General features: G+C 44.5%; 53 protein-coding genes and 4 pseudogenes (1 of these 57 running past the window's edge). 16 read left to right on the top strand and 41 right to left on the bottom strand.

Annotation, left to right across the window (positions count from 1 at the left end; genetic code table 11):
* The 4 genes in view from R7041_RS09205 to R7041_RS09190 are tightly spaced (at most 10 nt apart) and all read right to left on the bottom strand, a layout consistent with a single transcriptional unit that may run on beyond the window.
* Positions 1-648, bottom strand: the 5' portion of a protein-coding gene (locus R7041_RS09205) for a TraU family protein (RefSeq protein ID WP_039995231.1). 381 nt of this gene lie to the left of the window's left edge; only the first 648 of its 1,029 coding nucleotides appear in the window; the start codon lies at positions 646-648; its stop codon lies beyond the left edge, outside the window.
* Positions 632-1,756: a TrbC family F-type conjugative pilus assembly protein gene (locus R7041_RS09200; protein ID WP_008844790.1), complete on the bottom strand. Its 1,125-nt coding sequence runs from the start codon at positions 1,754-1,756 to the stop codon at positions 632-634. Before R7041_RS09200 ends, R7041_RS09205 begins: the two co-directional genes overlap by 17 nt.
* 10 nt (positions 1,757-1,766) lie before the next feature.
* A complete protein-coding gene (locus R7041_RS09195) occupies positions 1,767-2,279 on the bottom strand; it encodes a S26 family signal peptidase (protein ID WP_169666767.1) in 513 nt (170 codons plus the stop codon).
* Positions 2,263-2,610 (bottom strand): hypothetical protein, encoded by a 348-nt coding sequence (locus R7041_RS09190; RefSeq protein WP_008305502.1) that lies wholly within the window; start codon positions 2,608-2,610, stop codon positions 2,263-2,265. Before R7041_RS09190 ends, R7041_RS09195 begins: the two co-directional genes overlap by 17 nt.
* 129 nt (positions 2,611-2,739) lie before the next feature.
* On the opposite strand from R7041_RS09190, the gene R7041_RS09185 reads away from it, so the two are divergent.
* Positions 2,740-3,843: an RNA-guided endonuclease InsQ/TnpB family protein gene (locus R7041_RS09185; protein WP_032479266.1), complete on the top strand. Its 1,104-nt coding sequence runs from the start codon at positions 2,740-2,742 to the stop codon at positions 3,841-3,843.
* 62 nt (positions 3,844-3,905) lie between these two features.
* Here the strand turns inward: R7041_RS09185 and traC are convergent, their stop codons facing one another.
* From traC to traL, 10 genes are all read right to left on the bottom strand, one after another.
* Complete coding sequence (gene traC, locus R7041_RS09180; protein ID WP_008844786.1) at positions 3,906-6,317, bottom strand: type IV secretion system protein TraC; 2,412 nt, start codon at positions 6,315-6,317, stop codon at positions 3,906-3,908.
* Positions 6,317-7,009 carry a DsbC family protein gene (locus tag R7041_RS09175; RefSeq protein ID WP_008305510.1) on the bottom strand — a complete coding sequence of 231 codons (693 nt, stop codon included), beginning with the start codon at positions 7,007-7,009 and terminating at the stop codon, positions 6,317-6,319. The genes traC and R7041_RS09175 overlap by 1 nt, the downstream gene beginning before the upstream one ends.
* Before the next feature lie 131 nt (positions 7,010-7,140).
* Positions 7,141-8,079 carry a nucleotidyl transferase AbiEii/AbiGii toxin family protein gene (locus tag R7041_RS09170; RefSeq protein ID WP_008844785.1) on the bottom strand — a complete coding sequence of 313 codons (939 nt, stop codon included), beginning with the start codon at positions 8,077-8,079 and terminating at the stop codon, positions 7,141-7,143.
* Positions 8,072-8,863, bottom strand: coding sequence for a type IV toxin-antitoxin system AbiEi family antitoxin (locus R7041_RS09165; protein WP_008844784.1), 792 nt, complete (start codon positions 8,861-8,863; stop codon positions 8,072-8,074). The genes R7041_RS09170 and R7041_RS09165 overlap by 8 nt, the downstream gene beginning before the upstream one ends.
* A 219-nt stretch (positions 8,864-9,082) precedes the next feature.
* On the bottom strand, positions 9,083-9,469 hold the full coding sequence (gene traA, locus R7041_RS09160; protein ID WP_000180225.1) for a TraA family conjugative transfer protein: 387 nt from the start codon (positions 9,467-9,469) through the stop codon (positions 9,083-9,085).
* Complete coding sequence (gene traV / locus R7041_RS09155; protein WP_001944091.1) at positions 9,466-10,038, bottom strand: type IV conjugative transfer system lipoprotein TraV; 573 nt, start codon at positions 10,036-10,038, stop codon at positions 9,466-9,468. Before traV ends, traA begins: the two co-directional genes overlap by 4 nt.
* 74 nt (positions 10,039-10,112) lie before the next feature.
* Complete coding sequence (locus R7041_RS09150; protein WP_206989652.1) at positions 10,113-11,402, bottom strand: TraB/VirB10 family protein; 1,290 nt, start codon at positions 11,400-11,402, stop codon at positions 10,113-10,115.
* Between the two features lie 2 nt (positions 11,403-11,404).
* Positions 11,405-12,301: a type-F conjugative transfer system secretin TraK gene (locus R7041_RS09145; protein WP_206989670.1), complete on the bottom strand. Its 897-nt coding sequence runs from the start codon at positions 12,299-12,301 to the stop codon at positions 11,405-11,407.
* Positions 12,285-12,911, bottom strand: a complete 627-nt coding sequence (locus R7041_RS09140) for a type IV conjugative transfer system protein TraE (RefSeq protein ID WP_218529103.1) — start codon at positions 12,909-12,911, stop codon at positions 12,285-12,287. Before R7041_RS09140 ends, R7041_RS09145 begins: the two co-directional genes overlap by 17 nt.
* A complete protein-coding gene (gene traL, locus R7041_RS09135; protein WP_000433891.1) occupies positions 12,908-13,189 on the bottom strand; it encodes a type IV conjugative transfer system protein TraL in 282 nt (93 codons plus the stop codon). Before traL ends, R7041_RS09140 begins: the two co-directional genes overlap by 4 nt.
* 288 nt (positions 13,190-13,477) lie before the next feature.
* Here traL and R7041_RS09130 point away from each other — a divergent pair, with 288 nt between their 5' ends.
* Positions 13,478-14,065 carry a plasmid-related protein gene (locus R7041_RS09130; RefSeq protein ID WP_318114913.1) on the top strand — a complete coding sequence of 196 codons (588 nt, stop codon included), beginning with the start codon at positions 13,478-13,480 and terminating at the stop codon, positions 14,063-14,065.
* A gap of 26 nt (positions 14,066-14,091) precedes the next feature.
* Here the strand turns inward: R7041_RS09130 and R7041_RS09125 are convergent, their stop codons facing one another.
* The 4 genes from R7041_RS09125 to mobH are packed head-to-tail and all read right to left on the bottom strand — an operon-like array spanning position 14,092 to position 19,306.
* Positions 14,092-14,727: a DUF4400 domain-containing protein gene (locus tag R7041_RS09125; protein ID WP_000033753.1), complete on the bottom strand. Its 636-nt coding sequence runs from the start codon at positions 14,725-14,727 to the stop codon at positions 14,092-14,094.
* Entirely contained in the window at positions 14,714-15,274 is a 561-nt protein-coding gene (locus R7041_RS09120) for a conjugative transfer protein (RefSeq protein ID WP_218359853.1), read from the bottom strand. The genes R7041_RS09125 and R7041_RS09120 overlap by 14 nt, the downstream gene beginning before the upstream one ends.
* 9 nt (positions 15,275-15,283) lie before the next feature.
* Positions 15,284-17,119, bottom strand: coding sequence for a conjugative transfer system coupling protein TraD (gene traD / locus R7041_RS09115; protein ID WP_318114914.1), 1,836 nt, complete (start codon positions 17,117-17,119; stop codon positions 15,284-15,286).
* A 48-nt stretch (positions 17,120-17,167) separates the two neighbouring features.
* Entirely contained in the window at positions 17,168-19,306 is a 2,139-nt protein-coding gene (gene mobH, locus R7041_RS09110; protein ID WP_218359851.1) for a MobH family relaxase, read from the bottom strand.
* Between the two features lie 95 nt (positions 19,307-19,401).
* Here mobH and R7041_RS09105 point away from each other — a divergent pair, with 95 nt between their 5' ends.
* Complete coding sequence (locus R7041_RS09105; RefSeq protein WP_169618682.1) at positions 19,402-19,704, top strand: hypothetical protein; 303 nt, start codon at positions 19,402-19,404, stop codon at positions 19,702-19,704.
* Between the two features lie 35 nt (positions 19,705-19,739).
* Here R7041_RS09105 and R7041_RS09100 read toward each other — a convergent pair whose 3' ends face one another.
* From R7041_RS09100 to R7041_RS09065, 8 genes are all read right to left on the bottom strand, one after another.
* Positions 19,740-22,934, bottom strand: coding sequence for a DEAD/DEAH box helicase family protein (locus R7041_RS09100; RefSeq protein ID WP_318114915.1), 3,195 nt, complete (start codon positions 22,932-22,934; stop codon positions 19,740-19,742).
* Between the two features lie 3 nt (positions 22,935-22,937).
* A complete protein-coding gene (locus R7041_RS09095; protein ID WP_318114916.1) occupies positions 22,938-23,129 on the bottom strand; it encodes a hypothetical protein in 192 nt (63 codons plus the stop codon).
* Positions 23,130-23,131: 2 nt separating this feature from the next.
* Positions 23,132-26,263, bottom strand: a complete 3,132-nt coding sequence (locus R7041_RS09090) for a site-specific DNA-methyltransferase (protein ID WP_218359849.1) — start codon at positions 26,261-26,263, stop codon at positions 23,132-23,134.
* 17 nt (positions 26,264-26,280) lie between these two features.
* Positions 26,281-29,169: an SNF2-related protein gene (locus R7041_RS09085; protein WP_218359848.1), complete on the bottom strand. Its 2,889-nt coding sequence runs from the start codon at positions 29,167-29,169 to the stop codon at positions 26,281-26,283.
* Positions 29,166-30,095: a WYL domain-containing protein gene (locus R7041_RS09080; protein ID WP_218359847.1), complete on the bottom strand. Its 930-nt coding sequence runs from the start codon at positions 30,093-30,095 to the stop codon at positions 29,166-29,168. The genes R7041_RS09085 and R7041_RS09080 overlap by 4 nt, the downstream gene beginning before the upstream one ends.
* Positions 30,096-30,411: 316 nt before the next feature.
* A complete protein-coding gene (locus tag R7041_RS09075) occupies positions 30,412-30,711 on the bottom strand; it encodes a hypothetical protein (protein ID WP_182029157.1) in 300 nt (99 codons plus the stop codon).
* Positions 30,712-30,910: 199 nt separating this feature from the next.
* Positions 30,911-31,819, bottom strand: coding sequence for a 3'-5' exonuclease (locus tag R7041_RS09070; RefSeq protein WP_318114917.1), 909 nt, complete (start codon positions 31,817-31,819; stop codon positions 30,911-30,913).
* A gap of 382 nt (positions 31,820-32,201) precedes the next feature.
* The gene (locus tag R7041_RS09065) at positions 32,202-32,459 is read right to left on the bottom strand and encodes a hypothetical protein (protein ID WP_000182836.1); all 258 of its coding nucleotides are present in this window, start codon (positions 32,457-32,459) and stop codon (positions 32,202-32,204) included.
* Here R7041_RS09065 and umuD point away from each other — a divergent pair.
* On the top strand, positions 32,458-32,907 hold the full coding sequence (umuD, locus tag R7041_RS09060) for a translesion error-prone DNA polymerase V autoproteolytic subunit (protein WP_000116661.1): 450 nt from the start codon (positions 32,458-32,460) through the stop codon (positions 32,905-32,907). The two genes, R7041_RS09065 and umuD, sit on opposite strands and share 2 nt — an antisense overlap.
* Before the next feature lie 7 nt (positions 32,908-32,914).
* Positions 32,915-33,148 (top strand): annotated as a pseudogene (locus R7041_RS09055) (DNA polymerase V subunit UmuC); the annotation flags it as partial.
* Positions 33,149-33,826: 678 nt separating this feature from the next.
* On the opposite strand, the pseudogene R7041_RS09050 reads toward R7041_RS09055, so the two are convergent.
* Together R7041_RS09050 and R7041_RS09045 are read right to left on the bottom strand one after the other, a co-directional pair.
* Positions 33,827-35,140, bottom strand: a pseudogene (locus R7041_RS09050) (DUF4158 domain-containing protein); the annotation flags it as partial.
* A 113-nt stretch (positions 35,141-35,253) separates the two neighbouring features.
* Positions 35,254-35,847 (bottom strand): Tn3 family transposase, encoded by a 594-nt coding sequence (locus tag R7041_RS09045; protein WP_000107352.1) that lies wholly within the window; start codon positions 35,845-35,847, stop codon positions 35,254-35,256.
* 283 nt (positions 35,848-36,130) lie between these two features.
* On the opposite strand from R7041_RS09045, the gene umuC reads away from it, so the two are divergent.
* Positions 36,131-37,303: a translesion error-prone DNA polymerase V subunit UmuC gene (umuC, locus tag R7041_RS09040; RefSeq protein WP_001142610.1), complete on the top strand. Its 1,173-nt coding sequence runs from the start codon at positions 36,131-36,133 to the stop codon at positions 37,301-37,303.
* A 10-nt stretch (positions 37,304-37,313) separates the two neighbouring features.
* Here umuC and mobI read toward each other — a convergent pair whose 3' ends face one another.
* Positions 37,314-37,757, bottom strand: a complete 444-nt coding sequence (gene mobI, locus R7041_RS09035; protein ID WP_000348524.1) for a conjugative transfer protein MobI(A/C) — start codon at positions 37,755-37,757, stop codon at positions 37,314-37,316.
* A gap of 464 nt (positions 37,758-38,221) precedes the next feature.
* On the opposite strand from mobI, the gene R7041_RS09030 reads away from it, so the two are divergent.
* From R7041_RS09030 to R7041_RS09020, 3 genes are all read left to right on the top strand, one after another.
* Positions 38,222-39,196 (top strand): ParM/StbA family protein, encoded by a 975-nt coding sequence (locus R7041_RS09030; RefSeq protein WP_000497807.1) that lies wholly within the window; start codon positions 38,222-38,224, stop codon positions 39,194-39,196.
* 125 nt (positions 39,197-39,321) lie between these two features.
* Positions 39,322-39,468 carry a hypothetical protein gene (locus tag R7041_RS09025; RefSeq protein ID WP_001922873.1) on the top strand — a complete coding sequence of 49 codons (147 nt, stop codon included), beginning with the start codon at positions 39,322-39,324 and terminating at the stop codon, positions 39,466-39,468.
* Position 39,469: 1 nt separating this feature from the next.
* Complete coding sequence (locus R7041_RS09020; RefSeq protein WP_001218618.1) at positions 39,470-40,711, top strand: tyrosine-type recombinase/integrase; 1,242 nt, start codon at positions 39,470-39,472, stop codon at positions 40,709-40,711.
* 16 nt (positions 40,712-40,727) lie between these two features.
* Here the strand turns inward: R7041_RS09020 and R7041_RS09015 are convergent, their stop codons facing one another.
* From R7041_RS09015 to R7041_RS09005, 4 genes and pseudogenes are all read right to left on the bottom strand, one after another.
* The gene (locus R7041_RS09015) at positions 40,728-40,922 is read right to left on the bottom strand and encodes a helix-turn-helix transcriptional regulator (protein WP_000127614.1); all 195 of its coding nucleotides are present in this window, start codon (positions 40,920-40,922) and stop codon (positions 40,728-40,730) included.
* 453 nt (positions 40,923-41,375) lie between these two features.
* Positions 41,376-41,453 (bottom strand): annotated as a pseudogene (locus R7041_RS22720) (peptide chain release factor 3); the annotation flags it as partial.
* A 285-nt stretch (positions 41,454-41,738) separates the two neighbouring features.
* The gene (rimI, locus tag R7041_RS09010) at positions 41,739-42,194 is read right to left on the bottom strand and encodes a ribosomal protein S18-alanine N-acetyltransferase (protein WP_005386430.1); all 456 of its coding nucleotides are present in this window, start codon (positions 42,192-42,194) and stop codon (positions 41,739-41,741) included.
* 12 nt (positions 42,195-42,206) lie between these two features.
* On the bottom strand, positions 42,207-42,605 hold the full coding sequence (locus R7041_RS09005) for a DNA polymerase III subunit psi (protein WP_005386429.1): 399 nt from the start codon (positions 42,603-42,605) through the stop codon (positions 42,207-42,209).
* Between the two features lie 159 nt (positions 42,606-42,764).
* Here R7041_RS09005 and R7041_RS09000 point away from each other — a divergent pair, with 159 nt between their 5' ends.
* Positions 42,765-43,211 carry a hypothetical protein gene (locus tag R7041_RS09000; RefSeq protein ID WP_064368743.1) on the top strand — a complete coding sequence of 149 codons (447 nt, stop codon included), beginning with the start codon at positions 42,765-42,767 and terminating at the stop codon, positions 43,209-43,211.
* 62 nt (positions 43,212-43,273) lie between these two features.
* Here R7041_RS09000 and R7041_RS08995 read toward each other — a convergent pair whose 3' ends face one another.
* On the bottom strand, positions 43,274-43,777 hold the full coding sequence (locus tag R7041_RS08995) for a GNAT family N-acetyltransferase (protein WP_005380119.1): 504 nt from the start codon (positions 43,775-43,777) through the stop codon (positions 43,274-43,276).
* A complete protein-coding gene (locus tag R7041_RS08990; protein WP_064369109.1) occupies positions 43,761-44,288 on the bottom strand; it encodes a ubiquinone anaerobic biosynthesis accessory factor UbiT in 528 nt (175 codons plus the stop codon). The genes R7041_RS08995 and R7041_RS08990 overlap by 17 nt, the downstream gene beginning before the upstream one ends.
* 363 nt (positions 44,289-44,651) lie before the next feature.
* Between R7041_RS08990 and R7041_RS08985 the strand changes: the two genes are divergently transcribed.
* From R7041_RS08985 to R7041_RS08975, 3 genes are all read left to right on the top strand, one after another.
* Positions 44,652-46,691, top strand: coding sequence for a bifunctional diguanylate cyclase/phosphodiesterase (locus R7041_RS08985; protein ID WP_005380112.1), 2,040 nt, complete (start codon positions 44,652-44,654; stop codon positions 46,689-46,691).
* Positions 46,692-46,824: 133 nt separating this feature from the next.
* Positions 46,825-47,838 carry a ubiquinone anaerobic biosynthesis protein UbiU gene (locus R7041_RS08980; protein WP_062730458.1) on the top strand — a complete coding sequence of 338 codons (1,014 nt, stop codon included), beginning with the start codon at positions 46,825-46,827 and terminating at the stop codon, positions 47,836-47,838.
* 20 nt (positions 47,839-47,858) lie between these two features.
* Entirely contained in the window at positions 47,859-48,737 is an 879-nt protein-coding gene (locus R7041_RS08975; protein WP_021034024.1) for a U32 family peptidase, read from the top strand.
* A gap of 51 nt (positions 48,738-48,788) precedes the next feature.
* Here R7041_RS08975 and R7041_RS08970 read toward each other — a convergent pair.
* The 4 genes and pseudogenes from R7041_RS08970 to R7041_RS08955 form a co-directional block, all read right to left on the bottom strand.
* Positions 48,789-50,063: pseudogene (locus R7041_RS08970) on the bottom strand (MATE family efflux transporter); the annotation flags it as partial.
* Between the two features lie 328 nt (positions 50,064-50,391).
* A complete protein-coding gene (locus tag R7041_RS08965) occupies positions 50,392-52,584 on the bottom strand; it encodes an AAA family ATPase (RefSeq protein ID WP_065274797.1) in 2,193 nt (730 codons plus the stop codon).
* Entirely contained in the window at positions 52,584-53,036 is a 453-nt protein-coding gene (locus tag R7041_RS08960) for a VPA1267 family protein (protein WP_065274798.1), read from the bottom strand. The genes R7041_RS08965 and R7041_RS08960 overlap by 1 nt, the downstream gene beginning before the upstream one ends.
* Before the next feature lies 1 nt (position 53,037).
* The gene (locus tag R7041_RS08955; RefSeq protein WP_065274799.1) at positions 53,038-53,595 is read right to left on the bottom strand and encodes a recombinase family protein; all 558 of its coding nucleotides are present in this window, start codon (positions 53,593-53,595) and stop codon (positions 53,038-53,040) included.
* A 307-nt stretch (positions 53,596-53,902) separates the two neighbouring features.
* Between R7041_RS08955 and R7041_RS08950 the strand changes: the two genes are divergently transcribed.
* From R7041_RS08950 to R7041_RS08940, 3 genes are all read left to right on the top strand, one after another.
* Positions 53,903-54,406, top strand: coding sequence for a hypothetical protein (locus R7041_RS08950; RefSeq protein ID WP_258512733.1), 504 nt, complete (start codon positions 53,903-53,905; stop codon positions 54,404-54,406).
* Positions 54,407-54,445: 39 nt separating this feature from the next.
* Positions 54,446-54,778: a DMT family transporter gene (locus R7041_RS08945; protein ID WP_162780835.1), complete on the top strand. Its 333-nt coding sequence runs from the start codon at positions 54,446-54,448 to the stop codon at positions 54,776-54,778.
* A gap of 264 nt (positions 54,779-55,042) precedes the next feature.
* On the top strand, positions 55,043-55,831 hold the full coding sequence (locus R7041_RS08940; protein WP_065274802.1) for a hypothetical protein: 789 nt from the start codon (positions 55,043-55,045) through the stop codon (positions 55,829-55,831).
* Positions 55,832-55,967: 136 nt separating this feature from the next.
* On the opposite strand, the gene R7041_RS08935 is transcribed toward R7041_RS08940, so the two are convergent.
* Both R7041_RS08935 and R7041_RS08930 read right to left on the bottom strand, forming a co-directional pair.
* Positions 55,968-56,780 (bottom strand): hypothetical protein, encoded by an 813-nt coding sequence (locus R7041_RS08935; protein WP_065274803.1) that lies wholly within the window; start codon positions 56,778-56,780, stop codon positions 55,968-55,970.
* 137 nt (positions 56,781-56,917) lie between these two features.
* Positions 56,918-57,451, bottom strand: a complete 534-nt coding sequence (locus R7041_RS08930) for a DUF4145 domain-containing protein (RefSeq protein WP_065274804.1) — start codon at positions 57,449-57,451, stop codon at positions 56,918-56,920.
* Positions 57,452-57,671: the final 220 nt, after the last annotated feature.

Here is a 57,671-nt window from a genome sequence, read left to right as displayed (position 1 = left end):
AAGCGTTGATGAAGCAGCGTCAGCGGTACAAGCAGAGATAGCCAATGGATTAGCAACAGCAGCAGCTTCAGGCTGAGTAAAAAAGGCCAGTTCATCGTTCAGCCATGTTGGGTCCAATTCCGACAAATACATCAAGTCAAAATCCATGTAACCATCGGCATTGCAATTGCCATCCATGAACAAATCGAGCATGACCAAAAGCGGAAAGGCGTAATAATGGTAATGGTAGAAAGCAAGATCACCGGTATCGTATTCACCTTCACCATGACCACCTTGCAATCGCCTATCACCTAACGGTAAGCGAATCCCTCCCAGTGAAGGCGAACAACCTGGCGTTCTGACCAGTTCAATCAAACGCGCTGGCTCCCACATACTGGTAACAATACCTGGCCTTGGCACGCCTAAGTTGTCTTCACATAAGCAAAATGACTTATTTGATGCGCCGCTTGGGACATTGCCAGAGCCAAGAGGAAGACCGGCAACCCGGATAGGAAAAATGCATGACCAGCAAACATCCGTCAGCAACTTGCCGGACAATAACCCCGCGTCTGGGCAAGTCAATTCGGCTTTTGCAGGAATAGAGGCGCTTAGGACAAACATGACAACGAGAGTCCGCATCAGACGATACGTATTATTGAGCTTTTTCATGAACAAGCTCCTTTGCTGGAATTTCTTCTATTTCAAACGCGAGCCCCTTTGCTTGAACAAACGATGGGGTGACTTGCAGATCAAAGCGCTGCTTTAGCGAGGCATTGAGAAGGTAAACCGGACTATCCAATGTCTTTTCGAGCGCATTGAGGCGATTCCAGCCTTGGGCACGGTCGAGCTGCGTGGTGATAAGCGTAATGCGGCGCAGCGTCCTATCTTGCGTCTCAAGCCAATGCGCTACTGCGTCCACTTCTTCAGCGTTCGACGCATTAAACACCACGAGCTGCTGAGTAAATGGCAAGGCTTTGAGCGGGTTAATACGCGTTCCTGCTGGGATCAATGTTCGGCCATTGGCATCCAATAGTGGCCGCTGCATGACGATGGTTGGATCAACCGTTCTTATCCGATACTGCGTGGCTTTGGGTAAGTCAGTGAATGTTTGGCGAGACCAGAAACGCTCAATGGCTTTTTTCTTTAATGCGCCCAGGTCAATCGACTGTAATCGCTGCATCGCCACTTGCATCAAATCCGGTTCTAAAATCGAATGAATCGGACCGCGTTGACCCAATGAACCGGTATTGCCGGTTTCAATTTGGCGTTGCAACCAGTCCTTGCTGTAAACCCCTAGTGCACTTGCAGTCACCTTGTCATCGTCTATGCGAAAAATGGCAGGCACGCTAGTCACCCGCCAGTGCACAAAGGCTTTCGGATCGATTCGAACCTGAGGAACAGGATCAAGCCCCGTCATCAGGGTATGCCAATCACGGATAGCTGCCCCCAAGGTCTTTCCTTCAGGAATTCCCCGAAACAACACAATAGCGCCGGTAGCACTGGCCTCTTTGAAAAGCTGCTTCAGTGACGAATCTCCCAGTGAGGACGACGCAAATATCAACCATTCATCGCTGTGTTTGAGCGACGCAGGTTGTTCAACCGGTGCAAAAGGCTCTATAAATTCAGATGCACCATCCACAGCACTTTGTAAAATGCTGCGGCTCATTTCGACGATCTTTTTGTCCTCGTCAGACAACGGATAAGGCTCTTGTGCCCAGGACACTTGCACCCAAGCCAATGGAGCAACCAACAAAAATAAGAGGCATAGTCTTCTCATCATCCACCTCCTACCAAAGCGGCCAAGCGCGACCGACAATCTGCTCGCGCTTAACGGCATTCCAATAACGGGAGTCGAAACTCGTTGCGGCCTCACCGGAAAACCAATACTCGTTTTCTTGCAGCGTCAATGAGCGGCTAAATTCTGTTTCAGCCACACCAAGACGCTGGGCTAATGCCATGCCGGTAGAGACTTCAGCACCATTCACCAGCACATGCTCAGGCGTCACCTTGACTTCATCCCCTGGCATCCCTGTTAGGCGTTTCAGCATCCGAGTACCGTCGTTATATAACGGAGCGAGTCCTTTTGAGTGGAAGGCATACAGACCATCCTTAACGGGCTCTTTATTCCATAAGTCAATCAGATATACCGTGGTATCAGGAAGGCAGCGCTCTTGCTGGGTATCAATACCTATTCGGTAGCGCATCATGGCATAGGTGCCTACCAAGGCCATGATTAACGCAAGAATGGTCAGCCGGATGAGATATGGCCGCCAAGGCATTCTTTTACGGAGTATCTGCATGAGACACCTCCTTTGAGCCTACTGGCACGAAAACAGAATCATCAGCGCCAACCACCGCTTGGGCATCCAGCACGATAAAACCGGCTGCTTTTAACTTTTCAATTTGCTGATTGGTCTGAAGCAACCTGGATTCGATGTCTTGTTCGCTGGCATTAGGACCCAGTGACAACACCGCATCCCCAAAATCCACGACTGCAATGGGCGTACTTAACGCCAACTGGCTGTGGATGGGTTCGAGTGTTTTCATTAAAAGCCAGCTGGTCATTAAACCGCTACCAGCAATAGACAAAGTAATAGAGGCCATAAATGGCCAAAGCGTGGTCTTATTCATCTAAATCCCGCGAGAAACCCCGTCCTTCTAGGGCGAGGAGGGATAGCGGTTGCTCCGAAGGAGCAAAAACTACCCGATTGGTTAATGTTAATATTTACTTTCACAAAAACAACTGTATTCTTGTGAACTATGAAAGAGATCGCTATTAAACAACGCTTTTACCCAACGACTGAACAGGCTCAATTGCTTGCGCAGACTTTCGGCTGTGTGCGTTTCGTTTATAACGCGATCCTTAAATGGCGTACCGACGCTTTCTACAACGAAAGCAAAAAGGTTAACTACAACACGGCAAGCTCTAAGCTGACCGAACTCAAGAAGCAAACTGAGTTTGAATGGCTTAACAGCGTGTCGTGTGTACCGCTCCAACAATCTTTGCGCCATCAACAAACTGCGTTTAAGAACTTCTTTGAAGGAAGGGCGAAGTATCCAGCCTTTAAGAAGAAGCGCAGCAAGCAAAGCGCAGAATTCACGAAGTCGGCGTTTAAGTTCAAAGATGGCAATATCTACATTGCCAAGTCCAAACAGCCGCTTGATATTCGCTGGTCGCGTGAACTTCCTAGCGAACCAACTACCGTCACTATCTCGAAAGACAGTGCAGGCCGCTACTTCGTGTCTATGCTTTGCCGCTTCGAGCCTAAACCACTGCCTGTTACCAAAAAGACAACGGGTATTGATTTGGGTTTGACCGACCTTGTGATTACCGCTGACGGGTTTAAATCTGGCAATCCCCGCCATACTGCAAAGTACGAGAAGAAATTGGCTCAGGCGCAACGCCGCCTTTCCAAGAAGAAGAAAGGAACTGCCAACTTCCACAAAGCCAGAATCAAAGTTGCTCGCATTCAGGCGAAGATTGCCGACTGCCGCCGCGACTTTACCCACAAACTCACCACTACGTTGATAAACGAAAACCAAGTGATTAGCTGTGAGAGTTTGAGCGTTAAAAACATGGTCAAGAATCCGCGACTTGCTAAGGCCATTGGTGACGCCAATTGGGGCGAAATGGTTAGGCAGCTTGAGTACAAAGCAGAATGGCGCGGCAGAACACTTGTCCAGATTGACAAGTGGTATCCGTCTAGTAAGCGTTGTAATTGCTGTGGTCACGTAGTTGATTCTCTACCGTTACATATAAGGCATTGGACTTGTCCAGCGTGTGAAGCGCGCTTAGACCGTGATACCAATGCCGCTATTAATATCAAAGCCGCTGGGCAAGCGGTGTTAGCTTGTGGAGCGTAAGTAAGTCCCGATTGTTCTAATGAACTTCGGGCATAACGCCTTGAAACAAGAATCCCCTTCCTTTAGGGAGGGGAGCAGTCAAAGCCTCGCTCCTTCAACAACTGAGAGATGGCATCAGCAACAGAAAGGCCTTTGCGCGTTAACTGTTTAATCGCGTTTACATCTTCTGCACGGGACGAGTACAACAGCTTGTGAAACGGATCGACGATAAGGCGGCCAATCCCGGTGCCCATCTCGGTAATAAAGAAAATCTCGGAATAGACACCCGTGACGGTATGAACCGTTTTCAGGTATTCGTAGCCGCCTTCACCTAATGGCAAACGGCCTTCTTTTTTGAGCGCGTTGATGGTTTCGGCTTTTTGGCCAAGCAGGTACATATTGGCCGAGTTTTCAGCGATGGCTTTACCTGTAGGGCTGTCGTATAAATCGTTGACCGACTGCGTTACTGTTACAGCACTGCCGCCATATTTTCGAAATCGACGGTAACCCGTCTCGATAAACTTACCGACATCACCTTGAGTCAGCAGATCCCAGGCTTCGTCAATGAACACAATCTTGCGACGATCCCGCTCACCTAAGTACATCTCCTGTTGGATTTGGTAGATAAGCTGAAGCAACACCACTTGTTGCAGATGCTTACGCCCCTTGAGCTCTTCTAACTCCAGAACGGTGAATCGGTTTTTGAAGCGAATATTGTTGTGACCATTAAAGAAGCGGCCATATTCGCCCTGTGTCGTAAACGGATAGAGCTGCTCACCCACGTCCTGCACACGTCGGTCTTCATGATTTTTTAAAGCCTCTGCCACATCATCAACCAACATGGCACGACCTTTTTTCTCCCACAGTTCACGGGTCTGACGTTTTAGGTTGGCCATCTGAAAATCGGTTAATGACTGCGTAGGTGCGGCCATTGCGGCCAATAACCCAACCAGTACATCCGCTTCTTCGTCATAGTCCTCAACGATTTCAAACGGGTTTAAGCAAATGCCACTGTCCCGCCCGAACTGTAAGAACTCACCATCATAGACTTCACACAGCTTTTCATAAGAGCGGCCAACATCAATTACCCAGCATTGCCCGCCTTCAGATAAGTAGGAGGAGATGATTTCGTTCACCAGGAATGACTTGCCCGATCCCGATTGCGCCGCGATGCAACAGTTGTAATTACTGCCCGAGTCATAAAGGGACACACTCATGATCTGGCCATTGCGGGAAACAAAGTTAATCACTGGCGTGCCCGTGCCTTTCCAATCTGCAAACAAAGGCAACAGTGGGATCACATGTCGTGTCGCCATGGTCTTAAATCGAAACAAGTCGTTCATCGCCTGGCGGTCGGCACCAAATGGCAAGGCATTCAGGAAAATGGGCAAACAGAAGTACTTGTCTTCCATCAGCTCAAACCCGAGTTCTTTGAAATAAGTTCGAGCATTTGAAACAGAGCTGATGGACGCCTCTTCCGTCGGGGAAAACAGCGTTAAGGTCATATTTGCCCGAATAGGACGATCACCTTCTTGCAAGGCTTCAAAAAGAACATCAAACCCCTTTTTCTTGGCTGCCAGCACCGGCACAAACTTGAGCATCGGGCCATAAGCCTGATTGACCGCCCATTGACGCTTCGTCTCTAAACGAGATCGCATCGCCTCGGCTGAAGGAAAGTGAATGGTGACATTTAGCAAAAAGCTGCCGCGTAAGCCGCGACTGCCCGTCATCATATCGCCCGCAAAACTTGCGGCATGACCAAACCAGATCCGCTCAGGCAAGCGCTTAAACGATAAGGTTTTAACTCGGTAATCACCCAGCATCAGACCTTGGCTATCCACCTTGATAGCTCGGTCATAATCCAACACTTGCTCTCGAAGTGGTTTATCTGCCTCACTGCGGATTGGAGATGGATTACGCCAAGAAGCATCTTTTCCCCAGTTAAGTTGCGCACTTAATGCCGCGAGCCAATTTCGGTCAGTCATCTCAGTGACGCGAAAACCAACCGTTGCCAACGCCTGAGAGAAAGAAGCTCGAAGCGCGGATGCTCGACTCAACTCACGCTCCGTCGGTATAGGACTTTCCAAAGGCAATTTGCAGGTGACGATCAGTTGAAAGTTGCGTACCTGAGTCTGGGTCGATTCTTCTATCGATTGAACCGTGCCCCCATCGAGGAAATCCGCACGTTTGCGTATCGACGCCCTAAGCAATGGATCGGATTGACGATGCCGTAAGCCCATCATGCGCTGAAGGTCGGTTTGAATATCAGGCGAGGCGTACAGGCCAAATTGCAGCAAAGTGTCTTTTGGCCAGTCGTTGTTGAGTAGAACATTAACCCTGTCTGCAACAGACTCATCACCACCAGGCAATGGGTCACATAGAAAACCAAAGCCAACACTCTGGTCTTCCATGAAAAACAGTTGCTCATCGTCGGAATAGGCCAATACTGGCAAGAGCTCTGAAGCGCGTTGCCCTGAATACAGAGAGGCTTTCATTAACGCCCCTCCAACCAAGCAGAAAGATCATAAGGACGGCCTCGGCTGATGCGACCATCATTGGCGACGATGAAAGGCACACCTTGAATGCCCAGGATTTGAGCCGTCACCAAGGTACGCTGCATTGGTTCTAAGTTGCAGGCATCATCCTGTTCTAGGTTACCAATCCGGCCATTCAGCAATGCATCGGTGGCCGCTTTTTTGTCACGCGCACAGCCAAGCTGGCGAACCTGACGCTCTGAATCAGGACCAAGCACTGGCACAGGGAGTATTTGGAAGGTGTATTCTTTGGTTAACGGTAAAGCTTGTTTCAAAAGCTCATGGCAGTGCGGGCATCGTGGGTCAACAAAGACCACCACTTTCTTTTTGCCTTCACCCAGCGTCAGTGGATTCAAATCATCCATTTTTAGGCCAAGACGACCTAAGTCCAGCGTGTTCCCCGCTTCACGAATTTCTTCAAGGCTGGTAAGCGGCTTTTTGGACCAGGCATCATAGAGCGTGCCATCAATGACGAACCGGCCACTGTCTGACATGAAAACAATACGGCCATTGCTTTCGACCGCTTTCATACCCGTGACAGGTAAAGAAACCATGCCGTCAATTTTGCCAACGGGCGACACTTCAGACACAGGTTCAGCTTGAACCAAAGGAGACAGCGCAAGCGCCAGAATGATTGGAGATAGTTTTCGCATGAGGAGTCCTCGTTAATGTAAATCGAGGCTCCAGTCTATGCAGTTGTCCTATGTGGACTCGGTTAGATAGATTGAAGAAATCGCAATCTAACTAGGGGGCTTATAGCTCGTTGAGGTTTGTTATAAACGAATTACTCGGCGTTTGCGTTAACAAGCCAATCATCAAGCACTTGCTTCAATTTATCTAATTGCTCTTGATGTTTTGCTTGATTCTTTGCCAATTTGTTTATGTTCTGCAACTTCCAACGAATCGCTGGCAAGTCTGCTGCATTAGGATAGTCAAACAATGCCCAGTCAGGTTGCCCTCTTTTGAATGACATAAGGAAAGCATAATCCCTTTCTGTGAAATGTTTTTGCAGCGAAGTTAACATCATAGGCCTAACAGAAGCTAAGTCTTCGCATTCAACTTTTTCAAAAGTCATTCCATCAAATTCTGCCTGAAATTTCTCATTCAGCGGCTGCCAGTTTGGCGACATGACTTCATTAATAGGCCGAGGATGACTTAATGTATAGGTTAAAAAACCCACTAAAATCTCTCTCGAAACCCCTTCACTGCCAAGTAACATACGCACATCAAATAAGTCGCGAGGATGTTGGCGATCCATTGCAGCACACAATTTCCCACCATACAGATCGGGAAGACTGACTACCTGAATCTCAGCATAACCAAACTCGTATTCAACAGACTCTTGAACTGCCATTATTTCTGCACTATGCAATGTACCTCTGGCGACGGGCGACACTTCAATTTTGATCGTCGCAACCGGACTTGATACAACTATTCTCAGTTCATCAGCTTTATTATCCTGAAATGCCGCTCTGATATCTGGTTGAGTATTGATTCTGTCTGTAATGCGCTGCAATGCAGCCCTGACATTAATCAAAGCCTCATCTCTTGGTTCAAGTGGAAGATAAGCAAGATCAATATCTACAGATAACCGAGGAAAATCTCTCACAAATAAATTAATGGCGGTGCCACCTTTAAGTGCAAAAACCGTCTCTGTTGCTACCACAGGCAGCATTCTTATGAGCAAAGAAACCTGTTTGTAATATGGGCTATCTTTATCCATTATGTTGTTCACCTTTTTTGACGCTTAATATCTCTGGCACTGTGATTTGATATCGCTCATCAAAACGTCCTTTTTCGACAACCTGCCGCTTTCCTGCCCCCAATTTAATTCTTGTTTCATCTATGCGATTGACCCACTGGTGATCGTAGTATCGACCCAGAAATAGAAATATTCGGTTTGCCTGAACAGAGCTGCTTCGTTCAAGAATATCTTGTACTTTTCTAGGGCTAAGATTGACTAAACCCTGAAATAATTCTGCGACATGCTCAAATGAAATCAGCTTTCCAATCGCATCTACCACTTCATAGGCAGCAAGTTCTGCACAGCTGACAGTGAGTTCTTTCTCTTTAACCGTGATCCTTTTCAAATCTTTCTCGGGATTCACTTCAAGCTTATGGTTTCCACAGTAAAACCAATTCTGATAAGGGAATTCACGAAACCATTTCGGTAAGGACGACTTGTTTTTAACGCAAATCCAAACTTGCTCTTTGTTCAGCTGTAAATAGTGACTCAGTCCTTGGTGAGTTAAGCTGCTCAATCCAGCCAAATGAACTGAAACGCCCAATTGCACATCTAATGCTTGAATGGCATCAACCCAAGTTGGCTTTATATCGCCCCGCGCATCTGGACGATAATACACGCCAGAACATAGCTTCTTTAGCCAACCGTTCTGCGCGTACTTTTGAGCCAAGGAATAGCTCACACCGTTTTCAGTCAGCCATTGCTGAAGTACTAGCGCACCAGGAGAAGTATGAGCAACAAGCCAGTTTATCTTAGATGACATTTTAACACCCAAAGTATGAATATCACAAACAGTATAAACCATATAGTTTATTGTGACAGTGATTTTAACACTTTAGGTATTAATATACCAAATACTGTAAACCAAGCCCGCTAATGCGGCGTTGTTGAAATGAAAAGGTCTACACAACATCACCAATAACCCGATGTTGTGTAGACCTAGTTTGATTACCTTAAGTGAACTGCCTACTATGGCTCACATTCAGGTGCCCAGTAAAACGGCGCTGATTGCTGGAACAGTTGTGCCAATAACTTCTTGAGTGCTGGCAACAACAGGTAAGGTTGCAGACATAACACTTTCAACGACGGTTGGCGTATTGTAGAGACCCATACCGCCACCAATGCCCAAGGCAAAAGCCATCAAGCTTTGGCGGGCGATACCGCCCACAATACCCACCAGTACCATGGCTCCCGCTACGATCCGTCCCAAAGTACCTTGGGTCCAATCTTTTAGGGTATCCCACACATCAGTGAAAGCATCACCACCGGTGCCCGCAAATGAGGGCTCCGAAATCATTAACGCCATTAAACCAAGCGCACCAATGGTCATTAGGCGCTGAGTCTGAATGGTGCGAACTGCATTTGTCATTCGTTAGTTTCTCCGTAGATACTCAAGTTATCGCGCTTACCATCAGCTCCCGCTGAGGCTGAATCGCTTTGAGTCTGAAGTGGACGTAGCACTGGCGAAACCGTTCGAGGTGCTGACACCCCAATATCCCACCGGCGCGGTTCAATTTCGGTAAACACGTAGCTGGATAAATTCAGATCTCCACGGTCATCCTCCCAAGGCGCAATCCAAATCCGCATTACCCTTGAAGGAATGCGAATAGGTGCAGATTGCTGCGTCTCAGGTAATGCTGGATGGCTCAGCAGTCCTGTCTCTAAATCAGATTGTGAATACCCAGAGGGAGAACCAATTCGAGTCGCCACAGCATCAATCGTCTTGGGTGCAGCGCCATTACTGGTCAGCTCATAGACTTCACGAGCGGATAAACAGCGCACACCGTCAGGCATACCTGGGCATCCATATTCACTACTCCCAAGACCCAATGAACTACAGCCAGACAATAAGGTTGAGCCGACTGCCAATAAAAGTAATCCAGCTTTAGACCACTGTTTTGACTGGTGCTTTGGGTTGTTCTGCATTGATGTCGTCATGGTTAACTCTCCTCTGGATACACATCTTATTGTCTGAAACGGACTTCGATCGGTTAGCAACATGCAGGATTTTTTCATCTTCTTGCACCTCCCCCTTGCGAAGTGGCCAACGACAACGAGGCACCACGAGTGACTATGACTTCAATTTTCCTGGCAGCGTCTACCTCTATGACTGGGAACATATTTTCAGCCATGTCCAAATAGAACTTGGCCACTCGATCCAATGCTTTACCTGTGCCTTTAATCGCAGCGCCTTGTAATGCTTCTTGGCTCATGACTTGCTGGTACAGCTGAGTATCACCGGCATTACCCGTCTGAATCGTTGGTACAGGATTCACATCAAATGCGCCTGCCAAGCCCTGTAGGAATCCGGCCATCATCGATTTAGCCACCAGTTGGCCTTGTTTCGACACTAATCGGCCACGAATACCGGCTTTGCCGTCTTCACCTACGGCATAAGAATCCAGTCGTGTTTCAATGACGCCGCCATCTTCTCTCACACATGAAATGGTCTCGCCTCGCAAATAGGCACGCTCAGAGCTCAAATCACCGTAACCTGCGGCGATCAAGAAACACTCTTTGATATCCGCTCTAAATCGGTTGGGTAAAATGGCTTCCTTTTGAATCCTCAGCAATGCTGGAAAAGGCTCGCGTCTTGCGGACTCGTGAGTGGGGGCATCCAAACCTGTGATCAAAGTACCTGAGATGATGCTGCCCGCCGGTAGATACAAAGGCGGCGCTTCTTGCACAACAACCTCTGGTTCAGCAACCACTTCAGGCTCAATCATACGAATCGTGATTGGCGGCAATGGAACATCTCGTGCTCGTGTACCTTGGCCATTGGCTGGCTGCTGATAGAGCGGATCAGGCAGCGGCGCATTGGCAAAATAGTCGTCTGGGTTAGACGGCAGAGGCTTTTCGTCTTTGGGTAATTCCATGGCAGATAAAGGCACTTCAAAACGGCTATTTTTGCCTTCAACTGCTGCATCACCTCCTGCGCGAACATCATCAAGTTCCGCTCTAAGGCGGGCCAGCTCCGCATTGACCTCACTTGGTATAGAAGGCGAACCTGGGCTTAGCCGTCCTGAATCGACGTCGCGACGCAAGCGCTCAACTTCACGACGTAACTGTTCATTGCGCTCACTGAGTAGTTTTACGTTCGCAGCCAAACTATCGACCCCAACATCACGAGTATTGGTATCCGTAAGAATGTGCCGAATTGTTTCCTGTCGGTTCCGACTGCTTGAGCCATCGTCAGGATTAGGTGAAAACACCATCACCATAAGAATGAGACCACCAGCAATACCGGCAACCGATAGGCCCCGCTTCATGTTCGGGCTCATTTGTTCCCATTGTGCTTTCATCGTTACTTACCTCCCACAAGAAGCGAAGGTCGCTGACTTTCCACTGGTTCTTCACGATGATTGCGAACAACCACATACAACTCAGTCTTTTCACCCGGCAACAAGATATTGCGAGGCCAGTAAGCGCTTGCCACTATATCTGGTGCATGACAGGCTAATTCACTGGCTTCTATCGGCTCATCGGCAAAGCTTTCAACCAGTCCTACATAGACGGTGAAGTAATGTCCCGACACAATTTGCCCCTGCTTAAAACCAAACTTTAAGCCCGGCTGAAAACATTTCGGGCTTGTGTCAGTTTGGCCAGCTAAACGGATGTCATAGCCTTGTGGTAACTCATTTAGTGCAAGGCGTCTCAGTAAGTCACGTAGGTTATCGACGTAAGGTTGAGCTGTTTCCCAAGTGGCGGCTTTGCGGTTCACGACGCCCTTAATAGGCCACTGCTGACCATCAATAGCTAAGGTGATTTCACGCGGTGGAATACGACGAGGTACTAAGGTGACAGATAACGCGGGCGCTTCCAGACCAGGCGGAGTGATGTAAAGTGAAACCGGTGATTCTTTGTCCGTGGCCACATATACAACATTCCCCTTGATTTGCGTCTGAGCATCACTGGTTGTTCTCACCTGAGGCGATTCAAACGGCGTCACAATTCGATTCAGATGACCAAGTGCTACAGGGATCAGTTCATTAACCCCCGGTGTCATCAGTAGCGTTGTTGGCGTATCCGCTGCAACCGAATTGCTTTGAACCGGTGGATTTGCAGTAGCAGACTGCTTCATCACACTGGCTGGCACAATCGGCAATTCCACGTCTGCATACGACGCTTGAGATAACAGGACGCCACTCAAGCTCATTGCGATTAAGCTTGGTGTTATCCATCGACTAATTTTGGTTCGCATCATTCACCCTCCGGTTTTGCTCTTGGGTCAACTTTTCACGAACTCCCTTCGTTCTAGCTTGCCCCTCATACGTATCCATCCAACTGAGCTTTGGACGGTATTGCTCAATATCGATGTCAAACTCATAGGTGCGAGTTTGGCGCTGTTCATCTCCAGATGGCCCAGAGACCAAGGAATAACCGGTCACAAAGACATGGCCGGTTTCATACTCATACTCCACTTGTCTGGGTTGGAATTTGAGCGTGACTCGGTCTTCACGGATCTGTCTTGCCTGAATCTCCAGTGCATCGACCACTTGCTGGTACACCGCTGGAGAAAGTAGCGGCTCAATGGCAACCCGGATGAAAGACACATTACCCGGCGTCACGTTGCCCATAAGCTCAGCCAGGTAGAGTCCCCAGGATTCAAGGTAAGGTTGAGTGGCTTGGTTTCGTGACACTTCAGCCGTTTCAGACAAGGTTGGTGGTTGAATAGCTACCACGGTATTGCGAGAAAATGCCGCTATCGCAAGCAGCAAATTAGATAGCACCAGCACCGCAATCAGGAACCGCTGCCATCGGTTCTCTAATTGCGTGCCTTGCCATGATTTTAAAAACACGTCGAACTTCACGGCAGATAGCTCCTGATAAATGGGTTAGGGATCGTCTTGGCTTTGGTTGGCAACAGCCCAGCCCAGTAGATGGCGTGAAGAATAAAACCATCTGGGCGACCATCACGAAAACGCCGATAGAGCTTGGTTGTCACCAACCCCAGCAGGCATAAAACCAAGGCATTACCGGTAAAAATGCCGATCACTAGCCCCAACAGAATGGGAGCCATCTCATCGGCACTCCAAAGCAGGAAGTGCGGCGGGTCATCGATATAGGACGGAATACTCACAGGTTCCATAGTCACTCCTCGTTGTTTGAATTGAGAAGTGAAGGATGCCTTGGGATTGGCAGCTTCAGTGGTCAGCTAGATGCCGAATTCTTGAAGGTTTTGAGGGTTCTACTCAGACAATACTAACAATTAATCTTTTTGATGCGGTTGATATGATGGGGATATTGGTCGTGTCGAGACCAGCTGCCCACTTTAGCAAACCCGGATGGGACGACATGCATATCAAATTTATTTTTTGCTTAGGTTTTTTCTGCGACCTCTGCAGTGGGCACCGTATTCGCTAATAGGAGAAACTCAATGCAAATTACTAAAATCATTTCCTCTGACACGGTTGAACGTTTAAAGCAAAAAGCACGAAAGCTTAAACGTGAAAAATCCATTACACACACTCAAGCACTCGATGAAATTGCAATCTCTGTTGGCTTTAATCATTGGCATCAGGTTGTACAAGCCAATGACGTACTTAAGCCATCAGAGGTGGCGTTATCTTCTGGATGTGTCATGGCTTTTGATGTCAAAGATGGTATGGATGTCGATACCAGTGATGGGGTTTTAATTGAAGACCATTTCTTGGAGATGCTCACTGAAAAGCAGCTATTTGAAATTTATGCCAACTCCCATGATGAGGACGACGAACAAAACAGGCCGCTAAAAGAAACGCTATCAGATTCAGAGCTTCATGAGTACTTTCGAAATGATTGCTCATTCATGTACTTTCGTCTTGCCGAGTCTCATGCAAACAAACCGTTAAAAGAAGTATTGGCTCTTATAAGAAAGTACTCGTTTTGGATGCCGCAATATATTTGGCTTCAAGGTCACACTATTGATACTTACCATTTGCCCGTTGAAGACGAGAATGGCAATGCAGTAGGCGTAAGGTTTTAGCTCTACAAGATGAGGCCTAACTGGCCTCATATTTTCTTCTGCAAGTGGCTTAACGCCAACCCCGCCATTAATGCTAAACCGATGATCAGCGACGGTAACACCACCGGTGGAATAGCCAGCGGGGCGAACAATCCCATAAACAGCAAGATGACGCCTGAGCCCAGGATAATCATGCTATAGCGGTGAATAATAGGGCTAGAAAAATCAAAGGTTGTTTTCTTAATCTTCCAGGTCATCAAGCCGTCCCACAGCGCCGGTAACATGAGAATAAGCGCAAAGGGCAACCAGACCATCAGCAAAGCAAATCGAGTGAACACTTGGTACAGCACATCAAAAAATGCCTGAATACGGTCTTCTACCCACACAAACCAAAAGCCGCCCATGTTCTCCATCCCTTTAGAGCGCAGTCGCTGCTCTTCAGTGGGGATTAGAAAATCACGCACAGATTGCTCCATCTGCGTATCTACAACCCATGATTGATACCAGCCATGGCTAGTTTGACCAATCCAATAGCTTGTTTGAGCGCCCAATTGATTTTGGATCATCTGCTTTTCTTTACTAATGACCCGGCCAGTCCAATCACCGGGCACTAACACGCCAATAGCAATAATCTCCAGCATCAGCGCCAGACAAAGTAGCCAAACCGACTTATGCTTGCTCATGCCAAACATCCTCTTCTACTCGGGCCAGCATGGCTGCAACGGTTGGCGTCATAATCCGGGCTTTAATCACTTGTTGAAGCCGCTTTGTCGTCGTATGGCCACTGACATAACGCACGTCGATGCGTCCTTCAGCCAAATGCGCCATCCGATTTGGACGATTACGAATCCAGGTGTGGAAATACACACCATCCACGGCGGCCCACTCGAAATGGTCAGGATCACGCAGGCGAATCCCAGTTAAAGCACTGGCGGCACTCCAGGTCAGCGCCTCAATGAAATGCCACAGTCGGACACTATCATCATCGCAACTGACTTCTTCATAACTACCCAAGCCATTGCACAGACACAAATCAAAGATGGAATGACCATCTAAAGTGAGCGCATCTGTTAAATAGTCCGCCAAACAGTGCACTGAGGCCAAAGCATGAGGCCAGTCGGTTTCAAGCAGTCTTAAAGTTTCCTTGAACTGGGGGTTATGTTGCTGCCACTGAGCGAGCATTTCTTTACTGGTAATTGTTGTCATTTTAAGACAGACAGAATGATGCATACAGACTCCTTATGCTGCCTGTGTAGAGCTGGTTAAAATAGGAATGCGGCCTTTGATCACGCGGCCGCCTGAAAGCTTGGCGATGTACTCCAGGTTGGGGAGCTGGCCTAATAACTGCGGTGGAAACATATCGCCTTCTTCCTCCATCAAGCGCTCGCCATGATTGCCGGTAAATAACGCGGGGCTGTCCGAGTTTGACGACATACCTTGAGTTTGCATGATGTACTGCAACCGAGTCTTAGGCAGATTGTCGGTAATGTACTGCTGCGTTTCGGCATCCATCACCCGAAGGGCTATCAAGTTGTTAATGTTACCTAACACCTGGCGAGCCTTAGCTTCGCTGCCTGTACGAGCTGCAAAGTCAGCAAAGGTCTGAGTAGCAATCACACAACGCATTTTTGCGCCACGGCCTTTGTTGAGCAGTTGAATGAAAGGATCGTTGACGACTTCAGCCGCCTCATCGATGAAGATATTTACGGGACGATTATCAACACCATAGTTATAGCGGTCACCGGCCACGGCGGTGAGATCGGATAAAAGCAACGAGCCAATGGCGCTACCCACCATGGCGTCGGTCAATGAATCCAAGCCGATATACGCCACTTGGGCATTGTTGATAATACGGCCAGAATCCGTAATTAACCGGCTGTCATCCACATCGTTTGCAATCGGTGATAGCAATGGACCTAATTCACTTGAAGTGAGCATATTGAGCACCGGCATCAATGAGGCCACCATCTTGGAATAGTGGGTTCTGTCATGCTCAAACATGCTCAATAGCCCCTCTAAATCGGTATTGGCGGCTATGGGCTGAATGAGTTCGTAGTAGAAAAGCAGCATCGCCATGGCTTGTTTAGCTAATGTGTTGGCTTTTTCGGTAAAGCGCTTGATCTCCACACTAAAGTTCGGATACACCTGCTCACCCCAGGCTGTGACGGCTTTTACTACCAAGCCTTCTGGGCCACCTTCCAAGAATCGTCTCAGTGTTTTCAGATCAGGACGCTGTGAAGTAAGCAACAGACCTTGCACGATGTTATTAAGTGCCATTTGGCCAAAGGCTTTAAATGGATCAGCACCGGTTTCAGATGGGATTAATGCCGCAATTCGGCTGGCAATTTCAGTGCCTCGGTTAAAGTTTCTCAGGGGATTAAGACGTACTGAATGCTCTGGAAAGCCCGGATGAAAATACACAAAGCGCTCAGGACTACCGGCGGAAATACAGGCTCGCTGCGCATTATCCTTAAGTTCCTTGTCTCCCTTAGGGTCAATAATAATCACGGCTTCATTACGCAAAATGGCCTGGGTGATCATCGCATCAAAGCATCGGGTTTTCCCTGCCCCGGTCGTGCCGACAATTAAGGTATGCCCCTCAGTGTGACCAACTGGCTGGTACACATCTTCTTCTTTGGGCTCAACACCATGAATCCAGGTCGAACCCATTTGGCTATTTTTTCGATAAGAGGCGTGACCCTGGTTAAGCAAGGTTTGCTTATCCCGCTTTAGGATTTCATAAGCGCGTTGAGCATGACGTTGGTCCCACTCAAAGCCATACCCTAACCACAATTCATCAGGATGTTTTGCCATCACCTTTTGTAAATGCGACAGCTCCATAAAAGCCAATGGTTTGCCTTTTAGCCCCTTCTGTAGTTTATAAAGACGGTAAGCCTCGGGCAGGCGATACAACGCCATGCCCGAGGAAATCCCTGTCATCCACCAAAATGGCTCAGGTGGTAGCTCAGTCAGCATTTCTGCGGCAATTGCCCCAGTTGCTCCAACCAGCCAACCTGCTACTGCCATGGCTTCATAGTTCGTGCGCCAGGGCATCTCATATGCGTTTTCTTTCATTCATGCTCCGCAAAATAACCGTTTACAATCTGCTTAACTTCAAATGGATTAACGTTTAGCGTGAGCGGTAAACAGAACCGTTTCCCCCTCATCAAACTGGCATTGGTCACTGGCCGAGATCCCCCGAAGTAGCTGTCCGGCTGGAATGCCATGCTCATTGGCGACTTGGCGTAAGGTTTGAATCGTGACGCGAATACCATCGGCACTATGATCCACGTCTGGGTAATCGCCATCGGTCAGTAAGATGGGCAAATCTTTCACAAAATTAACCATCTGTTGCCGCTGCGCGTGTTTGGGGTCTGTACTTGAGTTCGCATTGGGCGCAATCGGCTTTTGCTTACGCTCCGCTATTGTGGCGGGCTCTTTTGCTTGGGCATTGGTTATCTTAGTTCGACTCGGACGCTGTGAAGCCTCTTCTTTCTGAATTGCTGCCGCCGGTTCTGCGTCTTGTTTGGGAAGGTCAATCAGTGCAGTAAGCCCTTTAGAAATCGATACTTTCAGCAGTAACCCTTGCTCCTGAACGCCATCATTTCTAGTCACAGTTCTGGCTTTACGCGTCGGGTTTGCGGGATCTAATTCAAGCCAATCTAATCGACTGAGTTCAGCAAGCAGTTTTCGGGGAGCACACCAAGGTCTTACGGCATCGGGATAGCGGATCAGTATCTGTTCACCAACCATAACCAACGCACTGCTGGCCTCTGGGAGCCACGCCAAAGATTCAGGGAGATTCAATGCTGCTTCGTTTTGCTGGTTTACGTTATTCGCGATAGCGCCATCAAATGAATTGTTAGGCTTTTCACATCCATCACCCGGAGCATTTTCAGTTGCCTGGGGGTTACTAACATCACTAGCAAGACGAAGTTCATCACCTTGTTCGGACGATTTTGACGATGGCGACTCTGCCGAATTGCTATGTTCGATTGATGATGACGCTTCAGGCAAGTCTGAATGCTCACTGGAACGACTCTGTGGTTCTGCTTGTGTTTGCTGTGTTGCTTCCCACTGAGATTTGTTAAACAGTGTCACACCACTTGGTACATTCGAGCTGAACAATAAATCGGCCTCAGATATATGCAGCATGGGTAGCCAGATTGGCTTGCCGTCTTTGATCAGCACTTCAGGGGCAAGGCTTTCATATCGCTCATTTGAGGCGGATTTAGTGGCCAATCCTCGCTCAATGAGGATGTCCGCAAGGGTATCGGGATCTCTTGGTATGCCAGGTATCTTGTCTTTGGCCAATAGCTCAATGATGTCCTTAGCCGCGCTTTTCCAAACCAGGTAAAGATGGGTTGATTGATTCGATTTTCGTACCCAGACTCTGGCGTCTCGCTGATTGACTAACCACTGGGAACTGGCAAGCAATCGCCTCATGGCATCAAGTAGATAGCGTTCGACTGGGACACCAAGGGCATTGTCGTCAACGGAAATTCGTTGAGCTTTCAGGTCTCGCTGGACACTGGTTTGGTCGGCTTCAATAACCAATTTAGACAGGACATGCTCGGGATCGGTATTGCCAATTGCCTCCAGCATAGCTTGCAAAATCTCAGGGCCCGGTTGGGTTAACCAGGCGAGCAACTCAGGTGTCATCACCCGGTTTAAAACCAGAATTGAGAATTGCTCGTGCCGCTTGCATCGTCCGTCGCGCCAGCGAATAAAATAGCGTTCAATGCTGTTATTTGTGGTCCACTGGGATAAGGTTTCTAAAAAAGGGTTCCATTGATAGCGTCCATCTTCATCTGTGATGGACAAGTCTGAAACTGGCTTACCAATATCATGAAACAAACCGCCAAGAGCCGCCGCAACACGCCACCTTGGTTCAAGCTCTTTTTTCTCAACCGGTGTGCCACTGGCAACAAAGATGATCCCCTCAGCAGCTTGTGCCGCCCAGAAAGCAACTTCCAACGAATGACGTAATAAACCACCCGCACCACTGTGATGATGATGCTCAGAAGCTGGCAGCAAATGAACATAAGCAGCCAGATGATCAATGCAGGGCTGAATCAGCCTTTGAAAATCACGCTGATTAAAGCCAAGTACCTGGCGTAGTTTGGCAATTAGCTCGTCTTGTGTGGACTGCAAATCCTCAGGTGACGCGGCTGGCAACCCCTTAAGGAATGGCGGATAGCGTGGGATTTCCGATTCAGTTGACTCAGGTTGGTGTTGCGACTTTAAAAATCTACTAAGCATAAATACCCCTGCAAAAATGGTATAATCCTTAGTAAATGGCAATATCTGTCATCAGATAAATAATCGAATCTTTAAGCTATTTAAGTGGCAAAACTATGAAACAACTGAATACATACGATACAAAAGAAGAAGGTGAAGCGGCTCTTGCTAAAATCGATGAACCCAAGCGTCTTGCTAGCGAGCGCGATGCCACTGAAACGATTTATAACTTATTTGGAGTTCCTAGCTGGGGAAATTTTTATAAGCTTGGAATGTTCAACCTGAACGAGCTAAAAGACATCATCCAGAAAAAGCAAGATGGGTTACCCTACGATGAAAAAAAGCATCGTGAGATCATCACGATGCTTCAGTATGTTGCTAAAAATTTCGAGTTAGAGATACCAACACATTGGATGTAATCGAAGGGCTTTTCAGCCCTTCAGGCCTGCCTAAGCTAAGCAACCATTTTTCTAAACAACTTCTCTAAATAAACCGGTCCAGTATCTTCCATAAATAAAACATTACGATCTTCAAGTTTATCTTTTGGCTCAGATACGTTGATCAAATCCGAATGCAACGTTTCAGATACGATGAAAGCACTTAAGCTTAAGTCTTTATCAGCGAGCTTCGGCTCTAATGCTTTAATTTCAGAATACAGTCCAAACTTAGCGTCATCTAAATTCAGGTTTCGAATACCTTTGGGATCAATAAGGCTAAGCCACTGCTTACCCGTTTTATCATCCACCAGCCATAGGAGGAAATCAGGATAGAAGTTACCCGCAGTAGCAAAGCCTAAACCTCTCGATTTAGTATCAGCGTTACGCAACAGATAGAGACTTTTGTCACCAATAATCTCTTGACCTTTTGGTGTTTCAATAAATGCCTCTAAATCTTGGATAAAAGTAATTTCACTTGGCGCATCAAATGCCATAGGTCGCATTTTTAAGGGCAAGTCAGCATTTTTTTCAATCGAGAGAAGTGGATAGTACAAATGCTTGTCAAAGGTCACTGCCACCATTCCCGGGGCATTCCATTCTTTAGCTTTGCCAATATCCCCTTGAGCAACGATATCCTGCAATTGTTCTAATCGCTGAGCATAATCTAAGCCGTCATCCGATTCCTCAATTTCAAAATGATACATTTTGATCATGCCAGGATCGTCTTCCTGGACTTGCGTTACCTGATAGAACTGTCCTTCGTAAGCATTTTTCAACGCGTTATAAAATCGCTCTGTATAGTCAAGCAACAGGCGCAACATAATATCTTCTTGCTTCTTAACATCAGAAAATTGCTTGATGTCTAGCTCTGATTTCGGAATAAGCAGTGTGTACCACTTGTTTGAAAAACCACTATTGCTTAAACAGAAATCCATTAGCCGTTGCTTTTCAAGACGAAGGTTCGACCAACCTCGTTGCAATTTATAATCCTGAACTGCAAGGTATAAGCGCTCAAAGTCGAATGCAGAAACCACTTTATAATCGAGTTTACCTTCAAATCGAACATTGACGGGCGTGTTGTCGCCTTTTCTATTTGTATCAATGGATTCAAGCTTTGGATACAGGTCTAACTTCACATGAGGAAGTTTAATTTTCCCTTCGAACTCAGTAGGAACTTGATATAGATCAGGATAATGAACACGCTTAAAGCCGTATTTCTGATTATCTTTATACCCATCTTTCAATTTTAGCGTTTTCAACTTGGTTGCCGGTAAGTTAGGACGCGTTTCAAAATTCAGCTCTAATATTTCATCACTAGGAGTAATCCCCTCGTCTTCGAGATACTGCTTGAACGTCGCCATGTAATCGGCACGAACACCAAAAATATTCAAAGTTTCAAGCTTATCTAAATGAATCCCTTTTGGCCGTTGCCCCGGCGTGCTGCGTTTTAGCGAGTAGTCACGACCTTTTAAGCGTACACCACGGCCAAACAGCTGAATGATCTGCGAACCTTCACCTCGACCCATATTTAAAAGACCCATAGTAGATACACGCCAACTACTCCAGCCTTCGGTAAACTTACGAGAACCAATCAAGATATGCAGTTTAGAGTCTTTATCGTTCAAGGTATGAAAGAGTGATCTAGCAAAATCATCCCTTTGATAATCAAAGGTGGCGTCCTCTTCACACATCTTGTAAAGCGATGGTGAATCGCCGATGTTAATCAAACCAAATGGCGCAGCTTCGCCAACCTGAAGCGCCAACTCACCTTTACTACCTATCAGATTTAATACTCGAAGACGCTGGCCTGAATGAGTTGTGTTGAATAACTTGGCAAGAATATCGGCATAAATATCTTCAGGACCATTCATCAAAGCTATAAAACGCTTCTCAAAAATATTCCGATCTTTGGTATCCAGAATCCGCGCTTTGTTATCCACCAGATCTTTTATCCAAGCTTTAGCTTGTGCTTCATTATTCAAGAACCAAGCTAGAAAGCGTAAGACAGCATGAATATCAGAATCTTCACCGCCAACAGTGTTTCCCACAAACACCCAAAGTGGTTTTTCAATGTTGAACTCAGCTAACTGGTCTTTGTTTTTAGTGAACAAATATTGCTGTTGGTAGAAGCTGAGCAAACACGCAGTGAAGTACTCATAACGTCGCTCATCTTGTTTATCTTGCGCTGGGTTCAGGTTAAGGATTAGTGACTCTTTTCCATAACCGTCCTCGTAGAAAAATTTATACGAGTAATCAAATAGCACTGATTTGCCATACACTTCGCGTGTTGCTTGAATGCGAGCGTCACGCTGCTCCTCTGTATCTAATTCCAATTGTGCTAACTGTTCTTCAGTTAACTTACCTAAAGCTGTCGTTTCGAACAGCATTTTAGCTTTCTTCTTTTTGATATCCGCTTCAACTGAGTCAACCGTTTTACCGTCGGAAACAGCCTGACCAAAGGTGGCAGAATACTCAAAGGCAAAACCATCGCGGGTCAACTTGTCACGACGACGCATCCAAGCACCAGCAGCAGTACCTGTACCTTTATGGCCTTCATCAATTAGCACAAGGTTTTTACCTTCAAAAGCTTCAACCGCTACCGTTTTGTCACCCATTTCATCTGCAAGTTTATTGATATCAATAACTTCAATCGTGCCTCTGAACGGTGTTGGCTTAGACTTATCAAACAACTGAATATGAGAAAATCCTGAGTCATACAGTTCATTCATATGCTGCTGTGACAAGCGCTCATCCGGTGTTAACAGAATGATCTTGTCAGGGTAATGGCTGGTATTACCATTTTGAAAATAGTGCAAATACTGCAAAATATTAACGTGTAATAACAACGTCTTACCTGAACCCGTAGCATTCCAAAATGCCAGCTTGTTCAAATCATCCAAAATATACTGTCTAAACTGATTGGCTCTGTCTTTCGCTGTTTTACTGTTTTCTAAATTGTAAGCTTCAAGCTCGCGATTCAGCCCATTAAGCAGCTCTTGTTTTCGATTGAAGTGCCAGTCGAGATAAATCTCTGTAAACAAGAGAGACAAGTACTGGAAATACTTCATATTCAGTACCGTATCTTCTTTACGGTTACGGTGCTGCGTGATCTGTTGCCAATGCTTAACAATGTTCAAGTCGTAGTGACGCAGCTCATCAAGGTCGATTAAATCGACCTCAAAGAGATAGTTACTCAATTCATGGAAGAACAAGCTTTATCCATCTTCATGAATGCCTTCAAAACGGTCTTCGCCTAAACGTAGTTTTAAACCTTGCAAAGTCCCATCTTTGAAAAAGCGAAACATAAAACGATTAAGCACCAGTTGTTTATGGAAGCTTAATTTACTATTGCTTTGTTTTTTAACTGCTTTCCCAGTAGACGCAGCTTTTTGTGGAGAACGGGCCATGCTTAAATCTCCTCAGCAAACATCAGGCTCAGGAATTCCGGCTCAATTTGACGGAGTTTTAAGCTACGTAACACTTCGCCGTCGTCACCATCAACCGTAAATGCAGTTGGCAAATTATGGTCGCCATTAATGTAAATCACATCAAAAGTCTGCTCTTTGGCATACAGATCAAAGCGGTTAGCGTAATCATTAAGTTTTTCATAACCAATTTTGTCGCAATCGCGCCACAAAATAAGTGTACGCTCACCACTTGGTAAAGTCCCTTCAACACGCACAAAGCCACGCTCGATATTCGATTCAATCGACTTAACTTGTAAACCAATCAGGAAATTAAACGTTTCTACCAAGTCAATCGGCTTACGCTCTGTTGCACCAGCAGAGTCAGTGGCGATATTCATTTCATAGTTGAATGGTTTGCGGAAGTTATCTGTATTCAGCAATGAACCTTTACTTTCCTCTTCTAGCATATATTTTAATAAATAGTCGTCTGATGCCTCGGAAGAAATCAATTCAAATAAATCAGCATTCTTCTTAGTCAAAGAAATGTTGTTTAAGGTGTCTTCATAGCTTTCTATTTTTACAACTTTAGTAATGCTTGATTTGTTTCTCGTAACAAGAGGGCGACCATTTTTCCATTGAGAAGCAAATAAACATTTGAGCATTCGTGGTTTTGTGATCAAATCAAAATACTCTCCTTGCTCAACAAGAATAGAGCTTCTTGTACCACCGTCCTCATCATTCATTACTACAACAGCGTGACCGGTACTTGCTGAACCAGAAAAATAATCCAAAACTAAGCTATGCCTATTTGCTCCGGCTACTTTAAGACAGTCAACAACAGCCTTGTAAGATTTTGGAAATAAAAATAACCTTTCACGAGTAAACATAGATGACAGAAGATTGGTTCCATGCGAACCAGCAGCGTATGACGCATCATCCCACCAAGTCCCTGGCAATTTTCCTTCATCGTTAAGATAATTACGTCTATAAATTTCATACCGATCTTTAGTTTTCTCATACTTAAGGTGTGCAAGCTCTTTTCGCGCACGCTCAATTCCCCATTTCCAAACTCTTTCGGTACCAGTTGAATCATTCGGTAAAACAACTACGGCAGATTCAGACGTTGCTAAGTCATAATCCCACTCATTCTTAGCCTCGTTCCATACCATACTTGGGATCTCTAAACGTCCGTTTTGGACAACAATAGGATAATACTGTTTTGGTCTATCCTTTCGGCTTGAATCCGTACCTGTTTTTCTAAAATTCTCCCAAAGGAACTTTAAACCATTCTCATCAGTTTCATTGTACCGTTGGTTTTGCGAATCACTTCTTGGTAGACGACCGACTGATTTCACTTGCTCCGTCTTTCTATGGAAAATTGCGTACTCATGGTTAATTGAAAAACCTGAAACCGTTGATCGACCTTGAGGATTATTGCGAATAGGTACTGTAGAGAGATGGTTTTCAGAACCAAAAATCTCATTATTAATCAATAAACTATTTTCTAGCTCATAATCATCAATCGTAAACACCTGAGTTCCTGTATCACTTAATAATTGATACCCCTCAGACACCCGATTCTCAATTAAGCAATTCCATGCACTATGTTTGAACCCATTTTTATATAATATTTCAGATGCATTTGTATTGTATGGCGGGTCTATATAAATTGAGTCTACTTTACCAGCATATTTATTTTTTATTAGTCGTAAGGAATGATAGTTATCACCATTTATCATTAGGTGTTGAACTTTAGAGTCTATATCATCGAATAAATTTATCACACTTTCTTTAAAGTCAATTGTAAACAACTCAGTGTCCACAGGAAGAAAATCGTAATCCTTTATGTCCACCTCACTAGTGATAAATCCTAAATCAATCCAACGCCCGATTTGCAGCTTATTATTTACAGCTTCTTGCTTAAGCTCTGGCGTTAGAAGGTCTAGTGTGATGGTGTAATGCGAAGACGAGACAAACTTCTTCTTCGTCCACAGTTTCTTTTGAAAATTCTCTAACTGTGCCAAGAAAGTAATTAATTCTTGCGCCACAGTTCGTAAACACTGGATCATGCGCAATTGCTTTTCGATGTTCGCAAACACTTCCGCATTTTGAACATTATCTAGATTCATTACTTCATTCTTGATGTAAAAATCCAGCTCATTGCTCAAGAATCCGCCGAGATCTTTGTGAATAAAGTAATCTGCGGTATTACGCTGAGTGTAGGTGGTAAGATGGCGTTCAAGCTCTGTGCGGCTAGGGTTGCTCTCGGTTGGCGCTCGTTTGGAAAGATCCGCCCAATACTGTTGTACTTGGCTATCTGATAAAATAGTGTCAATCGCGGCTTGCACTAAGGCATCTTGCTTGGTGCCTTTTTTCATCGCTTTGTATTCGAAATGAATTACTAATTCTTCGGTTTCAACTGATTCACCGTTAATAATTTCTGTCGATTTTATGACTTCAACTGGTTGATAAGTCTGTTCAAACTCTTCTCCATCCTCGTCAAATTTGGTGCGAGTATGGGGTTCAATGAGGACAAAGCGACGGTCAGCATCGTTATCTTTACGATTATCCTTGGCGGTATCTGCCGACAGCAGTTTGAAGCTTACCTTACGACCATCATCGAGTTTGAAAGCATAGTTGGCAAAGTTCTCTCCGCTTTTAATGTAATACTGGTCCTTATTGGCCCAATGCAGCATGACTTCTTCACCTGCATAAGGGATAGCATAAGTATCACCTTTGTAGCGACGCTTACTGATAAAATCGCCGTTATCGTAGTAGCGTGAGAAAAAGGTAAGCAGGTGCGAGAATACGGCATTTTCATGCTCGCTAGCACCTGTTGCTGTCTCAGCTATTTGCTTTTTCAACGCCTGAACTTTTGGACTTTGATCTGGCTCAAACCCTGCTTCCGTTGTCGCTTTTATTACAGCTTGGAGTTGCTGCTCAAGATCAGCCTTATTCGCATTTCCTGCATCAGCCAATGCAGCTTGTATTTTTGCTTTAAGCTTATTGTCTAGGTAGTCATTTATCTCGTCAGCACGCGAATTGAGGATACGGTAAATGCCAAAGTCCAACTCTGGACGGTCAATCTGAAAAATCTCTTTTAGCTTTTTAACTAGCTCGTTGTACTTGCTCATAGTCTTCTCTTATAAAATTAAATTACTTGCCAACGAATTGTGAACAACTCTGTCACTTCAGTTCTTTGCTTCATGCGCTCTTCTAAAGCCGTGATTAGTTCATCCCGCTTATCAGCAATTTCGTCTTCAATATCAAATATCTCCATTCGCTGGCGTTTTTGTAGTCGTTCCAGTTGCTTGAGCTTCTCTTGATTTAACTTTTGCTCTTCAACTGTTAGCGCGTGCCTAGACTCTCTCTTTACTGACTTAATTTGTGCCTTCGTATCTCGCAGCGCTTCCTCTGCGGCGAACACTTTGTCTTCAGCCCACTTCTCTAATTTGTCTCTTTCAACTTCAAACAATGCATTATTTTCGTCCATAACTTCAGCCAGCTTGGCGTCAATTTGGCGTTTTTTCAGTTCAATAAGCTCAGAAGGTAGGGTATTTTGCTCGTTGCCGTTCTCACTTCGGCCTACACTCGCCCCTAAATTAAACAGCCTTTTACAAGCATCATTATCAATAAGTTGGCCACTGTCTGTTTTAGCTGTAAAAAGCAAAAACTCTTGCCTGTTGAATGCATCAACGCCAAGAACACTCAACGTCAACCACCCTGACTGGCCCTTTAACTTTTCAGCAACGGATATCTTTGTTGCATGATTGGTGTAGTCGAACGACAGCAGCGCTCGTTTAGTTTCTATCGATTTAGCATTATCAATTACATATTCACCAAGTGGATGATTAATGCGGTAAGCATGGCTATGTTGATCTTGAACTTGCAACTCACTGTTTTCACTACCTGCTTTTCTCAGCAATTGATATTGACCTACTGGCAGCTGCTTGACTGATTTCTGTAGCGTAAATCGATAATTTTCGTGGTCAAAACTGGCGCAATCTTTTAATTGTTGATGCGTTACAGCCCAAAACCACCGTCCCACTTTGTCTAGGCGTTCTCTCGCTTCGTCGAGTTTGATCTTTAGAATATCGTGGATGTCTTCATCAAAGTGCTCAACTAACTTTTCTTGGGTCCTTTGCATTTTGACGCTAATTTCATCTTCTAGCTCTTTTTGTAGCAACGAGAATGCAGCTTCAATTTCATCAGACGAGCGACACGAGTCATAGATAGATTGAATTCTTTTTTCAAAGTCTACACCACTCTCAATGCTGCCTAACACGCTATCTGATGCGCCAAACACACCATCAAATAGATTAAACTTTTCTGTTAGCAGTTCGAGTACACGCTGATCTGCCTGGTTTCGTTGATTGAGAAAGTTAACGACAACGACATCAAACTTTTGACCATATCGGTGACAACGGCCAATCCGCTGTTCTACACGTTGCGGGTTCCAAGGCAAATCGTAATTGATTAACAGAGAGCAAAACTGAAGGTTAACACCTTCAGCCGCTGCCTCTGTCGCAATCATAATTTCTGCATGTTCTTTAAAATGGTCTATCAGCGCAGAGCGCTTATCAATTTGTGCTGACCCTGTAACACGTGATGACCCTTGATATTGCTCTTTCCACTGTTGATAAATCTTGTTCGCTTGAGGCGTGTTGTTAGTGCCACTAAAAGTAACGACTTTATCGGCATAACCATTGGTTTCGAGAAATTCTGCTAAGTACTGTTGGGTACGCATTGACTCAGTGAAGATGATGACTTTTTTGGCAGCGCCCATTTCAGCGAGTTGCACAAACCCTTTTTCTAAACCAACAAGTAGCTCTTTTGATTTGGTATCAACCCCGATTTGCTCTGCTTTATTGATCAAGATTTCCAGTTCTGAGATTTCAGCATGAAGAGCAGAAAAATCTATTGGTTTTTTCTCTTGCGCTTCAGATGTACTATCAAGTTCATCAACAAAATCATCCTCCAAATCGTCGTCTGTAATGATTTGTTGGACGATGTCGATTGCACTGTCATCTTCCCCGTCACTCGCTAACTTTTCCAATCGATACTTAAGGATCTGCAAGTTGTTAAGCACTGCCTTTGTACTTGAAGACAAAAGTTTTCTCAGGATCAATCCTGTCAGATGTCGATGTCTCTTCGGTAGTGCATAGCTGTCTTCTCGTTCAAGCAATAATTGCACGCGTTCGTACAAATCTTGCTCTTGCTCACTAGGGTAAAAAGGTATTGTTATAGCCTTTCGCTCAGTGTACTTAATGTATTCAAGCACGTTTTTACGCAGCGTTCGCTTTACAAACCCAGACAAACGTTCTTTCAACTCCAAAGGGTCGCTATCCGCCTGCATAAATTGTTTTCGGAATGCTTTTTGATCGCCAAAAGCATGCTCGTCAATTAATGTAGACATGCCATAAAGCTCCATTAAAGAATTTTGTAATGGCGTGGCAGTCAGTAACAGTTTCTTTCGGCCATCTAAAGCTCGTTTGAGAGCTTGACCCATTTTGTTACTTTCACGATGTGCATTCCTAAGCTTGTGGGCTTCATCAATTACGACCAAATCCCACATTTCAGCAACAAGTTTATCTTCTAATCTTGCCGCATAATGGTAAGACATGATGACAATTTGCTTGTTATTGAGAGGATTATAAATACCTTCCCTTTGCAACTGGTTAAATGTTTTTGCATCAATAACTTGAGATGGCAGATTGAATTTTTCTAACAATTCACAGGCCCACTGACGTCTCAATGACGCAGGGCAGATGATTAACAACTTCCGTTTACGTTCAGCCCAGTATTGACAAAGGACTAATCCAGCTTCAATTGTTTTACCCAAACCGACTTCATCAGCAAGTACAACACCTTTGCTGAGCGGATTTTCAATGGCAAAAAGTGCGGCTTCAATCTGGTGTGGGTTCAGATCAACACTGGCGTCAAATAGCGACTGGGATAGCCTATCAACCCCATTATTTGAATGCAGGATTGATAATTCGTGCGCAAAATACTTAGCATGATATTCCGTAATATTGTTCATTCATCTTCCTCATAACTTGGCGCTAAAGCTAAGTTTGCTACTCCATATAACGCTTGTTTGTTTTTCAGCCATAGTTGATATTCAAGTTGCTTTAATGAGTGATTATATGAACAGTCAACATTCCAAAGCCGAAGCAAGTACCCCGCAGTTGCCGCTCTAATCTCAACCTTTAGAACGCCACCCGCCATGCCATAATCCAGTTCAATCGCTTCGCAGTGCTCTATGCGTGGGTGCGGCACTAACTCAAGCTCTACAAAGCGATTCCATTGCCGATCTTGGGTTTCGAGCTCAGTTTCAGACAAAGTCGAATCCTCAATCACAACCGCTGCTTTAATTCGGGTAAGCACAAAGTCACGGAACTCATTATGCTTGCGGTCATAACCACGAACGTGCCAACGCAGGCCATTGTCTACCAGCGTATGCGGCACAATTTCACGCGTGGTTTCACCGCTCGATAACGATACATAGGTGATACGCAAGGCTTTGCCTTTGTGTATGGCCTCGGTGACTTTCGCTACTATAGATAAGCTCGGCTTGTTAAGGTGATAAGGCGCTTCACACGCAAGAGGTGGTTTTACCTTTCCAGTAAAGCCATCGCCGTACCCTTGGCTAATCGTCGCCAGCGTTCTCACAACGTCGTAGTCGAACAAGGGTTCAAAAGCTTGACCACGCTTATGCAACTTGAGCTTTTGGTCATACTCAATGTTGCCTGGTGCAAGCTCTCGGTACATTGTGAAGTCTTTCGTTGCTTGTGCGGCGGCTATGCTGAAGCGATCGACTAAATCCGCCCGCACCGCTTCGCCCTTAAACAATAAGGTGAAATCGATGTGGGCAATGCGATCCCTGGTTGCTTGTGGCAACTGCGCTATCTGCGAAAGCCTATCTGGCTTCGCCACTACTGTTTGTTTCAGACCATCATTTGTCATGCGTCTTGTTTATCCAATTCAACCAGTTTCTTAAAACTCTGTTTATAAAGTACCGTCAGACATCACGTAATCACATTGAAAAGCATCACTCAATGCTGCTCTTCATCCACAATGACTAATCAATCTCTACTGGTTGAAGCTGGACAGATGGACATAAAACACTGAATAGGCTTCAACCTAATTAATTTTATTAGGTATCATCCTATCACAAATTGTTTTGTAGGGAAGACTAAGCGGCAACTTTTTGATCTGGATTGCAATTGCCGCTCAGGTATCAATGTGAAGACCTTGTTTGGTCCATCGATCATAGCCGCTATCAATGCGCTACCCGAACCAGTGGCACCACGATGTTACCGCGATGAGATACCCCTTTGTCCGACCCTGTAGACATCAGGGCTCGTTGCTCACTCTCCCGAATGCGCCTAGCAACTTCTGCCTGAGCTGGTAGCAATGGCAGCATCCCTTCAGCAATCGAGTCTGGTGCAGACTCTTGGCCACAGGACATCAAGTGCTTCCATGGATCTTTAAGAAAGCGCTCGAACGTGATGCCAAATTCAATGATGCGGGCAGAGACGAAGATTTCGCCCCAGTATTCAATGTAGGTGTCTTGGTACATGGAAAGATTCCTCTTGTTGGTTATATACCCTTCCTACTTGCAGCCGCAGCGGTGTTACCTGCATTCGCTCACCCCAATCACATAGAAGATCTATGCTCATGGGGACTCGCTCACTTGCCGCCTAGCTACAACACCAAGTAGTTTGGGTATAACGTAAGTTCACTTTCCATTTTCCAGAGGTTTTCAAATATGCAAGGGGCTATGATAAAGCTTTAAATCGATTGCGGGCATCTTTGTAGTCATAGTGAGCATGTTCTGAGCCACGATGATACAAATCATCCAGGTAAGTTTGTTCCTGCGGCAACTCGTCTTCGCTGATTTCACGCCACCAATGTTTGTTGGCACCTTTAACACCGTCATGCCAGCGGTAACCGCGCTCTTTTAAATAGTCCTTTACGTCAAACGGCGCACCAAACGCACGAACTAACACAGTTCGCCTGTCCGCTTCAGACAACAAGTTTGCAACGGACTCGGGCAACAAATGGAACAACCAGGCCATCGCCAAACAATCGGTTGCAGCTCGGTGTCCTTCATAGAACCAACCTAAGCGAAGCAGCAGGTACTCAAGTTTCCGACTTTCAAAGCCCAGTGCTTTCCAATCTATGCCGCTAGCTGAACAGGCCCAAGATAGATGGCCTAATGCAGCAAACCGCTTTTCAAAGAAAGGACGATCAAACTGAGCATTATGCGCAACCACCAGCGGATCATCGGATAACCAACTCGCTACCAGTGAATCATCAATGTGCTGGCCTTGCACCATCTCATCGGTGATGCCGGTTAACTCGGTAATCAGCTCGGGGATTGGCTTGCCGGGATCTTCATACAAGCTGATCACATCAACAATCGACACAATCCGCTGAGCAGAGGGGCTGTAAAGCACCTTAACCATACCAAGCTCAATAATGGACTCATCATCGGCAGACAGTCCGGTTGTCTCTGTATCGAGCAGCACCATTGGCTGTTCATCACCGACCATAGGAGAAAGTTCAAGTGGCCAGGACTGCGGCTCACGGGTTAATGGAATACGCTCCAGCAATCTAAAATCTTCTGGTCTTTCTGGAATATCCGCGAGGCGCTCTAGCGGAAATGGCGCAGGGGCTCTTGTCATTGATGGTTCCTCTTCAATTCTATTGTTCGCTTTGGGTTATTTCACTGTGCCACAGGTTTCTCTAAATGCACCTTGGATACCTCAGCGTTTTTTTGATCTTTCTACTGGGTGACCCATGTATGAAGGCTTTGGCTAAGCCTTTCAGAAAGCCTTAGCTAAACCCTTTAGGTAACCCTTACCGATACCCTTTAGGTATGGCTTAGCCAACCCCTTTTCAAACGGTTGAAAAAGGCTTGAACTGAGTTCGACTGAGCATTTTAATGATGCTCCTGACTTCGCTTTAAGCCAGTAAATTCAATACGAAGCAGAATTTTACTAACTGTTTTTAAACCCTTTGCAAAGGGTTCAACAAGCCTTGTTTGACGGTTACTTGACCCATGCGTTAACCAGTAGCAGTAACAGGATCAGTAACAGAAACAAGAGCAGTAGGCAGAAGCAGTATTGTCCAAGCCTTGCAGGCTTTGACGAGGGCGAGCAATCCCCACATCAAGCTTTTCAACACAAAAAAGAAATCACCCACGACACAACGTCTTACTCGAACAACTACAGTTTTACCTACAATTTTACTTGTAGAAATCAGCATAGCATCAGATACTGTATAAACAAACAGTATTAATTCTATTTTTTCGAGGTTCGTCATGAGTGTCTCGCTGATAGGCCGTAGCGGCGCACTTGCCTTCATCAAAGCCAAGCGCCTTCGTATTCCATTGTTCATGGAACGTGTTTCTGCTGGTTTTCCCTCACCAGCGCAGGATTATGTTGAGCAAACGCTCGACCTCAACGAGCTGTGCATCAAGCGACCGGCTGCAACGTTCTTTGTGCGTGTTGAAGGTGATTCAATGATTGATGCTGGGATTCACCCAGATGATATTTTGGTGGTTGATCGTTCTGTTCAAGCAGAACACGGTGACATTGTCATCGCTGGCATCCATGGAGAACTCACGGTAAAGGAGCTTCAACTAAGGCCGTGCGTCAAGCTGATCCCAAGAAACCAGGCGTATGAGCCCATTCATATTCCTGAAGGGGCAGAGTTAGAGATATTTGGTGTGGTCACCAATGTGGTGCGAAACATGCGCCGTAAGTCGTGACTGTCCCATGCCTGTATTTGCCTTGGTGGACTGCAACAACTTTTACGCCAGTTGTGAGAAGCTGTTTCGTCCTGATTTAAAAGATACGCCGGTTGTGGTGCTGTCCAACAATGACGGCTGCGTGGTTGCACGCTCGCGTGAAGCTAAGTTACTCGGTATTAAAATGGGCGTACCCGTCTTTCAGATCAAAGCCGAAATGCAGCGCCATGGCATTTTGGCATTCTCCTCTAACTATGCGCTTACAGTTGGGAAATACTTTAGACATCACATGTTGTAATGTTTCAGGTTGTATAAATTAGACGTCGAGATGAGGGGTGGTTACAATTTTTACTATTGGTTAAGAAATATCTTGAAAAAGTAGATGTATGAACGCGTAACCCCCTGGGGGAAGGCTTAGCAGTGTGAATAACGGATGATTTAGGTGTTAATGTGATTGAACAAAATAGGTCGTTTCCAGATGACTTCGGCTTTGACTATTGTCTTATGTGGATTAGTACGGAGAAATATCCCTCATTTATAAGTAGGCCACACCCTGACAGTGGCGAGATCATCCATGACGTTAGGGACAACTCAAAACCATTTGCTCATAAACTTCCAATTTTAATAGACCCCGATGGTATCAATGTGGTGCCAGTGAATCTATATCTTCACTCTTTGTTGGCAGATCCAGATATATCCTCCGATAAGACGATTCAATCCCATGCAGTTGCGTTATTGAGCTTCTATCGGTGGTTGAGCACGGAAATCCCCGAACATACACACCCAAGGACTGGCCTTCTGGTTGATGAAAAACCTCCGTTAACAATATATGACTGCACCGAGAAGGTAGAGGAAAGTCCAATCGTGAGATATCGAGACTATTTATTGGAAAACCTTTATACCAAGGATGAAACTGGAAAAGTCGGTGGTTCTCCAAGTACAGCCTCTTCAGTGGTCCACCGAATGCGATTTCCGTCTGCATCTGTTGAAGTTGGGCGACGACGGCTTCTGAGCCTTTACCGGCCTCACATTCAAGGCACAAGAACACCTGCCTTAACAGTTGCTCCAGGAGATTGCATTGTTCATCGTAATGTTGCCACTGGTACTCTTCCACGGTCCGTTTCTGTTTTTTCAGGTAAAGGCAGAGGGTCTGGATATCCCTGTCATTCATGACCTTCAATGCCTGTTGTCTGACTACTGAGAAGGGTTGATTATCATCAATGTTCTCATCCACAAACAGATGCAGTAACTCTGCCGCTTTCGTGACATTGTCCGCGGCTGACTGCCAGGACAGGAACACTGCTTGTTGTGCAAAGGTGTTGGCAGCTTCTTGTTGCTTGCGGATATGGTAAATGAACCCATCAGTTAACCGTTCCAGTGCCAGTTGTATCCGCTCTGTCAGGTGACATAGCAACCATAGATGCTGCTGTGCGCGTTTGAATCGTTTGAGTTTACTACCGTAATAGTTGATGAGCTCACCGAAGTGTTGTCGATTTTTAAGAGACAGATTAAGCCCATCGATAACGCCATTGATTTGCGTGCGCCATGGCGCTAACTGATGATAAAGGGCAAGCTCTTTTTTAAGTTCAGGTACGGTCAGACTTTTTGCACCGCCTCTGAGCTGGTTCAGGCTTAGTCCGTCATCAATGGCTGTTATGCTGTCCAGAAAGACGTGAAGTTCAGGACTGGTGAGTTGATTAAGTTGGTGCGCCAGGTCTTTTCTGACCTGCTGCATCGCTCTGCTTATCAGTCTCTGGAGTACGGTGTACCTAGGGATAGCAATGCTGTGACTGGTTAGGAATTCAATAGCAGTATCAAAGAGGTAACGCGGCTCCAGCCAGGCATTGCCCACCTGAACAAGGTGGTCGAAAAGAGAATTGAAGTGCTGACTTTCGTCCCATTTGTGATAACCAGCAAGGTCTAATACTTTTGCGTAGAGTCGATCTTTTTGTTTTTGTGAGGGAGTGAATGGTCTGAGCCCCTTGCCGCCAAGCAGCTCTTTACTGATGAACATTAAATCCTTAGAAACCTGCGAGTAAGCGATATCTAGGATGACGGGCTTTGATTTGAAGTATCCCAAAATCGCGACAAAGTAACATCTATGAGCTCTGAGACGAATTGACCGAAAAACTGCCAATTCCGCATCGTTCAGAGAAAAGTACAGACGTTGTTCTTCGATTGAAAAAATGGGTGGGGAATAAAGATCTGCCTGTTCTGCTCTCGTGAGAATAGTAATTTCGTTTTTGATGGCCATATCAGGGCTGTTCCGTATTAAATGTACGATATTTACCTAATTTGCCACACTTATAAGTAGTAACCCACCTCCGCAGCCATTTATTGGTGTGGTCTACAGAGGATTAAGTCTTTTTAGAGGGGAAAATCCCTAGAACCCCATTGTGATACTTGGTAATCATTCCCCCCACGAAATTTATTGCCATTAACTGAAGTAATAGCACGTTTTAACTGATGGTATGCTTCACCTCTGTTCAAGGCTTGCTGGACGTAATGACGCAACGTTGAATTATCAACATACTCCAAAACATAAATAGATTTAATTAAACGGTCGTACTCATGCAATGCTGACAATCTTCGGCTCTTGCCGTTACTCAACTTTCTAATGATTGTGCTTTGAGTGGTGGTTTTACGACTCAATGAACAAACAATATGCTGAATATTGTCCCATTCTTCAGCAATTAGCTTATGATTAATATCTTTCTTTAATTGAATACGGCCTCCGTTCTCTTCAGTCACTTCAAATAGCTCAAAAAACACCTTTTTCATTTTCGCGTATCGAGGGGCGAATGTGTAACCAAAGAAATCTAATATAGCGAAGTTAACATTATTGGTACCATGCGTATCGGTCGATAAGGTATTAGGCTGTATATCTGAAGAGTTGTTATAGAGTAAGTCAAAAGCAAAGTGACCTTCATATTCGTTAGCGCCAATGACTTGCGTACTCACCGGAACATGACGTGGTCAACCAAAATTGACCAACCCAGTTAAGCTACTTTTTTCAATTTCTTCATGTCCGCCTCATATTGATTTGAAATTTCCATACTTTATCTAATTCATGTTTTTCTAAATTAGCTAAAATGCAACTCAGAAATGTCCAGAAGTGAGTTGTGTGGTGTCGAGTGGAGATTGTACGATTAAGCCCCTAAGTAATTAGTCCGTCAGTCTCCCTCGGTAATCAAATTAGTACATCTTAGCGATCAAATTGGTAAAAAATTAGACATGTAGATGAATGCCCACCTTAAAAAATAGACAGCGGGTTGGGCTGGGTGATTTTTCTGGTGTTAGACGCCAGCAACCCATGCGGCAGAATGGTTGCTCACTTACTCGTCTATTTTTAGCGGGAATTCTTAGCCAACTGTACGCGCTGTATGCAGATTTAAGCAGTCGAGTGATGCGCACTTTGGAGGAGATGGCACCACGAGTAGAGGTTTACTCTATTGACGAAGCGTTTTTGGATTTAACCGGTATTGAGTCTGCCATATCTCTTGTCGAGTTCGGACAACAAGTGCGAGAGCGCATAGGCCACTGGATTGGGATCACCGTCTGTGTAGGCATTGCACCGACTAAAACACTCGCCAAACTGGCTAACCATGCCGCCAAAAAATATCCAGCTACTCAGGGGGTTGTAGACCTGACCAATCCAGATCGGCAACGTCGATTGCTCGCATTAGTCCCGGTTGATGATGTTTGGGGCGTTGGTAGACGGCTTTCTAAGCGTTTAAATGCGTTGGGTATCACCACAGCCTTAGATCTCGCCAATGCCTCTCCTAGAGCCATCAGAGACCAGTTTTCAGAGGTTTTAGAAAGAACCGTCAGAGAGCTCAATGGTGAGTCGTGCATTGAACTTGAAGAGATCCCGCCAACTAAGAAGCAAATCGTCTGTAGCCGTTCATTTGGCGTAAAAGTGACGCACTTTGAATTTTTAAGTGAAGCCGTATGCGAATACGCAACCCGCGCCACTGAGAAACTTCGCAAAGAACAGCAGCAAGCCAAAGTGCTGACCGTGTTCATACGTACCAGCCCCTTTAAGGACAACGAGCCGCAGTACAGCAACTCTGCATCGGGTGAATTGCTAATCCCCAGTTGCGACACGCGGGACTTTATCGAGCTGGCCAATCACTTACTCAAGCGGATATGGAAGGATGGTTTTCGTTATGCCAAAGCGGGCGTCATGCTGTCTGACTTTTACGATCCTGGCATGTTTCAACCAGGACTATTCGATGACGTATCGACCCGCTCTAATAGCCAGCAGCTAATGTCTGTATTGGACACCATTAACCAAAGCGGTGCCGGAAAGGTTTTCTTTGCTGGACAAGGACTCAAGAAAGATTGGTCGATGAAGCGAGAGCATTTGTCTCCCGCTTATACAACACGCTGGGACCAGTTGCCGCGAGTGAAGTAGCGCAGTTGACTCAATACGCATTCACTCTGCGACGCAGCATGTTGAGCTTATCAACCTGGCGTCGAATATCACTGAAGAATTCCTCTTTCTCCATGGCCAGCGCTAGCTCCCATTCTTTGGCCAAACCTTGGCAGTCTAAAAATGCGTATCTCAGCTTCGTCTTTGAGATACGCAGCCCCTTGCTAAAGACCACGCGTTTGCCTCGTTGACCGTGAAAACTGTTGATATACCACTCTATGCCAAAGCCATACTTAAAGTCTCTGATACGGACACCAAGCAGACCCCAGTCTTTAAAGGGCTCATTCTCTCGAACCTTGTAATGGGTAACCCAAAAGTCATCAACTTCAGCTCGTGCCAGCGCTTTTAGCCTGTCCGTTTCTTGCTGAAGTAAATCTGATACATCTGCTTTCCATTGTTCATTGACGATTTCTACCAAACCAATTTCCCCATCCAATTAACCCCTAAAGCCAAAACCACTATCCGTTTGGCTTTTGGATCGAAACGCCAAACGTAAAACTGCCGTCACAATCACTGTTTGGCGTCTCGATATAAATCGACTCGCTCAATCCCATACCCGACAAGGGATACAGGCTGATTTCACTTAAAAACACCTAAAAAGACGTATCGCCATGAAGATACAAACCGTTTGGCAAGTTCAGGCCAGAATGCAAACGACGTTTGGCGTCTCAATTTTTTTGGCTAGGTCACCAGCCGCCAAACAGAGCCTATTCTCATACTTTTGCAAAAATGCAATAGGCAGATAGATGAAAGGATTTGTCACCTTTCTGCCCACCGCCAGTGCACCGAATCCTGATAATGACATTTGAGTAAACCGCCAGAGCACTTGGAAATGCCCAAGCGTGAACAGCGCGGTTGATTGAAAACCGTTAGAGCACTTTGAGTGCACAGGAGATAAGTATGTTTGTACTAGGCGTAGATATCGGTTACTCAAACCTGAAGCTGGCAATTGGCCAATCAGGTAGTGAACCGAAAACCATTATTCTACCTGCGGGTGCCGGTCCAGCGGATCGTATGCCGGAGCGTATCGGTGGAGGCGATGATGAAACTTGTTTGTATGTCTCTGTCGATAATGAGCGCTGGGCCGCTGGTGTTCCTGCTGGACGCCTTCAAGGCTGGGAACGAGAGCTTCACCCGGAATATCCCACCACAAAAACCTATAAGGCACTTTTTCATGCCGCCTTGTTAATGGCTGAAACAGAATCCATCGATTTGGTTGTCACTGGATTACCGGTTTCCCAGTTTCATGAACCACAACGTAAGTCTGACCTTGTGCAGCGTTTAAAAGGTGTCCATCAAGTGACGCCTAAGCGCAGCATCACCGTTCATGACGTCAAAGTACTACCACAGCCTGCCGGTGCCTATATGGATCTGGTTCAAACGGGTGGTGATCTGGGCTTGATTGAAGAAGGTCGTGTCGTCGTCATTGATCCCGGCTTCTTTTCTGTTGATTGGGTTGCCCTTGAGGCCGGAGAAATTCGCTACAGCTCATCAGGAACCAGTCTTCAGGCAATGTCCGTGCTACTGGAAACCATCGATAAGCTGATTTCGGAAGATCATGGTGCCAAAGTCGGAATGGATCGACTTGAAAAAGCCATGAGAACCGGCGACTTACAGGTCCTGCTATTTGGAGAAAAAGTCGATATTTCACCTTATCTGAATGCTGCCATGAAAAAGGTAGCGCCTGTTGCTCTTACAGCCATGCGTCAATCCATGCGTGACGAAAGCATTAATGCGGACTTGGTATTGATCGCCGGAGGTGGAGCCTTGGCTTATAAGGAAGCGGCCAAGGAGATTTTTTCACGAAGCAAGATCATCGTGCCTGAGCAGTCTGTTTTGGCGAACGTCCGAGGCTTCTGGTTTTATGGGGCATGATCATGAGAGTTGTCGTCAACATTCCCCCAGGGAGCCACCCAGAACTACTCAAAGAATTGGAAAAGACGCCACCACGGGAACGCGCTGAGCGTCTGCGGATGCTGGCAACCTTTGGGTTAATTCAAATGAGCCAACCCAATCTATCCACGACATCTGTACCGGTGGATGGCCTTGCACCAGATGGTGAAGTTACTTCTATGAGTACAGCGCCAGAACCCAAAGCAGAAACACGTAAACAATCATTAAAATCAAAACTAGGGCTGGGCTTATAACATGGCGTTATCAGTTAGCTGGCTCGATGCCAGGTTAAATAAAGAAGCAAAAGAAACCGTAGTAAAAGCCGACCGAGATGGGCTAAGTGCTCGGGTATCGCCCAAGGGCAAAATTGTTTTTCAGTTTCGTTATCGGTTCGATGGCAAGCAACAGCGGGTAGACATAGGTACTTACCCCCTTATGAAGCTGGCTGAAGCCAGGAATGAGCTGGATAGGTTAAGGGCAGTACTTGATCAAGGCCGAAACCCCAAGCTTTACCTACAGCAGGAACGGGCTAAGTATTCTGCTAATCAAAGCTTCGAATCGATTTTTCGAGACTGGATAGACTCTGCCGGTAAGCAAGGGCTAAAGGAGAAAACGTGGCACTACCAAAAACGCAGCAGTGAAATATATTTGCTGCCCCGACTTGGCAAGTATCCATTAACTGACATCACTGAATTGTCCTTGCGAAACTGTCTTCGTGAGGTTTCGGAATCGTCTCCGTCAAACACAGAGCGCCTAGTGTCTGTACTGCATAAGTTCTATGACTGGCTGATTGATGAACAAATTTTGGAAATTAACGCTGCCGCTGGGATCACAGCAAAAAAGGTTGGCGGTAAAAAAGGAAAACGAACTCGGGTGCTAAATGACAACGAGATCAGGATACTTTGGCGCTATTTGCATGAGTCAAAAATCACTGAGAAGAATCGCATCTACATAAAACTGCTTCTCTTATTGGGAGGGCGCAAGGGCGAACTCATTCAAGCTGAAAAGCATCACTTTGACTTGCAATCTGCAATGTGGACAGTGCCCATAGAGATCCGCAAACAAGGTGAGAAAATTGGAGCGCCGATCATGCGGCCATTGATTAAGCCAGCTATTGAGCTGATTGAACTGGCGATGCAGATGAGCAAATCAACTTACTTGTTTCCCGCGAACGGACAAGAAGAGCTTGCCACAAATGGCTTTGATACCACTATTCCTAACAATGTGAAAATCTGGGCTCGCAGATCGCTTGGTATTGAGATGGAACACTGGTCTATGCATGATCTTCGCAGAACGATGCGAACGCGAATGTCTGCCATCACGACGCAAGAAGTTGCCGAGTTGATGATTGGCCACAGCAAAAAAGGGCTGGATGCTATCTACAACCAATATCAGTACCTGGACGAAATGCGTCATGCTTACGACGTTTGGTATCAACAACTAGAAACCATCATCGAGCCGACAGGCTTTCCATTCAACTGGCGTTTCGGACAATAAAATAAAAGAAAGAGGCTCAGTCCTCTTTCTTCTCATACTCCTCCAAGTCTTCAATGTGCCACAGCTTGTTTCGTGTATTTCGGTTGATACGAGGTTGCGGCAAGCTGCCATCTTTTATTCTTCGCCAGAGCGTCGTATAGCTAATGTGGTAACGAGCCATAACTTCGTAAGACGTTAGAAAAGGGGTTACTTGGTGCGCTACTGCTGTCATCTGCATTCTCCTGAAAATCAATGTAAAGCTATCATCGCCTGATTCATCACTTGTTGATGGTCAGAAAGATGCATGATTTGTTCAGAAGATCAGGCCCATACAAATGAACTTTTAGGACAGCAAGAAAGCAACCGGTAACCAACTCAACCGGCAAACAATTAGAGATAATCGCGAACGTCTTACCATCATTTCTCGATTTTTGGCATAAAAAATATAGGCAAGTTTTGGCTAAAACCCAGTAGGAACAAGGCCTACAGCTAGGTTTGTGTCATGGAATTTGGCTAAAAACGGTAAATATGGCGATTTGTACTCAAGTTTGTACACATTTTCCGAGGTTACGCTTGAACATCATTGAAAAGCAAAGAAACGAGAAAAAGACAAAAAGCCTTTAAATTCAGTACGTAGAGATGTGATTGTGGTGTGCAATGAAAGGTGGTTTTAAGCGTTGAAAGGCTGGGCGGCATCAGGGTGAGAAATAATAGCGAACGTTCTGCGCTTAGACACTTCGCCTAAAAAAAGGGGATTTGACATTAGTTAATCTTCTAAATTACTTTCATGCTCACAAAATAGGCAAGCATATCTACTATTCGATATTGTGCGGTATTCTCGCTTATTATCGCTGTGCTAGCAAACTGGAAAGACATGAACTGAATTTACTCGGCTCACCAGCCTTTACCTGCAACTAACAAGGGAAAGCCAGCTCCACACAAAGAGATGTAAAAATTCAAAAAATTATTATTACATATTCAAAAGCCTCGAATCCGGATACGCATTTAAAGCATAAGTGTTGATGAGGTAATTAGTAACGGCCTAAAACTAACTCAAAAATAAGTAACTCATGATAATGGCGTCTTCCTTACCATTTCCCGATTTAGCTGGGTAATAGTTGTAACGACGGTCCACTTCATTAAAACCTGCTTGCTCATAAATATGGATAGCTGGGTGATTACTTTCACGCACTTCTAACCAAGCACTCTCTGCTTTGGCTTGTTCACAGTGTTCAATAAACGCGTCCAGCAATTTTTGCCCTAGCCCTCTGCCCTGTTGAGAAGGCGCTACTGCAATATTTAATAGTGTCACTTCTCCAACAATATTCTGTCCATAGAAGTAACCAACCACTTGAGAGCCTTCCAGCATCACATGGTGGCAAGCACCGCGACTGGATAAGTCACGAACCAAAGATTCGGCCCAAGGGTGAGAATGTGCTTGCTGCTCGATTTGCCAAACTTGGTCGAGGTGCTCTGCACGCATCGGCGTAATTTCAATTGTCACGCATTAGCTCCGTTAAGAGTACGAACAGATTTGTTGCCACAATGCGCGGCGCTGTTCGTTATTACCATCAATATCTTGTAATAGTGGCGAGGTCAGGTGCTTTGCCTTGATGCTTTGATCAGCCTCACAGCCTGCAAACCACACCCACTCTAGCTGATGTTCACCCAGCATGGATAAGCGCTCAGGCTCTAGGTGTAGCGCATCATCAAGCGTGAGCTTAATGCTTTTTAATACGCGCTCAAACATCAATGCCGTCTCGTTTTCTGGACATATTGGCGATACCAATAGGAGTTTACATGAACTTTGCAAATCCAATAATGGCGATTGATAGCCTTCCAGTCTTTCAGGGTGTACCAGCTCCCATGTGCTGATCCCCATTTCACGTAAATACTGTTTCTCGTTAATTGACATTTTCCGTCACCTATTTGAACGAGGGCAATCCTATCAAATTATCGCGATTATACCTAAAGGACTTCAAGGAACACCTGAACACAATGAGATGATTTGGATATTCCTGAACATAGCGTTTTGCCAACGGCCACACATTGGGTATGACATATGAGGTACATTATGAAATTCTTAAATACGCTACTGCTTTGCACACTGGTAGCCGCCACCAGCATGAGTGTTTTTGCTAATAACAGCGACGAGTGGGAGCTGATTGCAACGAAAGCCGTTAACTTTCATACAGAAACAGATACCGTGACACCAAATAGCTTATTCCGAAACCGAAGCTTCAGTAAAATAAAACTAAAATGTGTGCAAGGAACGGTAGACATTAATGGTTTAAAAGTCGTCATGACAGATGGTAGTGAGAAAAAGCTTTCCTCTATGGGCGTACTAACAAGCGGATTGTCGACTCGTGCCTGGAGCCTTCCAGGTACAAAAGAAGCCAAGCTAAAACGGATTGAAATGACTTACAGTAGCTGGGGAAGCACAAAACTTAGCCTGCTAGGGGTAAGTAAAAAAGCGAAAATAGAGGTCTGGGGCAAAAAGAAAAGTAACCAGTCATCCTAACCTCCCTATCTCAGTTTTCAGTGAATAAGAAAGAAGCCCACTTAGTCGTGGGCTTCTTTCATTTACAGTTCAGAGAACTCTGGCGCATAGTCTATGCGTCCGGAGCGTCCAGCACATTGACCTTCGACCAACTCTGCGACTCGAAATGCACCTTTAGGGACATCCCAAGCACATTCAAAGCCCATCTCGTCGCATGATTGAAAACCCTGGCGCGCGTAATAATCAGGATCGCCCAACACCACACACACTGGGTAGCCAAAATCACGCAGTGAATCAAAACCTTCTTTGATCAACTCTGCAGCGATGCCTTGGCGACGGTAATCTTCATGAACAGCTAATGGCGCTAGCCCTTGCCATGACAAATCTTCACCATTTAAGGTCACAGGGCTAAATAAAGCATGGCCTATCACCTCTCCCTCATCTGTACACGCGACTAAGGAAAGTGTGAATTTGCTGTTTTCGCGCAAACGCATCACAAGCTCAGCTTCAGCTTCCGTTGGGAAGGCGTGTTTCAATAAGCGGTCAATGGTAAGAATGTCCGCAGGGGCTTCAGTTCGAATAAGCATTCGCTACTCCGGTTGGTTGTGCAGGCGCTTGAACTCCTTTCTGAACAAAATCAGCCAATTGATTCAAAGCGACTTGTATTGCTTTCGGTAACTGCTCTAAGTCGACACTGTCCATTAAGTTTTTCACTTCTAAGCCAAGCTCAGTATCACCTTCAATTGAAAGGCGACGTTGGAAGAACAGTGTGTCAGGGTCTTCTTTACGACCAGCAATCAGTACTAGGTCGTTTAGATTACCACTAAAACTCACATCTTCCTGAACTGGTTTTTCAGCTACCACCAATTTTTCGTCTTGATAGCTGATGTACCATGCTAAGTTCAAGTCTTTAATCGCAACTTTTAACCACTTGTCTTCAAGGAACTCAAAGTCACCATCTTCCAAGGCTTCTTTAAACACCATTTTTAGCCCTTCCAGCAACGCTTTTTGCTGAATTGGCTGTGGAAATAACTGGACGGGAGAACGCAAAATATTAGCTGCGTTCTTTACTAGTTGACTGCGAATCTTGTTTAACACGTTCATTATCCGTTACTTTGTCATTAGGTTGCTTATATTAAGCAATCGTGGCGATGAGATTACTGTTATGTATCAATAAAGTGCTTATTTTAGATTGGTGGTTTATTGCTCACTAACGCTTCTTTTTTTGAACTTACGTGTATTATTGATGCGAACAGGTGGATAAACACTTTTACAACCGTATTTTCAAAGTTATAGTTATCTGAGCGTATCCATGTGATTGTCGACTGCACAGCTAAAACCGCGAGCCCTTTAATGGCAAGTAACACTTTAGCTTGGTGGTAGACCGCCGCAGGCTTATCAGGGTGTCGCTTTTTATACACGGACGAATAATCTGGCTCATTGGAGATCGGTAATACCCTAATGCCTTCCCAGCAATTAAAACATTGGTTTGCCACGCTAACCTCAAATAGCCCTTTCTTCTTTGCCATTCTTGATAAAAAACACAATTATCGAATGGTAAGTGACCGTTACTGCGATATCGCAGGTTTAAGTCATGAGGAAATCGTCGGCTTAAACGATTGCCAAGTGCTGGGTGAGCAGTTTTATAAGAAGCTTGCACCATACTATCAGCGCGCGTTCAAAGGGGCACATGTCGAAGCCGAAATCACGCTCGATGAAACCGACCTTGAAACCAGCCTTCACTTTAGTCTTTCGCCAGTTTTTGAAGGTAACGACATTCGCTTTGTTGTTTTTCACGCTGTCGATACTTCAGAAAAGCAGATACTCGTTCGCTCCTTAGAAGAGTCCGAAAGTAAGTTTGCGAAGTTAACACAACTGCTACCAGACGGCTTACTGCTTATCGAGGATGATATTGTCATCTCTGCGAACCCCGCATCAGCGCGCCTTCTCGGACTTAACTCTCCTCATGAATTGTTGGGTGAAGAGCTAAGTCGTTTATTCATCGATGAAAACAGTAAAAAGGTATTTAGTCATCGATTGAGTACATTAATTTCTGACAAACCTTTTGTCTGCTTAACCAGCGCAAGATGCGGCTTTGAACGGAAAGTTCAGCTACACGCGGATTCCACGGCGATATTAGGTAGCGAATCTCAAATTATCCTAATCCAAGATGCTGATGATGCGCCCAAAAACCTGTCTTCTGCATCGAATGAAGACATACACATTGACTCGCTCACCAAACTCTACAACCGCTTTGGCTTCACCAAACGTTTGGAACAGCTGATCAAAAAGCAAACACCGCTTCTGGTGTTCTATTTGGATATCGATAACTTCAAAAACATTAATGACTCACTTGGTCACCATATTGGCGATAAAGTGATTCAAGAGGTATCGGCCCGTCTTAAACGGTTACTGCCAAACCAAGCGATTATTGGTCATTTGGGTGGCGATGAGTTTGGCGTCATTCTGCCGGAGCCAGAAAACACCCGCATGGCTGAAATTTTGTCCGATCGCATTATCTCGTTGATCAACCAACCTTTCGACTTGCACCACTTCAGTAAACGCCTTGCGTGTTCAATTGGTAGCGTTCGATACCCTGAAGACGGACAAGATGCGCGAATCCTACTACAAAATGCCGATACTGCGATGTATGAAGCCAAAGATCGTGGTAGAAATCGTCTGATCAAATTTAACGATCAAATGAACAAAGAAGCGCGTATGCGTTTGTGGCTTGAAATCGAACTGCAAAAAGCATTGCAGCAGAACGGTTTGGAAGTGTGGTATCAACCTAAGGTTAACGCGCGAGACTTCAGTATCAACGGCGCAGAAGCGCTCGTTCGTTGGAAGCATCCAGTCGAAGGGTACATTAGTCCTGGCTCATTCATTCCTGTCGCCGAGCGCGCTGGGTTAATAGAACACCTTGGACGTGTCGTGATGCGTGATGTTTTCAATACGGTAAAACGTTGGAAGCAACAAGGCATACTGCCAGGCCGTGTCGCCATCAACCTCTCTCCCGAGCAATTTGGCAACCCACAGCTGATCGACTTTATGGAAAAGCTGCTTCGCACTACCGAGCTTGATCCAAGCTGCATTACCTTCGAGCTAACCGAAAGTGCCGTGATGAGTGATAGCGAACATACACTGCAAATGTTGAATGCGATTAAAAAGCTTGGCTTCGCTCTCTCTATCGATGACTTTGGTACCGGCTACTCTTCTCTTTCTTACTTAGCGCGTTTCCCTATTGACGAGCTAAAAATCGACCGCGCTTTTATTAATGATATCGACACACTACCGAAACAAGTCACTGTGATTGAAAACATCATTAACCTAGGTAAGTCGCTCGACTTAACTGTCGTTGCCGAGGGGGTGGAAACCCACCAGCAAGCGACCCTGCTCTCTAACCTTCAATGTAATGCGATTCAAGGATTCCATTTTTATCGCCCGCAGCCAAAACATGAAATTGAAGAGCTGTTTGTACAGAATCGTCGTCACAAGAACTAACCTCGACCCGATACCCTTACTCGCAAGGGGTAAATATCGACTTTATTGAGCTAAACCTAACTTAGGTCAATTTCGCTATTCATAATTCTTCATAAAATGCGGACACCTTTTTATTTTCAATGATTGTGAGCATATGGAACTCTTGTGTCCCGCGGGTAACCTGCCTGCGTTAAAAACTGCGATTGATTGCGGTGCCGATGCCGTCTACATTGGTTTCAAAGATGATACCAACGCCCGTCACTTTGCTGGCCTCAACTTTAACGGCAAGAAATTAGAAAAAGCGGTGCAATACGTTCATGACCGCAATAAAAAAATTCATGTCGCGTTGAATACCTTCGCTCATCCCAATGGCTTCGAGCGCTGGACGAACGCAGTAGACAATGCAGCGGCACTGGGTGTAGACGCGCTGATTGTTGCAGACATTGCAGTGCTGGAGTACGCGGCTCGCAAATATCCCGATCTGGAACTACACCTTTCAGTGCAAGCATCAGCGACCAACGTCGCAGCCATTGATTTTTACAAACAAAACTTCAACGTAAAACGGGTAGTACTACCTCGCGTTTTATCGATTCATCAGGTCAAACAGCTTTCGCGCAACATCACTAACGATGTCGAGTTAGAAGTCTTTGCTTTTGGTAGCCTTTGCATCATGTCTGAAGGTCGCTGCTACCTATCGTCTTACATGACAGGCGAGTCTCCAAACACTGTGGGAGCATGCTCTCCAGCTAAGTACGTTCGCTGGCAAGAAACAGAAAATGGTCTGGAATCCCGCCTTAACGACATTTTGATCGATCGCTACAGCACCGGTGAAAATGCGGGCTACCCTACCTTGTGTAAAGGTCGTTTCGAAGCTGAAATCGAAGGCGAGAAAAAACGCTACCACGCACTGGAAGAACCAACCAGTTTGAACACCCTCTCTATGCTGCCAGAACTATTTGCTGCAAATGTGGCTTCTGTAAAAATTGAAGGTCGCCAACGTAGCCCTGCTTACGTAGAACAAGTCACTCGAACATGGCGAGCCGCGATTGACCGTTACCAAGCAAACCCAGAAGCTTACCAAGTCGAAGCGTCTTGGGATGCCGCATTGGCAAACGTATCTGAAGGTACGCAGACCACACTTGGTGCTTATCACCGCAAATGGCAGTAGAGGTTAAGATGGATAATTCAATGAAATACGCGCTTGGCCCGCTGTTGTACTTCTGGCCAAAACAAGATATCGAAGCGTTTTATGAACAAGCGAAATCAAGCTCCGCGGACATCATCTATCTTGGGGAAACCGTATGTTCAAAACGTCGAGAAATGAAGCCTTCGCATTGGCTTGAAATCGCAAAAGAGCTGTCTGCATCTGGCAAGCAAGTGGTGCTATCAACAATGGCACTACTAGAAGCTCCGAGTGAAGTAAACATAATGAAGAAGTACATCGACAACGGTGACTTCGCGATTGAAGCAAATGACGTATCTGCTGTTCAATTGGCATCAGAGCATAAAGTGCCTTTCGTCGTTGGCCCTGCAATCAATACTTATAACGCACACACGCTCAACTTATTTTTGAAGCAAGGTATGATGCGTTGGTGCATGCCTGTCGAGCTATCTCGCGAATGGTTAAACGATACTTTAGTTCAGTGTGACGAGCTTGGTATTCGTAACAAGTTTGAAGTTGAGGTATTTAGCCACGGTTATTTGCCTTTAGCGTATTCCGCTCGCTGTTTCACAGCCCGAGCTGAAAACCGAGCGAAAGACGATTGCGAAACCTGCTGTATCAAATACCCTACGGGTATCCAGGTCAGCAGCCAAGAAGGGCAAGAAGTCTTTAACCTTAACGGCATTCAAACACAGTCAGGGTATTGCTACAACCTCATCAATGACTTACCTACTATGAAAGGGCTGGTTGATGTGGTCCGGTTAAGCCCTCTTGGTATCGACACTTTTTCAGAGTTAGAGCGTTTTCGCTCAAACGAATACGGCGATAATCCTGAAAAGCTCGAAAGCCGCCAATGCAATGGCTATTGGCATCAACTAGCGGGCTTAGAAGTAAAAACCATTTAATCCTTAAAGATAAAAGCGAGGCCTAGCCTCGCTTTTATCTGTTAGCTTTTGTTAGCAGGCTTGCACCCTTGGTTCGACAGAACTCTCATTAAGCAGCTTTTTCACATCTCGCCACAACATACTGATCACGACCAAACTCAATGCAATGTTAGACAATGGGAAAGCTAACCAAATACCTGTCACGCCGAAAAGTTTCGGCATAATGAATAAGAATGGCAACTGGACCAGCATGTTGCCTAGTGTTACAAACATAGCTTTGCTGCCTTTGTTTACTGATTGATAGTACGCGGCCGCCACAACTAAAAAACCATCTAAGAACAACGCAAACATGTGTAAACGAATCCCGATCACGGTGCTATCAATCAACTGTTGGTCAGCATTATTAAACACCGCAACCAGTTCGTACGGGAAAAGGTTCATCAAAACAACGAACGCCACCCCACCAAGCACAGATGTCCCCATCGCGACCTTTAATAACTTTCTGATGTTCTCCTGATTACGTGCACCGTGGTTGAAGCTCACTAAAGGCTGCATACCATTCGCAATTCCTTCTGCTATCAGATAGTAAACCGTCACGATGTACCCCAAAATGGCGTACGCTCCGATCAACATTGCACTTCCGTATTGAGCAAATAACGCGTTGTGCAGTGCCACCATCACAGAGCCGTAGGCGTACATAAAGAAACTTGATGTACCTATCATGATAATCTTTGGTGCAGCATCAACCTGAACTTTGAAGTCGCGGATACGAAGGCGTAATGTTGCTTTTGAAGTAAAGAAGTAACCAATACCGAGCACAGTGACCACTAATTGTGCAAGTGCAGTGGCAATAGCGGCTCCGGTTAACTCCCACTCCAACCAAGCAATAAATACGTAGTCTAATACAATGTTAATAACGGCACCGATGACCATCAAAATCGTTGCTAAGTTCGGGCTGTCGTCATTGCGTAATAAAAACGGAACTGCGATAGAACCCAACGTGAATACGCACGCGACAATCAGAATATGCAAATATTGCAGCGCAAGTTCAAACACTCGCCCTTCCGCACCTTGCCAGCGAATAAATTCATCCGAAAACAAGAACAATATTGTAGCAACGATCGGCATCAATGCCGCTAACAACGTCAATCCGGTCGTTAGGATTCGCTTAGCGCCTTCATGATCGTTCTCTCCTTGCTTGATCGAAGTCAGCGCGCCAGTCCCCACCCCAATCATCATTCCTATACCGAGGATCGAACCGATAATAGGCCACGCAACATTGATCCCAGCTAATCCGTCAGCGCCAACATAACGGCCAATAAAAATGCCATCAACTATTTGATACAAAGAGTAATCACATAAAAAAATTTGTTAGTTGGGTGGGTGAGTGGGTGAGTAAGCCCGTATTAGTTAGGGTTTAAATAAGAAGTCTCCTACTACCCCCCCAAAAAAGCCAACTAACAAAAAAAATTTTGTTAGTTCTCTATTCTTTGCTTCTCTCTTTACCTCATCCCTGTCTGTAAATATTGTATACCAGAAGTATTGGCACTTTCTGTTAGTGTTATTCTAGTACGACATTGGCACATGAATGTGCCAACACCATAAGTAAGTTTACTATTTCTGTTAGTTATCAATTAAACTGATTGAGCCATTACTGAGTGCAAGCACTCATTCGCTAGGCATCAATAACTTTCCTTGACAGCTTTTCTACTTCATCAATCAACAAACTAGATAAACTTACCTGTCTTTTATTAACTGCTGTTTCTGTAGTGATTGCTTCTCTCAATACCTTTTCACTGCCCAAAAAATACAGAGACTTTTCTGCTCTAGTAATTGCAGTGTAAACCCAAGAGTTATCCATAACTCGACTTCTAAAAAGTGGAACTATCACCTGTTCGAACTGACTTCCTTGAGCCTTATGTAACGTAATAGCATAAGCCAACTCCAAGTCATCAATATGATTATAAGTAACGTCAATTACAGCACCCGTATCTGTTTCGACCTTTACTATTGCTTTAACAAGATCATGATTACAGACCTCAATAATCTTACCTAAAGTGCCATTCTGAATATCAAGCTTGTAGTCATTTTTCGTAAAGATGACAGGATCATTAAGACGCAACCCAACATCCTCAAACTCACCATCAAATAAAAGAAACACCTTCTTACCGTATGGATTTTTAATTGCTTGGCAATGCTCATTGATTTCACGAGTCAACTTTCTGGTCGGAGTGATAATCTGACAATTTCCTCCCAATTCTAAATACAGCTCGACTGCTGAATCTACTAAGGAATCATAAGGTGTGCTCTTAAAGCTGATATTCTTAAAGGATAGGTTTTCAGGAATGATTTTTTTTCGGACTTGGTTTGAGTAAAAAGGAATTCCAGAAGATTCCTTTTGTCGCTGCACTACATCCAGCTTCACCGTACTAACAACATCACTTCGAACAATTTCGCTCAAGACCAACCCTGAACCAATCGGTGCTAACTGAGCGTCATCTCCAACAAATATAATTCTCGTAGATGGAGGTATCTTCATTATGAGACGGTACAAGCTAAGGATATCGACCATTGAAGTTTCATCGATAATTAAAAGTGTCGGCTTATCTGACTCAAATTCACTTTCATCAAGCATCGCTAACCTATGAATTGTATAAGTTGGCATATGAATCGATTCACTTAGCCTTTTCGTTGCTCGACCTGAAAGAGCTGTAGCAAATATTTTAAATCCAGAGTACCGATAAGCATCAACAATTGCTTTAAGAACTGTTGTTTTACCTGTGCCTGCACCGCCAGTAATGCAAAGCACTTTAGTCTCTAAGCTTCTTACTACTGCTTCCTCTTGCTTATAAGAGAGAGGGAAAGGTATGCCTTCTAAGGCTTTTCGGTGTGATTCATCAAATACGGTCAACCATTCATGTTTCTGAGATAACTTAGCAAGTCGCTTTGCTATGACTTTCTCCATAATGTAAGTACCAGTATTATGAATTCTTTCACTATTGGGATCGTAGTAGACAGCCAAAGAACTATGGGCATTAATAATAGCTTCTTCGGCTAAATCTTCATCGTTTGCAAGACTAGCGATCCGACTAAATAATATCGAAACATCAGCTACAGTATGTCCTTCAGAGCAATAGTCTCTCATCGCAGACTCAACCATTGCATTAAGCCTTCTCAGATCATCCTCTTCAATATCAAAGTACATCTGTGCAATATTGTCTGTTTCTTCAAATGACAGACCAAAATGCTGTAGTAAATAAGGGTTTTCTTTTACTTGCTCGACTGAGTTCGCTTTGTGGTATCTAAAAAGCCTTGCTTGAACTCGTGGTGGTATTTTCTTCTCAGCAAACCATGATGCGTAACGTAGGTTTTCGTATTTTCTATATCCAGCGATCAAAGCCTCAGCCGAATCTACGGTTAAAACCTTTTTTAGTGACGTTATATCTTTCTGAGAGAGGATTTCGAAAACTGTTCCACCAAAGGTATCAAAAAGCAACCTAGCCTTAGCCTCACCAATACCAACGAAATCTTTTTCTTTAGAGATAAAACCAATAAACTCTTCAGCAGTTTCAGGCAAGACAATTTTGATCTTGTACGGTTCAACAAAGCTCACTTCTGTCATTTCATACCCAGAGTCATCTTTGATTCGAACTTCAGGCTTACCTAGCAGTTCATAGATTTGTCCGACTCTCGGCTCCACCTCAAACTTACTTTCCGAGCAATAAATGGCAGCATATGATCTCGCTGATACTTTATTAGAGCGGTGACTACCTCTAACAAAAACACCATAGAACATATACTTATTGTCTCGGAGTGGGAATGCACTAGTAACACGCACATAGAATCTCAGATTTTCTTTCGATGACATCAAAGCACTCCCAATTCAGCAATAACCTCTTCTAACTCTTGATATCGCTCTAACTTTGCCTTAAGGACTAGAATTTCTTGCTGCGCTCGACTCAGTTGAGTTTCTAGTCTTTGAACTTCAGTAAAGCGTTTATTTCTTTTCGGGGTTGAAGCGATTTCTTGATCTGGTTTTGAAGTGACCGCTATAGGCAGTATTCCAATGCCTCTAAGAGAGTTTTCGAACTTTTCCAAATCTTTCACGATAACATCATTTTGGGTTAGAGCTGATTTGCCAATACCTGCGGCTTTAGCTACTTTAGTTCGATTTAACTTGCCACGATATACCATGCTTATTAGCATCGATTTGATTTCACGATTTAATTCCAATTCCTTATTATCCAGTAGCCCCTCATCAACAGAAGAAATCCACGCTCGAAACTTATCAATATTTTCTTCTTTCAATCCGTTAGACATACTACCTCCTAGAAGTATTCTCATTCAAAATGCGATAAACGGTTTGTCGGGATATCCCATACTGCCTGGCGATTTGAGCTTTTGGTATACGCTGTTCATTTAGAGCTATTACAGCTTTTCGTATATTGCTTGGTATTGAGGGACGACCAATTGGGTTGTCTGAACTTGTTGAGCTAACCTTTTGACATTCAGAAAGGAGGTAATTTTCAAATTTGGCAAATGAATCAAATAAACTGAGGCTAACTACTGATGAGTCCGTTTCATTTTCCGATAACGTTATATTTTCAGCAACGAAGACAATAGAAGCACCTTGAGAAAGGATTTGCTGAGAGCGATGATGCAAATCACTTAAGCTTGTAGCTAGCAAACTAAAAGACTCAACATAAACACTATCCCCACGCTCTAAAAAGCAAATACACTCGCTGAGAGCCTCACTGTTAGAGCCAGGCTTGGCTTTTACCTCTTCGATAAAAACTTTATCTAGCTCGATAGGTACTAGTTTTGATTGAATAGAGTGAATTTGCTCCATCCTACTCACTAAACCAATCTTTCTTGACATCCCCCCCCCTCACCAATATGTAATATTAAACTTAGTATTTTTGTTACAAAGTGTCAAAAAACCATTTTGTTACACATTTTATATTTACCGAAAGCACAAAAAAGCGAGGTTCGTTATTACAAATCTCGCCCTTGTTTTTACATGTCTTGCTAACGGCTCAAAACACAGCGAATCTTGATGAGTATCATCTTCCTGAATGAAAGTTGCATAACTTCACTATTTAGCATAAAAGTTTGAACTCTACACAACTCAATAGCTTACAATAAAAAACAAATTTCATTTTAATGTAACTTATTAAGGGATTTATATGCCTTTCAGCGAAATGATGAATGACACAATAGATATTATCAAAGCAAATGGTGAGCCAACAATTAAAGGGATAAAAGCCAGCGTTCAAGAAAAAATGACCTTTATTCATCGCTCTGATATTTTAATTGAATCAGGAGATCTCATTCAAAGAAGAGCTAGTAATGGAAGTATCTCAAACTACAAGGTAATAGATCCTGGTTTTCACGAATCTTTTGGTAGTATCAAGGCTCATTACCAAATCAAGCACCAAAACCTAAGCATTCAAGAAGCAGAAAAAATGATTCAAAGTATCACTTATAATTTTGGGTCAATCTCAGCAGAACAAATGCAAGTTGGTAACGAAAACACCCAAAACACCACGATCAATATTCAACAGCTTGTTGAAAAGGTAGCCTCCAGTGATGATATTGAAGCAAAAAACAAGCTAAAGCAGTTACTTGAAAACAGCACTGTTGCTAGCGTATTAGGAGCTAGTGTTTCTGGCTTATTGAGCATGCTATAAAAAGTAAAATCCGCATCTCTAAGTTAAGGTGAAGAAAGCATTATGGGGTATTTATATCTTACAATTGCGATAATTGCAGAAGTGATTGGAACAAGTGCTCTAAAAGCATCAGAAGGGTTCACCCAAACATTACCTAGCATTGTGGCAATTATTGGTTACGGAGTTGCTTTTTATTTTCTATCACTAGTACTAAAAGCCATTCCTGTTGGAGTTGCTTACGCTATATGGTCTGGGCTTGGGGTCGTTCTCGTTGCAATCGTAGGAACTGTTGTATTCAATCAAAAGTTAGATTTAGCAGTCATCATTGGGATGCTCTTGATTATTGCTGGAGTATTTGTAATGAACATATTTTCAACATCAGTAAAACACTAACCTGAAATGTAGTAACTCATACTCGACCTTGCATATCCGTTGGCTAGTCACGACTAGATCATACAGTGGAAGTGTTGGTATCGTAGCTAACAAATAGACAGAAGCGAGTTACGCGAAATCTGATAAGCCGCCTATCTCAGATTAGCAAAAGTATCTTGAAACCTTAAACGCTTGTTATATTTCGGTGCTTAAGACTCTATTTGAGACATCTGCTTTCCTCAGGCATTATTAACCTATATTAACAACCAATTGTAAAAAGTAGTCATGGCATTTGCTGACATTTCTGTTCCTGATGTCCTAATAATCGTAATCGTGGGCTTAGTTCAAGTATTAAGCATCGGATTCTTGACTAAAGGATATTTACCTAAAAAAGGCGAGCTACGTGCTCTAAGTGAAGAACAGTCTTTTCTAAGAGAGCAGCTTGCTCAAAACACAGAAGTAGTTGAAACAATTCGAGATGAGCTAGCTCAAAAAACTTGGGCTAAGCAGCAGCTATGGGAACCCAAAAAAGAAGCATATGACCAAGTTTGGGCAAATATGCTTGATATGAAAGAGTTTGTATCAGAACGACTTTCGATAGATGAAACTTACTATGAAATCTTTCTCAACTACTGTGGATTTGCTGGTAGCTTTGATGCTCATACCCCTGAGGACATTATAAATAGCTTCTATGAAAATGCAGAGATCGAAATAGCGCAGCAAAAAGACTGGTTTAACAAAACGTATAACACTGAGCAATATATAAAAGAACAAGATGCGAAGAAAAGCACATACATCCTAAATATGAAAAAGTGCTTGAAGAATATAGAATTACAGTCGTTATATTTATCACCAGAAGTCAGTAGAGTAGCTGATTTTCTTAAGGAGTTGATTTCAAAGCATTTTAAAGATAATTCATATACTTGGCACGTTTATGAACAGGAAGGACTGACCGAATCTGAGTGGTATGAACACATCATTTCAGAGTACAAAAAATTACTAAAATCAATAGATTCTGAAATGGAACATTTACGAATACTGGTTGAAAAAGAGCTATATATTTCCAAGAATTAATGACACCCGACAGGGATGATCAAAGAAATACAAAGCCCTGTTAAGGTGTGAGCAACGCTACCACCAGACCTAAACCATCTCGCTGTAAACACAAAACTCAACCTTGAACTAAAGGGAATCACTCTTAAATGCTTTGTTATACGTTTTTTCGTTCCACAGCCAACCTTCCTTTAGCACTAGCCTCTTTTTGTAAGAAATGCACTAATTTTTGAAAGTCAGGGGTAGATTTTAAGCTTCTACTTATAAACAACACATTACTGTCACTCGATGAATAAATTTCTTTAACACCACTATCAGATAGATTGCCTACCACTAAACTAAACCTCAGGCCAGGTATATGAAACACAACATGTTGATAGCCATCATGACTTTTCACTGTTGGGAATGCCATAACTGGATAGGTAACATCCTGATTGTCTACATAAACAGCTAAAAACAAATCTAAAGAGCTATCTTTAGCAGTACCATTTAGCAAAAATTCTGAGAAGCAGTTCATATAGTTATGTCGAATAATGCCACTAGTTTTCGGCATGCCATAATGACTCCACTCTGTTACCGACATTCGCCAAGCAATACTAACGGCAAAATACATAAAGTGGCTTGCAGTTTTGACATTTGGGGGGAGAAACCAAGTCTCCTCATTATAGTTTGCGAATTTTTTAAATTTAGTGATTTTTGTAGCAAGCTTAAAACCGTTACGACGAGCAATAAGTGGGAGTACTGCATCTTCACCAAACTTAGAAAGTTTTGATTCGCAACTAGCACAAAGCAAGTGCTTTTTTGCTTGCTTAGATGTATATGCTGCGCTTTTATCTCGACCCGAGACCCACACCATATTTTGCCCATCACTCGGAAATCCTTGGCTTATCACGCGATAGATAGACTTAGGCATGAAATGGCTATCTAATAGCCTGCCTTTTTTCCGACATAAGGAGCAAGTCCCATTCATGATAACTCCTAAAACGTATAACGCCGCGTTAAGTGGTGAGCAACGCAGACCACCACACCGAAACCATTGTTCCGTAAGTACTAAAGCTAAATAAAACCGAGAATGCCGAGCGTTGGGAATCCGTCTTAAACGCTTTGTTAGCCATCATTTCGCTTTATCTTTGCAACGCTGTCACGCGCATTCGTTAACTTTAATATTTCCAAAGAAAAAACCATGTTAAGGAGAAAGCGCCCTGACCTTAGGGTATTGCATGTGTCCTCTTGAGGTATGTTATGGTGCTTATTAGTAGCTTGTACTGCGTCGATATATAGATTTTTAAGTTCAGGGTTATGTGCAAACATAGCTTCTAGCTGATCCCTAATCGGTCCATCATCGAGACTTAAGGGAGTTGAGCTATGGGCAAATACATTTCTCAGCTTTCGAAATGTATTGAACATTAACTGCTGTTTGCTCGTAATTAGTCCCAACCTATACGAAATTTCTATTTTTGAAGAGAAAGTTCCTAGCGAACCATTATGCTCAAAAATAGGGTCTCTTTTCTTATCGCTATCAACTAGCTTTTCTTTTATTAGGTTTTCTAGTGCTACATCAATCATGGAAGCCGCAATAAGCACTGCACCACGATCGCTTTCACCTTTTAATATATCTACAACTTGACCATAATCTTTCATTAAAACTCCATAATTGACACACTGATAGCTAACGCCGCGTTAAGGGGGACAGGCACGTACTACAAAAGCTACCGCATAGCAACTTAATCACTGAACCCAACGCAAACTGAAAATGTCACGCGTGCCAAATCCCTCTTAAACGCTTTGTATGGATAATAAGTACTCCAATCGGGTAAGGTGAGACCCAGACTTTAGCTGCAACTAAAGTTCTTCTATCTGG

It is taken from the genome of Vibrio sp. 1751, from assembly GCF_033339895.1.
GTDB lineage: Bacteria > Pseudomonadota > Gammaproteobacteria > Enterobacterales > Vibrionaceae > Vibrio > Vibrio alginolyticus.
This window is presented reverse-complemented; position numbering and strand designations above follow the sequence as displayed.

What these genes read in the sequence shown, in the direction of transcription:
- R7041_RS09200 (WP_008844790.1), bottom strand. Translation starts at nt 1,756, where the DNA reads ATGAGAAGACTATGCCTCTTATTTTTGTTGGTTGCTCCATTGGCTTGG.
- R7041_RS09195 (WP_169666767.1), bottom strand. Translation starts at nt 2,279, where the DNA reads ATGCAGATACTCCGTAAAAGAATGCCTTGGCGGCCATATCTCATCCGG.
- R7041_RS09190 (WP_008305502.1), bottom strand. Translation starts at nt 2,610, where the DNA reads ATGAATAAGACCACGCTTTGGCCATTTATGGCCTCTATTACTTTGTCT.
- R7041_RS09185 (WP_032479266.1), top strand. Translation starts at nt 2,740, where the DNA reads ATGAAAGAGATCGCTATTAAACAACGCTTTTACCCAACGACTGAACAG.
- traC (WP_008844786.1), bottom strand. Translation starts at nt 6,317, where the DNA reads ATGAAAGCCTCTCTGTATTCAGGGCAACGCGCTTCAGAGCTCTTGCCA.
- R7041_RS09175 (WP_008305510.1), bottom strand. Translation starts at nt 7,009, where the DNA reads ATGCGAAAACTATCTCCAATCATTCTGGCGCTTGCGCTGTCTCCTTTG.
- R7041_RS09170 (WP_008844785.1), bottom strand. Translation starts at nt 8,079, where the DNA reads ATGGATAAAGATAGCCCATATTACAAACAGGTTTCTTTGCTCATAAGA.
- R7041_RS09165 (WP_008844784.1), bottom strand. Translation starts at nt 8,863, where the DNA reads ATGTCATCTAAGATAAACTGGCTTGTTGCTCATACTTCTCCTGGTGCG.
- traA (WP_000180225.1), bottom strand. Translation starts at nt 9,469, where the DNA reads ATGACAAATGCAGTTCGCACCATTCAGACTCAGCGCCTAATGACCATT.
- traV (WP_001944091.1), bottom strand. Translation starts at nt 10,038, where the DNA reads ATGACGACATCAATGCAGAACAACCCAAAGCACCAGTCAAAACAGTGG.
- R7041_RS09150 (WP_206989652.1), bottom strand. Translation starts at nt 11,402, where the DNA reads ATGAAAGCACAATGGGAACAAATGAGCCCGAACATGAAGCGGGGCCTA.
- R7041_RS09145 (WP_206989670.1), bottom strand. Translation starts at nt 12,301, where the DNA reads ATGCGAACCAAAATTAGTCGATGGATAACACCAAGCTTAATCGCAATG.
- traL (WP_000433891.1), bottom strand. Translation starts at nt 13,189, where the DNA reads ATGGAACCTGTGAGTATTCCGTCCTATATCGATGACCCGCCGCACTTC.
- R7041_RS09130 (WP_318114913.1), top strand. Translation starts at nt 13,478, where the DNA reads ATGCAAATTACTAAAATCATTTCCTCTGACACGGTTGAACGTTTAAAG.
- R7041_RS09125 (WP_000033753.1), bottom strand. Translation starts at nt 14,727, where the DNA reads ATGAGCAAGCATAAGTCGGTTTGGCTACTTTGTCTGGCGCTGATGCTG.
- R7041_RS09120 (WP_218359853.1), bottom strand. Translation starts at nt 15,274, where the DNA reads ATGCATCATTCTGTCTGTCTTAAAATGACAACAATTACCAGTAAAGAA.
- traD (WP_318114914.1), bottom strand. Translation starts at nt 17,119, where the DNA reads ATGAAAGAAAACGCATATGAGATGCCCTGGCGCACGAACTATGAAGCC.
- mobH (WP_218359851.1), bottom strand. Translation starts at nt 19,306, where the DNA reads ATGCTTAGTAGATTTTTAAAGTCGCAACACCAACCTGAGTCAACTGAA.
- R7041_RS09105 (WP_169618682.1), top strand. Translation starts at nt 19,402, where the DNA reads ATGAAACAACTGAATACATACGATACAAAAGAAGAAGGTGAAGCGGCT.
- R7041_RS09095 (WP_318114916.1), bottom strand. Translation starts at nt 23,129, where the DNA reads ATGGCCCGTTCTCCACAAAAAGCTGCGTCTACTGGGAAAGCAGTTAAA.
- R7041_RS09090 (WP_218359849.1), bottom strand. Translation starts at nt 26,263, where the DNA reads ATGAGCAAGTACAACGAGCTAGTTAAAAAGCTAAAAGAGATTTTTCAG.
- R7041_RS09085 (WP_218359848.1), bottom strand. Translation starts at nt 29,169, where the DNA reads ATGAACAATATTACGGAATATCATGCTAAGTATTTTGCGCACGAATTA.
- R7041_RS09080 (WP_218359847.1), bottom strand. Translation starts at nt 30,095, where the DNA reads ATGACAAATGATGGTCTGAAACAAACAGTAGTGGCGAAGCCAGATAGG.
- R7041_RS09075 (WP_182029157.1), bottom strand. Translation starts at nt 30,711, where the DNA reads ATGTACCAAGACACCTACATTGAATACTGGGGCGAAATCTTCGTCTCT.
- R7041_RS09070 (WP_318114917.1), bottom strand. Translation starts at nt 31,819, where the DNA reads ATGACAAGAGCCCCTGCGCCATTTCCGCTAGAGCGCCTCGCGGATATT.
- umuD (WP_000116661.1), top strand. Translation starts at nt 32,458, where the DNA reads ATGAGTGTCTCGCTGATAGGCCGTAGCGGCGCACTTGCCTTCATCAAA.
- R7041_RS09065 (WP_000182836.1), bottom strand. Translation starts at nt 32,459, where the DNA reads ATGACGAACCTCGAAAAAATAGAATTAATACTGTTTGTTTATACAGTA.
- umuC (WP_001142610.1), top strand. Translation starts at nt 36,131, where the DNA reads ATGCCCACCTTAAAAAATAGACAGCGGGTTGGGCTGGGTGATTTTTCT.
- R7041_RS09030 (WP_000497807.1), top strand. Translation starts at nt 38,222, where the DNA reads ATGTTTGTACTAGGCGTAGATATCGGTTACTCAAACCTGAAGCTGGCA.
- R7041_RS09025 (WP_001922873.1), top strand. Translation starts at nt 39,322, where the DNA reads ATGAGCCAACCCAATCTATCCACGACATCTGTACCGGTGGATGGCCTT.
- R7041_RS09020 (WP_001218618.1), top strand. Translation starts at nt 39,470, where the DNA reads ATGGCGTTATCAGTTAGCTGGCTCGATGCCAGGTTAAATAAAGAAGCA.
- R7041_RS09015 (WP_000127614.1), bottom strand. Translation starts at nt 40,922, where the DNA reads ATGACAGCAGTAGCGCACCAAGTAACCCCTTTTCTAACGTCTTACGAA.
- R7041_RS09005 (WP_005386429.1), bottom strand. Translation starts at nt 42,605, where the DNA reads ATGTCAATTAACGAGAAACAGTATTTACGTGAAATGGGGATCAGCACA.
- R7041_RS09000 (WP_064368743.1), top strand. Translation starts at nt 42,765, where the DNA reads ATGAAATTCTTAAATACGCTACTGCTTTGCACACTGGTAGCCGCCACC.
- R7041_RS08995 (WP_005380119.1), bottom strand. Translation starts at nt 43,777, where the DNA reads ATGCTTATTCGAACTGAAGCCCCTGCGGACATTCTTACCATTGACCGC.
- R7041_RS08985 (WP_005380112.1), top strand. Translation starts at nt 44,652, where the DNA reads ATGCCTTCCCAGCAATTAAAACATTGGTTTGCCACGCTAACCTCAAAT.
- R7041_RS08980 (WP_062730458.1), top strand. Translation starts at nt 46,825, where the DNA reads ATGGAACTCTTGTGTCCCGCGGGTAACCTGCCTGCGTTAAAAACTGCG.
- R7041_RS08975 (WP_021034024.1), top strand. Translation starts at nt 47,859, where the DNA reads ATGAAATACGCGCTTGGCCCGCTGTTGTACTTCTGGCCAAAACAAGAT.
- R7041_RS08965 (WP_065274797.1), bottom strand. Translation starts at nt 52,584, where the DNA reads ATGTCATCGAAAGAAAATCTGAGATTCTATGTGCGTGTTACTAGTGCA.
- R7041_RS08960 (WP_065274798.1), bottom strand. Translation starts at nt 53,036, where the DNA reads ATGTCTAACGGATTGAAAGAAGAAAATATTGATAAGTTTCGAGCGTGG.
- R7041_RS08955 (WP_065274799.1), bottom strand. Translation starts at nt 53,595, where the DNA reads ATGTCAAGAAAGATTGGTTTAGTGAGTAGGATGGAGCAAATTCACTCT.
- R7041_RS08950 (WP_258512733.1), top strand. Translation starts at nt 53,903, where the DNA reads ATGCCTTTCAGCGAAATGATGAATGACACAATAGATATTATCAAAGCA.
- R7041_RS08940 (WP_065274802.1), top strand. Translation starts at nt 55,043, where the DNA reads ATGGCATTTGCTGACATTTCTGTTCCTGATGTCCTAATAATCGTAATC.
- R7041_RS08935 (WP_065274803.1), bottom strand. Translation starts at nt 56,780, where the DNA reads ATGAATGGGACTTGCTCCTTATGTCGGAAAAAAGGCAGGCTATTAGAT.
- R7041_RS08930 (WP_065274804.1), bottom strand. Translation starts at nt 57,451, where the DNA reads ATGAAAGATTATGGTCAAGTTGTAGATATATTAAAAGGTGAAAGCGAT.